The 55,772-nt window shown below is 72.0% G+C and carries 52 protein-coding genes and 1 pseudogene; 26 read left to right on the forward strand and 27 right to left on the reverse strand.

Annotated elements, in window-relative coordinates; all coding sequences use genetic code 11:
• Window positions 1-287: 287 nt before the first annotated feature.
• The 3 genes from ACF062_RS18700 to ACF062_RS18710 are packed head-to-tail and all read left to right on the forward strand — an operon-like array spanning window position 288 to window position 2,809.
• Window positions 288-695, forward strand: coding sequence for a hypothetical protein (locus ACF062_RS18700; protein WP_392139408.1), 408 nt, complete (start codon window positions 288-290; stop codon window positions 693-695).
• Between the two features lie 58 nt (window positions 696-753).
• A complete protein-coding gene (locus ACF062_RS18705; RefSeq protein WP_392140239.1) occupies window positions 754-1,983 on the forward strand; it encodes a serine hydrolase domain-containing protein in 1,230 nt (409 codons plus the stop codon).
• Window positions 1,984-2,041: 58 nt separating this feature from the next.
• A complete protein-coding gene (locus ACF062_RS18710) occupies window positions 2,042-2,809 on the forward strand; it encodes a hypothetical protein (protein WP_392139409.1) in 768 nt (255 codons plus the stop codon).
• 72 nt (window positions 2,810-2,881) lie between these two features.
• Here the strand turns inward: ACF062_RS18710 and ACF062_RS18715 are convergent, their stop codons facing one another.
• Window positions 2,882-3,589: a 4'-phosphopantetheinyl transferase gene (locus ACF062_RS18715; protein WP_392139411.1), complete on the reverse strand. Its 708-nt coding sequence runs from the start codon at window positions 3,587-3,589 to the stop codon at window positions 2,882-2,884.
• Window positions 3,590-3,718: 129 nt separating this feature from the next.
• Here ACF062_RS18715 and ACF062_RS18720 point away from each other — a divergent pair, with 129 nt between their 5' ends.
• The 3 genes from ACF062_RS18720 to ACF062_RS18730 all read left to right on the forward strand — a co-directional run bounded on the left by ACF062_RS18720 (window position 3,719) and on the right by ACF062_RS18730 (window position 8,653).
• A complete protein-coding gene (locus tag ACF062_RS18720) occupies window positions 3,719-4,345 on the forward strand; it encodes a YigZ family protein (protein WP_392139413.1) in 627 nt (208 codons plus the stop codon).
• Between the two features lie 94 nt (window positions 4,346-4,439).
• Window positions 4,440-5,603 carry an exonuclease SbcCD subunit D gene (locus tag ACF062_RS18725; RefSeq protein ID WP_392139415.1) on the forward strand — a complete coding sequence of 388 codons (1,164 nt, stop codon included), beginning with the start codon at window positions 4,440-4,442 and terminating at the stop codon, window positions 5,601-5,603.
• The gene (locus tag ACF062_RS18730) at window positions 5,600-8,653 is read left to right on the forward strand and encodes an AAA family ATPase (protein WP_392139417.1); all 3,054 of its coding nucleotides are present in this window, start codon (window positions 5,600-5,602) and stop codon (window positions 8,651-8,653) included. Before ACF062_RS18725 ends, ACF062_RS18730 begins: the two co-directional genes overlap by 4 nt.
• A 475-nt stretch (window positions 8,654-9,128) precedes the next feature.
• Here the strand turns inward: ACF062_RS18730 and ACF062_RS18735 are convergent, their stop codons facing one another.
• The 3 genes from ACF062_RS18735 to ACF062_RS18745 form a co-directional block, all read right to left on the reverse strand.
• Window positions 9,129-10,064 (reverse strand): NAD-dependent epimerase/dehydratase family protein, encoded by a 936-nt coding sequence (locus tag ACF062_RS18735; RefSeq protein ID WP_392139419.1) that lies wholly within the window; start codon window positions 10,062-10,064, stop codon window positions 9,129-9,131.
• 247 nt (window positions 10,065-10,311) lie between these two features.
• Window positions 10,312-10,860, reverse strand: coding sequence for a hypothetical protein (locus tag ACF062_RS18740; protein ID WP_392139421.1), 549 nt, complete (start codon window positions 10,858-10,860; stop codon window positions 10,312-10,314).
• A 289-nt stretch (window positions 10,861-11,149) separates the two neighbouring features.
• Complete coding sequence (locus ACF062_RS18745) at window positions 11,150-11,653, reverse strand: MarR family winged helix-turn-helix transcriptional regulator (RefSeq protein ID WP_392139423.1); 504 nt, start codon at window positions 11,651-11,653, stop codon at window positions 11,150-11,152.
• 244 nt (window positions 11,654-11,897) lie between these two features.
• Between ACF062_RS18745 and ACF062_RS18750 the strand changes: the two genes are divergently transcribed.
• The 6 genes from ACF062_RS18750 (at window position 11,898) to ACF062_RS18775 (ending at window position 16,576) form a co-directional block, all read left to right on the forward strand.
• Window positions 11,898-12,686: an SAM-dependent methyltransferase gene (locus ACF062_RS18750; RefSeq protein WP_392139425.1), complete on the forward strand. Its 789-nt coding sequence runs from the start codon at window positions 11,898-11,900 to the stop codon at window positions 12,684-12,686.
• 257 nt (window positions 12,687-12,943) lie between these two features.
• Window positions 12,944-13,081, forward strand: coding sequence for a lasso RiPP family leader peptide-containing protein (locus ACF062_RS18755; protein WP_392139427.1), 138 nt, complete (start codon window positions 12,944-12,946; stop codon window positions 13,079-13,081).
• A gap of 59 nt (window positions 13,082-13,140) precedes the next feature.
• Window positions 13,141-15,024 carry an asparagine synthase-related protein gene (locus ACF062_RS18760; protein WP_392139429.1) on the forward strand — a complete coding sequence of 628 codons (1,884 nt, stop codon included), beginning with the start codon at window positions 13,141-13,143 and terminating at the stop codon, window positions 15,022-15,024.
• Window positions 15,021-15,194 (forward strand): hypothetical protein, encoded by a 174-nt coding sequence (locus ACF062_RS18765; RefSeq protein WP_392139431.1) that lies wholly within the window; start codon window positions 15,021-15,023, stop codon window positions 15,192-15,194. The genes ACF062_RS18760 and ACF062_RS18765 overlap by 4 nt, the downstream gene beginning before the upstream one ends.
• Window positions 15,191-15,634: a lasso peptide biosynthesis B2 protein gene (locus ACF062_RS18770; RefSeq protein ID WP_392139433.1), complete on the forward strand. Its 444-nt coding sequence runs from the start codon at window positions 15,191-15,193 to the stop codon at window positions 15,632-15,634. Before ACF062_RS18765 ends, ACF062_RS18770 begins: the two co-directional genes overlap by 4 nt.
• Before the next feature lie 141 nt (window positions 15,635-15,775).
• The gene (locus tag ACF062_RS18775; RefSeq protein WP_392139435.1) at window positions 15,776-16,576 is read left to right on the forward strand and encodes an SAM-dependent methyltransferase; all 801 of its coding nucleotides are present in this window, start codon (window positions 15,776-15,778) and stop codon (window positions 16,574-16,576) included.
• A 153-nt stretch (window positions 16,577-16,729) separates the two neighbouring features.
• Here the strand turns inward: ACF062_RS18775 and ACF062_RS18780 are convergent, their stop codons facing one another.
• Window positions 16,730-17,176, reverse strand: coding sequence for an Lrp/AsnC family transcriptional regulator (locus ACF062_RS18780; RefSeq protein ID WP_320591822.1), 447 nt, complete (start codon window positions 17,174-17,176; stop codon window positions 16,730-16,732).
• Window positions 17,177-17,270: 94 nt separating this feature from the next.
• On the opposite strand from ACF062_RS18780, the gene ACF062_RS18785 reads away from it, so the two are divergent.
• Window positions 17,271-17,798 (forward strand): rhodanese-like domain-containing protein, encoded by a 528-nt coding sequence (locus tag ACF062_RS18785; RefSeq protein ID WP_392139437.1) that lies wholly within the window; start codon window positions 17,271-17,273, stop codon window positions 17,796-17,798.
• Between the two features lie 178 nt (window positions 17,799-17,976).
• Window positions 17,977-18,822: an SDR family oxidoreductase gene (locus ACF062_RS18790; RefSeq protein ID WP_392139439.1), complete on the forward strand. Its 846-nt coding sequence runs from the start codon at window positions 17,977-17,979 to the stop codon at window positions 18,820-18,822.
• Window positions 18,823-18,883: 61 nt separating this feature from the next.
• On the opposite strand, the gene ACF062_RS18795 is transcribed toward ACF062_RS18790, so the two are convergent.
• Window positions 18,884-20,590 carry a DUF885 domain-containing protein gene (locus ACF062_RS18795; RefSeq protein WP_392139441.1) on the reverse strand — a complete coding sequence of 569 codons (1,707 nt, stop codon included), beginning with the start codon at window positions 20,588-20,590 and terminating at the stop codon, window positions 18,884-18,886.
• A gap of 32 nt (window positions 20,591-20,622) precedes the next feature.
• Window positions 20,623-21,138, reverse strand: coding sequence for an Lrp/AsnC family transcriptional regulator (locus ACF062_RS18800; RefSeq protein WP_392139443.1), 516 nt, complete (start codon window positions 21,136-21,138; stop codon window positions 20,623-20,625).
• A 60-nt stretch (window positions 21,139-21,198) separates the two neighbouring features.
• Here ACF062_RS18800 and ACF062_RS18805 point away from each other — a divergent pair, with 60 nt between their 5' ends.
• Window positions 21,199-22,491, forward strand: a complete 1,293-nt coding sequence (locus ACF062_RS18805; protein ID WP_392139445.1) for a trans-sulfuration enzyme family protein — start codon at window positions 21,199-21,201, stop codon at window positions 22,489-22,491.
• On the opposite strand, the gene ACF062_RS18810 is transcribed toward ACF062_RS18805, so the two are convergent.
• Window positions 22,436-23,872: a GNAT family N-acetyltransferase gene (locus ACF062_RS18810; protein ID WP_392139446.1), complete on the reverse strand. Its 1,437-nt coding sequence runs from the start codon at window positions 23,870-23,872 to the stop codon at window positions 22,436-22,438. The two genes, ACF062_RS18805 and ACF062_RS18810, sit on opposite strands and share 56 nt — an antisense overlap.
• Window positions 23,873-24,002: 130 nt before the next feature.
• Window positions 24,003-25,583, reverse strand: coding sequence for an alkaline phosphatase D family protein (locus ACF062_RS18815; protein ID WP_392139448.1), 1,581 nt, complete (start codon window positions 25,581-25,583; stop codon window positions 24,003-24,005).
• Window positions 25,584-25,872: 289 nt separating this feature from the next.
• Between ACF062_RS18815 and ACF062_RS18820 the strand changes: the two genes are divergently transcribed.
• Both ACF062_RS18820 and ACF062_RS18825 read left to right on the forward strand, forming a co-directional pair.
• A complete protein-coding gene (locus tag ACF062_RS18820) occupies window positions 25,873-26,283 on the forward strand; it encodes a VOC family protein (protein WP_392139450.1) in 411 nt (136 codons plus the stop codon).
• Window positions 26,284-26,403: 120 nt separating this feature from the next.
• Window positions 26,404-26,733 carry a hypothetical protein gene (locus tag ACF062_RS18825; RefSeq protein ID WP_392139452.1) on the forward strand — a complete coding sequence of 110 codons (330 nt, stop codon included), beginning with the start codon at window positions 26,404-26,406 and terminating at the stop codon, window positions 26,731-26,733.
• On the opposite strand, the gene ACF062_RS18830 is transcribed toward ACF062_RS18825, so the two are convergent.
• Window positions 26,670-27,500, reverse strand: a complete 831-nt coding sequence (locus tag ACF062_RS18830) for an alpha/beta fold hydrolase (protein ID WP_392139454.1) — start codon at window positions 27,498-27,500, stop codon at window positions 26,670-26,672. The two genes, ACF062_RS18825 and ACF062_RS18830, sit on opposite strands and share 64 nt — an antisense overlap.
• Window positions 27,501-27,702: 202 nt before the next feature.
• Between ACF062_RS18830 and ACF062_RS18835 the strand changes: the two genes are divergently transcribed.
• Both ACF062_RS18835 and ACF062_RS18840 read left to right on the forward strand, forming a co-directional pair.
• Window positions 27,703-28,596, forward strand: coding sequence for an RNA polymerase sigma-70 factor (locus tag ACF062_RS18835; protein ID WP_392139456.1), 894 nt, complete (start codon window positions 27,703-27,705; stop codon window positions 28,594-28,596).
• Between the two features lie 307 nt (window positions 28,597-28,903).
• A complete protein-coding gene (locus ACF062_RS18840; RefSeq protein WP_392139458.1) occupies window positions 28,904-29,665 on the forward strand; it encodes a GntR family transcriptional regulator in 762 nt (253 codons plus the stop codon).
• A gap of 363 nt (window positions 29,666-30,028) precedes the next feature.
• Here ACF062_RS18840 and ACF062_RS18845 read toward each other — a convergent pair whose 3' ends face one another.
• Both ACF062_RS18845 and ACF062_RS18850 read right to left on the reverse strand, forming a co-directional pair.
• Window positions 30,029-31,186, reverse strand: coding sequence for an ROK family transcriptional regulator (locus ACF062_RS18845; protein ID WP_392139460.1), 1,158 nt, complete (start codon window positions 31,184-31,186; stop codon window positions 30,029-30,031).
• A 181-nt stretch (window positions 31,187-31,367) separates the two neighbouring features.
• Entirely contained in the window at window positions 31,368-32,192 is an 825-nt protein-coding gene (locus ACF062_RS18850) for a sensor histidine kinase (RefSeq protein WP_392139461.1), read from the reverse strand.
• Window positions 32,193-32,228: 36 nt separating this feature from the next.
• On the opposite strand from ACF062_RS18850, the gene ACF062_RS18855 reads away from it, so the two are divergent.
• Entirely contained in the window at window positions 32,229-32,696 is a 468-nt protein-coding gene (locus ACF062_RS18855; protein WP_392139463.1) for a hypothetical protein, read from the forward strand.
• Between the two features lie 22 nt (window positions 32,697-32,718).
• Here ACF062_RS18855 and ACF062_RS18860 read toward each other — a convergent pair whose 3' ends face one another.
• The 5 genes from ACF062_RS18860 to ACF062_RS18880 form a co-directional block, all read right to left on the reverse strand.
• Entirely contained in the window at window positions 32,719-33,795 is a 1,077-nt protein-coding gene (locus tag ACF062_RS18860; RefSeq protein ID WP_392139465.1) for an enoyl-CoA hydratase/isomerase family protein, read from the reverse strand.
• On the reverse strand, window positions 33,792-34,808 hold the full coding sequence (gene meaB / locus ACF062_RS18865) for a methylmalonyl Co-A mutase-associated GTPase MeaB (protein ID WP_392139467.1): 1,017 nt from the start codon (window positions 34,806-34,808) through the stop codon (window positions 33,792-33,794). Before meaB ends, ACF062_RS18860 begins: the two co-directional genes overlap by 4 nt.
• Before the next feature lie 18 nt (window positions 34,809-34,826).
• A complete protein-coding gene (gene scpA / locus ACF062_RS18870) occupies window positions 34,827-37,028 on the reverse strand; it encodes a methylmalonyl-CoA mutase (protein ID WP_356570982.1) in 2,202 nt (733 codons plus the stop codon).
• Window positions 37,028-38,875 carry a methylmalonyl-CoA mutase small subunit gene (mutA, locus tag ACF062_RS18875; RefSeq protein ID WP_392139469.1) on the reverse strand — a complete coding sequence of 616 codons (1,848 nt, stop codon included), beginning with the start codon at window positions 38,873-38,875 and terminating at the stop codon, window positions 37,028-37,030. The genes scpA and mutA overlap by 1 nt, the downstream gene beginning before the upstream one ends.
• Window positions 38,876-39,019: 144 nt before the next feature.
• Entirely contained in the window at window positions 39,020-39,808 is a 789-nt protein-coding gene (locus ACF062_RS18880; protein WP_392139471.1) for a GNAT family N-acetyltransferase, read from the reverse strand.
• 271 nt (window positions 39,809-40,079) lie between these two features.
• Here ACF062_RS18880 and ACF062_RS18885 point away from each other — a divergent pair, with 271 nt between their 5' ends.
• Together ACF062_RS18885 and lysA are read left to right on the forward strand one after the other, a co-directional pair.
• Window positions 40,080-40,499 (forward strand): SAV_915 family protein, encoded by a 420-nt coding sequence (locus ACF062_RS18885; protein ID WP_392139473.1) that lies wholly within the window; start codon window positions 40,080-40,082, stop codon window positions 40,497-40,499.
• A gap of 25 nt (window positions 40,500-40,524) precedes the next feature.
• A complete protein-coding gene (gene lysA, locus ACF062_RS18890) occupies window positions 40,525-41,913 on the forward strand; it encodes a diaminopimelate decarboxylase (RefSeq protein WP_392139474.1) in 1,389 nt (462 codons plus the stop codon).
• 240 nt (window positions 41,914-42,153) lie between these two features.
• On the opposite strand, the gene purB is transcribed toward lysA, so the two are convergent.
• The 3 genes from purB to ACF062_RS18905 form a co-directional block, all read right to left on the reverse strand.
• Entirely contained in the window at window positions 42,154-43,596 is a 1,443-nt protein-coding gene (gene purB / locus ACF062_RS18895) for an adenylosuccinate lyase (RefSeq protein ID WP_223772856.1), read from the reverse strand.
• Window positions 43,597-43,678: 82 nt separating this feature from the next.
• The gene (locus ACF062_RS18900; RefSeq protein WP_392139476.1) at window positions 43,679-44,458 is read right to left on the reverse strand and encodes an SGNH/GDSL hydrolase family protein; all 780 of its coding nucleotides are present in this window, start codon (window positions 44,456-44,458) and stop codon (window positions 43,679-43,681) included.
• A 51-nt stretch (window positions 44,459-44,509) separates the two neighbouring features.
• Complete coding sequence (locus tag ACF062_RS18905; protein ID WP_392139478.1) at window positions 44,510-45,058, reverse strand: MarR family winged helix-turn-helix transcriptional regulator; 549 nt, start codon at window positions 45,056-45,058, stop codon at window positions 44,510-44,512.
• A gap of 176 nt (window positions 45,059-45,234) precedes the next feature.
• Here ACF062_RS18905 and ACF062_RS18910 point away from each other — a divergent pair, with 176 nt between their 5' ends.
• Window positions 45,235-45,798: an NADPH-dependent FMN reductase gene (locus ACF062_RS18910; protein ID WP_392139480.1), complete on the forward strand. Its 564-nt coding sequence runs from the start codon at window positions 45,235-45,237 to the stop codon at window positions 45,796-45,798.
• Between the two features lie 105 nt (window positions 45,799-45,903).
• Here ACF062_RS18910 and ACF062_RS18915 read toward each other — a convergent pair whose 3' ends face one another.
• The 6 genes from ACF062_RS18915 to ACF062_RS18940 form a co-directional block, all read right to left on the reverse strand.
• Window positions 45,904-46,917, reverse strand: coding sequence for a hemolysin family protein (locus ACF062_RS18915; protein WP_392139482.1), 1,014 nt, complete (start codon window positions 46,915-46,917; stop codon window positions 45,904-45,906).
• The gene (locus ACF062_RS18920; protein ID WP_392139484.1) at window positions 46,914-48,245 is read right to left on the reverse strand and encodes a hemolysin family protein; all 1,332 of its coding nucleotides are present in this window, start codon (window positions 48,243-48,245) and stop codon (window positions 46,914-46,916) included. Before ACF062_RS18920 ends, ACF062_RS18915 begins: the two co-directional genes overlap by 4 nt.
• A gap of 173 nt (window positions 48,246-48,418) precedes the next feature.
• Entirely contained in the window at window positions 48,419-48,844 is a 426-nt protein-coding gene (locus ACF062_RS18925; RefSeq protein ID WP_392139486.1) for a GNAT family N-acetyltransferase, read from the reverse strand.
• Between the two features lie 71 nt (window positions 48,845-48,915).
• Window positions 48,916-49,806 (reverse strand): TIGR03621 family F420-dependent LLM class oxidoreductase, encoded by an 891-nt coding sequence (locus tag ACF062_RS18930; protein WP_392139488.1) that lies wholly within the window; start codon window positions 49,804-49,806, stop codon window positions 48,916-48,918.
• Window positions 49,807-49,855: 49 nt separating this feature from the next.
• Entirely contained in the window at window positions 49,856-52,420 is a 2,565-nt protein-coding gene (locus ACF062_RS18935; RefSeq protein WP_392139490.1) for an ABC transporter permease, read from the reverse strand.
• 13 nt (window positions 52,421-52,433) lie between these two features.
• The gene (locus tag ACF062_RS18940) at window positions 52,434-53,267 is read right to left on the reverse strand and encodes an ABC transporter ATP-binding protein (protein ID WP_392139492.1); all 834 of its coding nucleotides are present in this window, start codon (window positions 53,265-53,267) and stop codon (window positions 52,434-52,436) included.
• 164 nt (window positions 53,268-53,431) lie between these two features.
• Between ACF062_RS18940 and ACF062_RS18945 the strand changes: the two are divergent.
• From ACF062_RS18945 to ACF062_RS18955, 3 genes and pseudogenes are all read left to right on the forward strand, one after another.
• Window positions 53,432-53,656 (forward strand): annotated as a pseudogene (locus tag ACF062_RS18945) (toxin-antitoxin system HicB family antitoxin); the annotation flags it as partial.
• Between the two features lie 124 nt (window positions 53,657-53,780).
• Window positions 53,781-54,152: a fic family toxin-antitoxin system, toxin component gene (locus ACF062_RS18950; RefSeq protein ID WP_392139494.1), complete on the forward strand. Its 372-nt coding sequence runs from the start codon at window positions 53,781-53,783 to the stop codon at window positions 54,150-54,152.
• Window positions 54,153-54,345: 193 nt separating this feature from the next.
• Window positions 54,346-54,708, forward strand: a complete 363-nt coding sequence (locus ACF062_RS18955; RefSeq protein WP_392139496.1) for a VOC family protein — start codon at window positions 54,346-54,348, stop codon at window positions 54,706-54,708.
• 24 nt (window positions 54,709-54,732) lie between these two features.
• Here ACF062_RS18955 and ACF062_RS18960 read toward each other — a convergent pair whose 3' ends face one another.
• Window positions 54,733-55,404, reverse strand: a complete 672-nt coding sequence (locus ACF062_RS18960; RefSeq protein WP_392139498.1) for a class I SAM-dependent methyltransferase — start codon at window positions 55,402-55,404, stop codon at window positions 54,733-54,735.
• Window positions 55,405-55,772 lie beyond the last annotated feature (368 nt).

Raw genomic sequence — 55,772 nt, forward strand, 5'->3', positions numbered from 1 at the left:
GGCGGCGGTCATTGCGGCAATGCTCCTCTTCCTCATGCGGGTCAGCGGACTACACGGGCACCGTCCGGCGCAAGGGTGCGGGGCCACGGCAGTTCGCGGACGCCGGCTCATGTCCGGAACTTGGCCACCGACCTGACCAGCGCAAACGTGGTGGAACCCGGTGTCAGCGGCCGTGTCAGTGGCGTGACAGGGGGCTGACAGGCCCGGCGGACATCTTGGAGACATCGGCCCCACGGGACCGCACTCACCACCCACCCGCCGCCCGTCGCACCGAAAGGCACACCACCATGTCCGTCACCCTTACCGTCCAGGACAAGCACACCCTGCGGACCGCCGCGTACGGCGCCGTCTCACTGCTGGCCGCCGCCGACGCCGCCGGCTCGCCCCACAAGGTCGCCACCCACGGCTCCCTCGCCTTGAGCTCCGCGACCGGCCTGGTCGGGCACGTACTCGCCGAGAAGGCGAAGATCGAGAACCTGAACGGCAAGTCCGTCGCCGCGCTCGCCGACCAGGTGCTGCCCGCCCTCACCGCGGCCATGGGCCTGCTCAAGAACCAGGCCCCGGCAGAGGCGGACAACTTCCGCGACGCCATAGATGTCGCCATCGAAGCGGCCGCCCGCGCCCACAAGGGCGAGCCCACCCCCGCCATGGCCGCGATGACCCGCAAGATCACCGGAGCCCTCGACGCCGCGTGAGGGCAGGCCCCGCAGGGCCCGCCGTATCGCCGTACCCCCGTACGCAAGGAGATTCATGATGGGACAGAACAACAGCGGCTTCTCCGAAGCCGGGCTGCGCAGAGTGCGGGACGTGCTGGCACGGCATGTCGAGTCCGGCAAGATCCCGGGGCTCGTCGCCCTGGCCGGCCGGGGAGACCAGACGTACGTCGAAGCGATCGGGACGATGCGCCATGACGGCGACGCGCCGATGCGCCGGGACACCATCTTCCGGATGGCGTCCACGTCCAAGCCGGTCGCGATCGCGCCGGTGATGATCCTCCTCGACGAGTGCAGGCTGCGCCTCGACGACCCGGTGGAACCGTGGCTGCCCGAACTGGCCGGTCGAAAGGTGCTCAAGCGGGTCGACGGTCCGCTGGACGACACCGTGCCGGCAAGGCGGCCGATCACCGTACGGGACCTGCTGACCTCGACGTTCGGGCTCGGAATGGACGTGACGACGCTCGGCACCCCGATCCAGGCCGCCATATTCGAGCAGGCGATCTGGACCCAGGGAGGGGAGCCGGCGCCCGAGCCGGACGAGTGGATGCGCCGCCTCGGCACGCTTCCGCTGATGTACCAGCCAGGAGAGCGCTGGCAGTACCACATCAGCCATGACGTGCTCGGCGTGCTGGTCGCCAGGGTCACGGGTCAGCCGTTCGAGGCGTTCCTGCGCGAACGCGTCCTTGATCCACTGGGGATGAAGGACACCGGTTTCCATGTGCCCGCCGACAAGATCGACCGGCTGCCGCCCAGTTACGTCCCTGATCCGCAGACCGGCGAGTTCATCGTGTGGGACGAGGCGGCGGACGGACGGTACAGCCGGCCTCCGGCGTTCCCGGCGGGCGGCGGCGGGCTGGTCTCCACCGTCGACGACTACCACGCGTACTTCCGGATGCTGCTGAATCAGGGAATGCACGGGAGGGACCGGATCCTGTCGCGCCCCGCTGTCGAGCTGATGACCACCAACCGCCTCACGCCCGAACAGCAGACCGCCCGGGAGACGCTGGCCCGCGACAACGTCCATGTGTCGTTCGGCCAAGGGCAGCACGGCGGCTGGGGCTTCGGGATGGCGGTACGCACCTACCGCGGCGACTACGCGCCCGTCGGCCAGTTCGGCTGGGACGGCGGCACCGGCACCACGGCATACGCCGACCCGGACAAGCAGCTCACCGGGGTCCTGCTCACCCAGGTGGGGATGTCCACCCCGGACGCGGCACGGCTCATCCACGACTTCTGGACGACGCTGTACCAGGCGGTGGACGACTGATCCCACGGTCGGCGCCGGTCCCCTCGCCGATCACCGGAGCAGTGATCATCATGGCACCGTGACGGAACACGCCGAGAGCCCCCGCCCCGTTCAGGCACACATGGCATCCCATGAGACGGAAAAGACGGACGGGCACGGGGCGGGGCTCGCGGTGACCACCGCCGCGTTCGCCTTTCTCCTCCTGCGGCTGTTCGCCGTGTCCGGCTACGACTGGCACACCGCTTTCGCGGTTCTCCACACCCTCGACCTCGACGACACCATCGGCCTCGTCCTCGGCACCGTGATGGCCGACTCGTTCGCCTCGGTGCTCTTCCTCACGCTCCTTCTGCCGGTCGCCGTCCTCCGGCTCGTCATGGAGGCGCGGGCCATGCGGGAGGCCAGGAACCGCGCGCTGGTGGAGGGCAGGCCGGCCGAGCGGCCCGACCTGGCAGGCGCGATGCTGCTGCTGATCGCGGTCGTGGCCGTCGTCGCGTACGTCGGGACCTTCCACAGCTGGTGGGTCCTGCTGGTCATGGCCGCGGTCGGCGGACTGGTCCTCGGGATCGGCTACGGCGTACGGGCCGGGGGACAGCTGCGCAGAGCCGCCTTCTGGGCCACACGGCACCTCGTGGCGCTGGCTGGCCTCGCGATGCTGCTCGGAGCGGCGACGATCACCACTCCGTGGGTCCCGCTGGAACGGATCGAGATGCGTGACGGCAAGGATCTGCGGGGGTACGTGATGCAGGCCGAGCCCGGGTTCCTGAAGGTGCTGACCGAGCATGGGCGGCACTTCCACATCCTGACGGATCAGGACGTCAGGTCGCGGGAGGAACTCGTGGGGCACTGAGACTCGTGGGGCACTGAGAGGCGAGCATGCCCGTACGGAGTGAGGGGTACGGGCATGCTGCGCGGACGCCGCCTACGACCGGACCGCGGGCGTCCCCAGCGGCAGGACGATCGCCGTGGCGGCTATCCCGTCGCGGACGATCCACTGGCCCGAGAACACCTTCAGCTCGACGCCCTCCACCACCGGCCCCTCCACGAGCAGCCGCGCCGTGAACGTCCCGTCCGGGTCCAGTTCCACCCGGGCCTCCTCGAAGCCGAGCCAGCGGCCGGTCAGGGGGAACCACGTCTTGTAGACGGACTCCTTGGCACTGAACAGCAGCCGATCCCACGGCGTGCCCGGATGCCGGGCACCCAGGTCGGCCAGCGCCGCACGCTCCGCCTCGTCGGCGATCAGCCCAAGGACGTCAGGGTCCCGCAGCGGCTCGCCCGGCTCCGCGTCGATGCCGAGCGAGGTCACCTCGTCGGCACGGGCCACGACCGCCGCGCGGTAGCCGGCGCAGTGCGTCATGCTGCCGACGACCCCCGCCGGCCAGCGCGGTGCGCCCCGCTGGCCCGGCAGGATCGGGGCGGGCGGCACGCCGATGCTCTTCAGCGCGGCCCGCGCGCAGTGCCGCACGGTGGTGAACTCGTTGCGCCGCTTGGCCACCGCGTTCGCCACCACCGCCTCCTCCTCGGGGAAGAGGACGGCGTCGGCGGGGTCGTCGTGGGTCTCGACGACGGTGACGGGCACGGCGGACAGCAGGGATGCCAAGGGGCCGGAGGAACCCGGGACTTGGCGCACGGGTATCGAGGGTGACGTCACGAGGGATCACCGTACCCGGCGGACGCCGCGCGCGGGCGGACAGTGACCTGTGCCACCCGGCGCCGCTCCCGGCGTGGGCGGTGCCCGGCGAGCGCCTACGCTGGCGTGATGCAGGACGAGTACCGCACAGTGGCCCGCGAGGGCGTGCACGAGACCGAGATCAGCCGTTCGCGGTTCCTGTGCGCCCTCGCGCCCGCGGCCACCGAGCGGGAGGCCCAGGACTTCGTCGCGCGCATCCGCAAGGAGCACCCGACAGCCAGCCACAACTGCTTCGCGTACGTCATCGGGGCCGACGCGGCGATCCAGAAGGCGAGTGACGACGGCGAGCCCGGCGGCACCGCGGGCGTCCCGATGCTCCAGATGCTGATGCGCCGCGACATCCGGTACGTCGCCGCGGTCGTGACGCGCTACTACGGAGGCGTCAAGCTCGGCGCGGGCGGACTCATCCGCGCCTATGGGGGAGCGGTCGGCGAGGCGCTCGACACGCTCGGTACCGTCACCCGGCGCCGCTTCCGCCTCGCCACCGTCACCGTCGACCACCAGCGCGCGGGCAAGGTCCAGAACGATCTGCGGGCAGCCGGCCGTGAGGTGCGTGACGTCCGTTACGGCGACGCCGTCACCATCGAGATCGGTCTCCCGGACGCCGACGTGGACGCCTTCCGGGGCTGGCTGGCCGACGCCACCGCGGGCAGCGCGGAGTTCGAACTCGGCGGAGAGGCGTACGGAGACGCCTGACGAGCGGAGCCCCGGGGAGCTGGGGCCCGGGGAGACGGACGGATACAGGAGTAGCCGCCCGTGATGTCCGACCCGCCCGTTAGTCTCGGGGATCATGAGGCTGCTGCACACGTCCGACTGGCATCTGGGCCGATCGTTCCACCGCGTGAACATGCTCGACGCCCAGGCCGCCTTCATCGGTCACCTGGAGTCGACCGTGCGCGAGCGCGACGTCGACGCCGTCGTGGTGTCCGGCGACGTGTACGACAGGGCGGTGCCGCCGCTCGCGGCGGTCGAGCTGTTCGACGACGCGCTGCACCGGCTCGCGGACCTCGGCGTGCCGACGGTGATGATCTCCGGGAACCACGACTCGGCGCGCCGCCTCGGCGTCGGCGCGGGCCTCATCGACCGCGCCGGCATCCACCTGCGCACCGACCCGGCCGCCTGCGCGGAGCCCGTGATCCTCGCCGACCGCCATGGCGACGTGGCCTTCTACGGCCTGCCCTACCTCGAACCCGCCCTGGTCAAGGACGAATTCGGCGTGGCCAAGGCGGGCCACGAGGCGGTCCTCGCGGCCGCCATGGAGCGGGTGCGGGCCGATCTCGCCGGCCGCGCCCCCGGCACCCGTTCCGTCGTGCTCGCGCACGCCTTCGTCAGCGGCGGCCAGGTCAGCGACAGCGAGCGGGACATCACCGTGGGCGGCGTCGCGGCGGTCCCGGCCGGCGTGTTCGAAGGCGTCGACTACGCCGCGCTCGGTCATCTGCACGGGAGCCAGACGCTCGGCCCGCGCGTGCGCTACTCCGGCTCCCCCCTGCCGTACTCCTTCTCCGAGGCAGACCACCGCAAGAGCATGTGGCTGGTCGACCTCGGCCCCGAGGGGCAGATCGAGGCCCAGCGCGTCGACTGCCCGGTGCCGCGCGCGCTCGCCCGTCTCAGGGGCACCCTCGACGACCTGCTCGGCGATCCCGCCCTCGCCCGGCACGAGGAGGCGTGGGTCGAGGCCACCCTCACCGACGCGGTACGGCCCGACGACCCCATGGCGCGCCTCTGCGAGCGCTTCCCCCACACCCTCAGCCTCGTCTTCGACCCGGACAGGGCACCCGACGACCCGGACGTCTCGTACGCCCAGCGGCTCCAGGGCCGCAGCGACCAGGAGATCGCCGAGGACTTCGTCGCCCATGTGCGCGGCGCGGGACCCGACACGCACGAGCAGGCGGTCCTGCGGTCCGCCTTCGACGCGGTCCGCACCGAGGACACCCTGCGCGAGGTCGCCCGATGAGACTGCACCGGCTCCGCATCACCGCCTTCGGGCCCTTCGGCACCACCCAGGACATCGACTTCGACGACCTCTCCGCCGCCGGGATCTTCCTGCTGCACGGCCCGACGGGTGCGGGAAAGACCTCCGTACTCGACGCCGTCTGCTACGCCCTGTACGGATCGGTGCCGGGCGCGAGGCAGGGCAGCGGACAGGGCATGACACTGCGCAGCGACCACGCCCCGCAGGGCACGCGCACGGAGGTGTGCCTCGAACTCACCGTCGCCGGGCGCCGCTTGGAGATCACCCGTCAGCCGCCGTGGGAGCGGCCCAAGAAGCGCGGCACGGGCACGACCACGGAGAAGGCGCAGAGCTGGCTCCGCGAGGGCACCCAGGCGGGCGGCTGGAAGGACCTGAGCCGGTCCCACCAGGAGATCGGCGAGGAGATCACCCAGCTGCTCGGCATGAGCAAGGAGCAGTTCTGCCAGGTCGTGCTCCTGCCCCAGGGCGACTTCGCGCGCTTCCTGCGCGCGGACGCGGAAGCTCGCGGCAAGCTGCTCGGGCGCCTCTTCGACACGCGCAGGTTCGCCGCCGTCGAACAGCGGCTCGCCGAGCAGCGGCGCACCACCGAGGCCGAGGTCAAGGAGGGCGACGCGGCGCTCCTCGCCGACGCGCACCGCATGCAGCAGGCCGCGGCGGACGCCGGCCGGGGCACCGAACTGCCCCTGCCCGACCTCGCGCCCGGCGACCCGGGCCTCGCGACGGAGGTCCTGACCTGGGCCGCCGTCGCCCGCACGGCAGCCCGTGAGCGGCTCACCATCGCGCACTGCGCGCTCACGGCCGCCGAATCCGCGCAGGCCGCCGCCGAGCGCCGCCTCGCCGACGCGGCCGAACTCGACCGGTTGCAGGCCCGCTTCGCCGAGGCGCGGGAGCGCGCCGCGCGGCTTCACGCGCGCGAGGCGGAGCAGCGGGAGCGCGAGCACCGCCTGGAGCGGGCACGCAAGGCCGAGACGGTCGCCCCCGCGCTCGGGCTGCGCGAAGCCGCCGAGGCCGAGCACCGCCGGGCGACGCGGGAAGAGGCACGCGCGCGTGCACACCTGCCCGAGACCTTCGAGGCCGCCGGCGCGGCAGGCCTCGCCGCCGCCGCGCGCAAGGCCGCCGAGGAGCTCGGTGGCCTCGGCTCCGCCCGGCGCGCCGAGCAGCGGCTCGCCGACATCGCCGCCGAGCGCGCCGCGCTGGACCGGCAGGAGCACGCCGACGACGAGCTCTTGCAGGACGCATCGGGCTGGCTCGACGGCTGGGAGGCGACCCGGACCGCCCTCCAGGAACGCGTCGCGTCCGCCCAGGAAGCCGCCACGCACGCCGAGCGACTGGCGGGCCGTCTCGAACCCGCGCAGACCCGCCTGGACGCGGCCCGCCGCCGCGACCGGCTCGCGCACGACGCGGCGGCGGCGCGGGAGCGCGCTCTCACCGCCCGCGAACACGCCACCGCCACCCACGAACACTGGCTCGCACTCAAGGAACAACGCCTCGCGGGCATCGCCGCCGAACTCGCGACCCATCTGACGGACGGCGAACCGTGCGCGGTGTGCGGAGCGACGGAACATCCCGCTCCCGCGCGCAAGACCGCCGGTCACGTGGACCGGAGCGCCGAAGAGGAAGCGCTCGCCGCCCACCGCGCCGCGCTGGAGTCGCGCTCGGCCGCCGAGCGCGCGCTCGGCGACGTACAGGCGTCGCTGACGGCGGCCACGGAGGCGGCGCGCCGCGGCTCGGGCGCGGAAGGGGACGTCGACCAACTGACCGCCGATGAGCCGACCGTCGACGAACTGGCCGCAGGCGTGGAGGAGTTGAGGCGCTCCTACGCCGAGGCCCGCGACCGTGCCTCCGGGCTGCACGCCGCACGCGAAGCGCTCGCGCAGGCCGAGCGCGAATACGACCGCCGGGTCGCCGGACAGCAGGAGGCCGCGCGCCGCGCCGCGTCACGGGCCACCTTGCGCGAAGCCCTGGAGCGGGAACAGGACTCCCTGGGCGCGGAGTTGTCCCACGCGCGCGGGACGGCCGGCAGCGTCGCCGCCCGCGCCGCCCAGCTGGAGCGGCAGACGGCGCTGCTCACCGAGGCCGCGGACGCCGCCCGCGCCGCGGACGACACGGCCGAGCGACTCAAGGCGGCGGACGCGCGGCTCGCCGACGCCGCCTTCCGCGCCGGGTTCGACACGCCGGAAGAGGCGGCCGCCGCCCTGCTCGACGACGCCCGGTACCGCGAACTCCAGCACCGCATCGACGACTGGCGGAACGAAGAAGCCGCCGTCCGCTCCGTCCTCGCCGAACCGGACACGGCCGCCGCCGCGCAGCGGCCCCCCGCCGACCTGCCGGGCGCGCGGGCGGCGGCCGAGGCCGCGGGCCGACGCCTACGGGCCGCGTCGTCCGCGCTTGACGCCGCGGCGGGGCGCTGCGCCGAACTCGACAGGCTCTCGGCGCGGACCGTCGCCGGGACACGCAGGCTGGCCCCCCTGCGCGCCGCCTACGACCGCGTGGCACGGCTCGCGGGGCTGGCCGCCGGCACCTCCGCGGACAACGAACGCAGGATGCGCCTGGAGTCGTACGTCCTGGCCGCCCGTCTCGAACAGGTGGCGGCGGCCGCGACGGTCCGGCTGCGGCAGATGTCATCCGGGCGGTACACCCTCGTGCACTCCGACGACCGTACGGGCCGCGGCCGCTCGGGCCTCGGCCTGCACGTCGTCGACGCGTGGACGGGCCGCGAGCGCGACACGGCGACGCTCTCCGGCGGCGAGACGTTCTTCGCCTCACTCGCGCTCGCGCTGGGCCTCGCGGACGTGGTCAGCGACGAGGCGGGCGGCGTACGCCTGGACACGTTGTTCATCGACGAGGGCTTCGGCTCCCTCGACGACCAGACCCTGGACGAGGTCCTCGACGTCCTCGACTCGCTGCGCGAGCGGGACCGCAGCGTCGGCATCGTCAGCCACGTCGCTGACCTGCGACGACGGGTGCACGCGCAGCTGGAGGTGGTGAAGGGGCGGGCCGGATCATCGGTACGGCAGCGGGGCGTTGGGTGAGCTCTCAGATCCTCGATTCCAGCTCGTGCCCTGCCGCCCACCACGTCCTCACCCGCTGCTTGCGCGCCGCTGAATCGGCAGTGGTCGAGTACGCGTACACGAAGGCGCATCACAAACGCCAAGAGCTTCCGGGTCCGTACGGCGGGTGCGGCGGTGATGTCGAATTCGCCGAAGAGCGCGATCACGGCCAGGTCGCCGTCGGTGTGCGGAACGTCGATGTGGAAGGTGTCGGTCATGGGCGTCGGTTCTCCTGTCCGACGGAGACGTCGGCGGTCGGGGCGGCGGCGCTGTGAGCGGTGGTGGTGATGCCGGCAGGAGCGGCATCCGCGGAGGGTACGGAGAGAGCCAGCAGGGCGACGTCGTCGCGTTCGGTGTCGGGGAGGGTGTCCAGGAGTGCGCCGGTGTCCTTGATCAGCGTGCCGGCGCTGACCGGTGTCGGTCGCTGGGCCAGGAAGTCGGTCAGGCCCGTGTCAGGTCAGGGCCGGATGTGTTTCAACGTGAACTCGGGCAGGGCATACGGGCCGGCCTGCGGGGCTTCGGGATCGGCAGGGACATCGGCGTCAGTGATGTGCGATGCATGTGTTTCGGCGTTGTCGATGGGCGTGTAGGCCAGTTCGGATTCCGCGGGGAGTTCCCAGAAGCGGCGGGTGTTGGCAGAGACGGCGTACGCCGTGGCAAAGCGCGTGGAGAGCGGGGCGGTTAGTGCGGCGCGGCAGAAGCCGACGGCATCACGCGGGCTGAGCCAAGTCGCCAGGTGGCGCGACTCGGTGGGCACCTCCTCGAAGCTGCCGATACGCAGGCAGATCACGGAGACATCGAACTTGTCCGCATACAGCCGCCCCAGGGCCTCGATGGCTGCCTTACTCACCCCGTACAGGCCGTCGGGGCGCACTGGTTCCTGTGGGCCAGTGCGATGGGCCGTGGGATAGAACCCGCTCACGCGGTTGCTGCTGGCCAGCACGACCCGCGGAATCGCCGCCCTTCGGGCAGCTTCCAGGACATGGTGGGTGCCCAGCACATTCGCGTCCAGCAGATGCTCAAGCGGCGCCTCGTCCGGCAGGCCGCCCAGATGGAGCACGGCGTCCGCACCCACGAGCGCGGTCTCGACGGCGGCCGCGTCCCGAAGATCGATGATATGGACCACCTCGTTCGCGGCCTCGACCTGAAGCGGAACGCGGTCGAGCAGAACCAGGCGGCTCACCTCGCTGCGCAACACCCGGCGCACGACCGAACCGATGTTCCCTGCCGCCCCGGTGACGACCACTGTCCCCAGCCCCACTGCACACCTCCGCCGTTCGAACTCAGCAACGTCCTGATCCGGACAGGCAGTGATCCTCTCATCGCCAGCCACGACGCCCAACGGGTGCGGAGCCAACAGGAGATGGGGACTTGCAACGAGGCCCATCGCCATACGGGACAACCTTTAGGGCGGCTGAAACTCACCAGCCACCCGCTCCCGACCGCACGAGTCCTGAGCCTTCGTTCAGCAAGTACTCGTGATCGATACCTCGGCCTCCGAGCTGGCACCGAGGGACGTACTGGCTGGCGCGAAGCCGCTGGAGCCCGTAGCAGGCAAGCATGTGTGCATTTCTGCGGTCACGGGTCGAACCTCGCCGGATCGTCTTGATCGTACGTCTCCGTGGATCTGCGGAGGTGAGCTAGAGCCAGCTGGCTCTGATGCTGGTCACCGATGCTGACTCCACGTCGACCTCCGGGTGTCCGAGTTCACCGGCCCACACCCGCTCAAGCACCCGGCGAACGGTGCCCACAATCTCAGGCGCCGCTGCACGAAGGCTGTCTGCGTCCGCGGCCGAGATCTCGTCCGGAGAGATGCCGGCCTCCCTCAGCAGACTGGAGATGTTGGTGAACTTCTCAGCCAGCCACGTCAGCGGCTCGTCAGACAGCTCCTCGACGAAAGTCCGCGGGCCGGGTTCCCAGCCAACGATATTCGGGTGGTGGTGTGTCCGATCGAAGGTGTTCGGAGCGGCGTCCGCGTCCTGGAGGAGATCTACCCGCCATAGCGGGCGACCGATCGTGATGGGGCGCGCCGAGTAGATGGAGCCGGGCAGCTCGCCGCTTTCGAAGACTCGTAGTTCCAGCCGTACCCCGCGCTCGGGGGACTCCTGTCCGTGCAACGGATTCGGATTTTGGAAGTAGAGGTCACTCAGCACGACACCGACCCGCTCAAAGGCGAATGCGTACAACACGCCAACCCCCTGGGCTACTCGTGAAACAGGCGAGTCCTGCCCTGCCGAGCCTACGGAAGTTCGCTCCCGCCACGCGATCCGGAACAGGCCATCGGCGTAAACATCCAGGGATCCATCGGCCAGTCGAACGCACCACGCCCTACTGAAGGACACATTCAGCCGAACATCGTTCGTCCCTGGTCTCGCTTCTCTGTCGGCGCTTTGCCGGGCTGAGGAGGAGCCGTAGCGACACGGGCCCACCATTGCACGGAGCAGCTCTGGCCGGCCGGGTCCTCACAGAATCGCGAAATCAGGACGGATTACCAGGAGTCCCGTCCCCCTTCACATTGGCCACCATCTTGCGCAGTACCTTGAGCGCGGCCACGTACTCCTCGTCGCTGATGCCCCGGTGGACCACGGCGCGTATCTCGGTCGCCAGCTCACGAAGCCGCACTCTGGCGGCCTCCCCGGCATCCGTGAGGTGCAGGCGCTGCCCGTCGTCGATCCGGAGCCATTCGCGGTGGAGCAACTGGTCGACGGTCCTGGCAATTTCATGCGGCCCGTCGGCAAGGTGCGTCAGCTGCGCGACGACCTCCTCCCGGCTCGGCGCCGAGGGGCCGCCGTTCACGCGGTTGAGTACCCAGTACTGCGGCTGCGTGGCGTCGATCTTGGCCATGGCGTCACGCAGATGCCGGGTGACGGTGGTATGGGTCAGGCCGCACCAGTAGCCGACCGGCTGAGTGGCCAGCGTGTCATCGGTGGCGGCCGGGTTCGCCGGCGCCTGATCGGTGGTGGTTCCGGTCAGTGATTCCATGATCGCGACGCTACATTCCCCCGGCGCACTGAACAATCGCAATGCGGCATTCACTGCAACGGTCCAGGGACATGGCAGTTCCGATGAGTGTTGGGTGCGGATCGAGGCGGAGGCCGAGCGCCTGGTGGCCCCGCTACTTCGCCGTCTTGAAGCTCAGGCCGAGGCCGGTTGGACGCCCGCCCGCGCCGGGGCCCCGGCTGCGGAGCGTGCCCGTGAAGAGGTACGGGGGAGAGAGGTAGCGGCGGTGACAGATTCGTTGAGCGGCCCGGGAGTGCCCAGCCCCGCTCGTATGTACGACTACATGCTGGGCGGAGACGCCCACCAGAGGTGTGACCGGGACGCGGTCGCGAAGGTGCTGGAGGCGCTCCCGGAGGCGCCCTTGCTGGCTCGCGCGAACCGTACGTTCGCTCTCGCCGCCGTGCGGTACTGCGCCGCCCAGGGCATCCGCCAGTTCATCGACGTGGGCACCGGCATTCCCACCAGCCCGTCGGTGTTCGAGATCGCGCGGGCCTGCTCGCCGGAGGCGAAGGTCGTCGGGGTCGACTGCGACCCGGTGGTGCTCGCTGAGGGGGCCACGTCGGTGTCGAGCGCCTCCAGTGCTCTCATCGAGGGCGACGTGCGCGAACCGGAGCGGCTCTTCGGCGCCCCCACGCTGAGAAGGCTGATCGATCTGGACGAGCCCGTGGCGGTCCTGCTCGTCGCCGTCCTGCATTTCATCAGTGACGAGGAGGACCCGGTCGCGATCATGGCGCGGATACGGCAATTGCTGGCTCCCGGCAGCGTGTTGGCGGTGTCCCACATCTGTGGCACCGGAAGCGACCCGGAAGCGGTGCGGCGGATCGAGGGCGTATACCGGCAGTCGTCCGGGGCGTTCCACATCCGCAGCGAACGGGGGATCCGGGAGCTGTTCGGCGACCTGCCGCTCGCCCGGCCGGGACACCTGGTCGACGTCCAGCGGTGGGGGACCGACTCCCCGTCTGCACCGACCCCGGTACGGATCGTCGCCGGGGTCAGCGCGCCCATCCCGCCATGAACCCCCCGGCCAGACCAGCCCAGTACGGTCCATGGCGGCTGGTCGGACCGTCACCCCCGTACCGCCGGGTCCCTCCGTGAGCCGGGCGTGCACGGCTCACATGGCGCCGCCTCCGTGCTGCCGTCGAGGGCCGGAATCCGCTCGGTTCACCGATTGGGGTGAGAGCGGGCGCTGTTGGACGTAGTGCCGAAGCGCCGTGGGTACGTACCGCCGGGGCGTGGGTGCCACGCCACCAGCCGCAGCCGAGGAGGACTTTCATGCAGCAGGACGAACTGTACGAACCACCGGCCATGGCAGAGGTCGGTGACTTCGCCGAGCTGACCCGGGGTGAGGCCCTGGGAGCGTTCTACGAGGGCGGGTTCCCTCCCTACGAGTGGTACCTCGGCCCCAACTGACCGCAGCACACAGCACGTGAACTGACCGCAGCAGACAGCACATGACGGGGGACGTGCCAATGAGCGGTGATGTGTGGTTCGCCGTCCTCCCGGACGGTGAACGCGGCATGGCCGCGGCGCGGCTCCTGCGCCCCTGGGGCACCGAGACCATCCCTCACCACTCCGGACGGCCGTGGCTGCTGGGCAGTTGGCCGCCCGGACACATGACGGTGGGCGCGGCGGGGGACCGGCGAATCGCGGTGATCGGGCGTTGCCCGGTCACCGTCGCGGCGCTGTCCGAGTGTGCGGGACGGCTGCGGGACATCGGGGACGTGGAGCGGATCGCCCACAGCCTGCACGGCAGTTTTCACCTCCTGGCCTCCGTCGACGGTTCGGTCCGGGCCAGGGGGAGTGTGTCCGGGGCGCGGCGGCTCTTTCACACGCGAGTGGCCGGGGTGTCCGTGGCCGCCGACCGGGCGGACCGGCTCGCCGCCGTGATCGGATCGGCCCCGGACGAACAGCTCCTGGCCGCGCATCTGCTGGCCTCCCCACTCCCTTACCCGCTGGACGACCTCTGTGTGTGGCAGGGCGTACAAGCGGTGCCGTCCTTCGACTGTCTGCTGATCGACGCGGACGGGCGGGCCCGCATGCAGCCGTGGTGGACCCCTCCGGAGCCGCACCGCGCATGGCGGGAAGGCGTGCCCGCGGTGCGTTCCGCGCTGACCGCCGCGGTGGACGCCCGCACGGCCGGCGGAGGAACGGTGAGCGCGGACCTGTCCGGAGGCCTGGACTCCACCAGCCTGTGCTTCCTGGCCGCACGGCAGCAGGCGCGGACCCGGTCGACCGGAGCGAAGCTGGTGACACTGCGCTGGCAGAGCATCGACCCGGAGAACGACGACGCGGCCTGGGCCGCGCGCGCCGCCGCCCACCTTCCCGACAGCGAGCACATCACGCCCGCCCCCGACCAATGGCCCTCCTGGTACAGCGCCCTGACGGCCCTCACGGGGGACGCCGTCCCCACCGACGAGCCGGGCCCGTGGGTACGTGACGGTGCCAGGATGACGGCGCTCTGCCGTCTGATGACCGATCGCGGGTCACGGTCACACCTGATGGGAGGCGGTGGAGACGAGCTGTTCAGTACGTTTCCCCCGTATCTGCACGACTACGTCCGACGTCACCCGCTGGCGGCGTACTCCCGTATCCGCAGGCAACGCGCCGCCCACAACTGGCCGCTCGGGCAGCTGCTGCGTCAGCTCGCGGACCGGGGAACGTTCGGCCACTGGCTGTCCGCATGGGCGGAGAGCCTGACCGGAGCACCGCCCCCCTCGAAGGCCCTGGTCCGCAGCGCCCCCTCGACCGCATGGGGAGTGGGCCTGCGCATGCCGACGTGGGCGACCCGGGAGGCGGTCGAAGCCGTGCGGGACCTGCTCCGGGAAGCCGCCGCCACCGCCGAGCCCCTCGCAGCCGAGCGCGGACAGCACACGGCACTCGCATGCGTACGCACCGGTGGGCGCGGCTTGCGGCAACTGGACCAGGTGACATCCCGCAACGGCCTCGCGCTGACCGCGCCCTACCTCGACGACCAGGTGATCGAGGCAGCCCTGGCGATCCGTGTGGCCGAGCGCAGCACGCCCGGCCGGTACAAACCCGTGCTCGCCGAAGCGGTGCGCGGCATCGTGCCCGACGACGTCCTGCGCAGGAACACCAAGGGCGAGTACAGCACGGACTTCCACGTCAGCCTGCGCCGCAACCTCCCTGCGCTGCTGGAGCTCTTCGACGGCTCGCGGCTCGCCCGCGCCGGACTGATCGACGACGGCGCGATCCGGGCGTCCCTGCTCGGAGTGCACCCCACCCCGGAGGCGCTGCGCTCCCTCGGCTCCACTCTGGGCAACGAGATCTGGCTGCGCGCCCGCCCCGCACCCACCGGCCCTCCGAGTACCACGATCACCGAAGGAGTTCCGTGAGCCCGACCCTGCGACCGGGAGAGCGCAGCCTCCTCGACGGCGCGGAACCACCGGGCGTGGCCCGCGCGCTCCGCGATGCCCGCCCCACGCTCACCGCGGAGCGCGCCGACGCCGACACGGCATCGAACACGCGCGCGCCGACCGAGGCCCGGGCCGTGATGCCCGCATGAGCCGGCCGATGGTGCCCGGCGTCCGCGGCCACGTGCCCTGGCGTCGGCGTCCGGCCGTCCTTGTCGCCACGGCCGCCGCCCGACTCATCGTCACGTTCAAACCGCACCGCATTCGCCGCGTCCTGTCCGTGGTCCGGCGCGGGGCCGCCCCCGCCACCACCTCTCAGGTGCTCGCCGCACGTGAAGCCGTCGTCGCGCTCAGCGCGCGCTGCGCGGGGGAGAACTGCCTTCAGCGTTCCGTGGCCACGACCCTGCTGTGCCGGATGCGGGGAGTCTGGCCGGACTGGTGCACGGGAGTGCGCACGGCGCCGTTCCGCGCGCACGCCTGGGTGGAGGTCGATGGGCTTCCGGTTGGCGAACCGCACCGGTCGGCGGAGTACCACCGCATGATGGTGGTGCCGGCCCTACCGCGAAAGAAGCTGTCGGAAGAGCCGTCCTGAGGCCGACGGGTCGCCGGCCGCAAGGCGCGTATCGACGGCCGCAATGCGCGTGCCGGCGCCTTGACGACATCGAGCTGTCGAGGAGTTGGTACGGCATAGCGTCTGGGGCTCATAGTCAGCAGTGAAGAGCGGAGCTGTCCCATGCACGGCGCAGGCGAGCGGATCGATACCTCGACGGCACATTCCGCGCGGGTGTACGACTACATCCTGGGAGGCAAGGACCACTACCTCGTCGACATCGAGGCGGGCGACGCCATGTGCCGGCATTGGCCGGCGCTGCCCGTGCACATGCTGGAGAACAGGCGGTTCATGCACCGTGCCGGGCGTTTTCTGGCGGAGGAGCAGGACGTTCGCCAGTTCCTCGACATCGGCACCGGTCTGCCTACGGCTCCCAACCTGCACCAGGTGGTGCAGTCGGTCGCGCCGGAGTCCCGCGTGGTCTACGTCGACAACGACCCGATCGTGTTGGCCCACGCCCGCGCGCTCCTGCAGAGCTCGCCGGAGGGGGCGACCGCGTACGTCGACGCGGACATGCATGATCCGGACGCCATCTTGGACAGCCCCCAGTTCCGTGCCCTGGTGGACCTGGACGAACCGGTCGGCCTGATGGTCATCGGCATCCTGCACTTCATCCTGCCGCCGGACGACCGGAGCCTGGTGCGGCGTCTGCTCGAACCGCTGCCGTCGGGCAGCTTCCTCGCGCTGACCATCGGCACCGCGGACTTCGCGCCCGAGGAGATCGGCCGGGTGGCGGAGGAGTACGCGCGGCAGGGCATGCCCATGGCGCTGCGTGACCTGCCGACCGCCACCTCCTTCTTCGAGGGCATGGAGCTGATGGAGCCGGGCGTCACCCAGGTCCACAAGTGGCGGCCGGGCCCTGAGCAGGACGGCATCGAGGACCGTGCCATTGCCATGTACGGGGCGGTCGCCCGTAAGAAGTGAGCACATGCCGGGTGACCTGGCGACCACTTGGCCAGGGGGTGTACTTTCGGTCATTTCCCGGTGGCCGGGGCGCAGAGGTTGATGAGGGTTGGCGGCGCTTTGCCCGGCTTCGGGGAGCAACCCTTGGGGGCGGCCTTCCGGGGCTGCCGCTCCTCAGCGTCCCAGCGGCCGTCGTGACAGGGGAGAGGAGTAGACGATGCTCGTCGTCACCGAACCCAGTGCGCCGATCCGGCCCGAGACCTCTTCGAGGTGGCTCATCGAGCGCGCGGCGACCTTGATGACGAAACAGTCGTCGCCCGTGACGTGATGCGCCTCAAGGATCTCCGGGGTCGCCTCCACCAGGTCGTGGAACGGCTTGTAGTTGCCGGTCGGGTAGCGCAGTCGTACGAACGCGAGAATGGGCAGGCCGAGCCGCTCCGGGTCGACCACGGCCGCGTAGCCCTGGATGACGCCCGCCTCCTCCAGGCGCCGCACCCGCTCGGTGACGGCGCTCGGGGACATCGAGACGGCGCGCGCCAGTTCGGCATAGCTGGCGCGGCCCTCGCGCTGGAGGACGTCGAGGATGCGCCAGTCGGTGGCGTCCGTGGAATAACCGGTCATGCCCGAGAGGTAACAGGGAAATCCCCGGCCGATCAAGGGGGATGCCGGGGATCACCGCTTCAGACTTCCGGGCGCAGGCCATAGATTTTCTGCCATGAACACCACGAACCCGCAGCTCAGCGCCCCTTCCTCCATCTCGGGCACCACGGCCGCCGCCACTTCGAATCCGGTCCTGCGGGTGCCGCCCGCCTCCCCGGCCGCGGCCGCCGCGTACTTCGGGGCGAGCCTCGCCTTCCACGCCGACGTCTCCGACGTGGCGTCCGCGCTCGCCGAGGGCGGTGACCCCGGGTTCGTCGTGATCGACACCCGCTCCACCGCCTCCTGGGACCAGGGACACGTGCCGGGCGCGCTCCACCTGCCCACCGCGCTCATCCCCGAACAGGCCGAGGCGCTCCTCGACAAGTCGGTGCCGGTCGTCACCTACTGCTGGGGACCCGGCTGCAACGGCGCGACACGCGCCGCCTTCGCCCTCGCCCAACTCGGCTTCCAGGTCAAGGAGATGCTGGGCGGCTTCGAGTACTGGGCGCGTGAGGGCTTCGAGTTCGAGACCTGGGAGGGCCGCGAGCGGCGCGCCCCGGACGCGCTCACGGCGCCCGTCGACGCGGAGGACTGCGGCTGCTGAAGCGGAGTGCCACGGCTGCCGAACCCGTCGGTCCCCGGCGGGCGTTCCGAGCCCTCGCTGTTTCCGGCGATCGCGCCCGGGAGCCTCCCTCCGGCCCCTGCGCACCACAGCCCCGACAACGTCGTGGCCCACGAAAAGCGCGTGCGCCTCGCGATCTCAGCGCCCATCATGAGTTGTCATGCCACACCTCCCTCCGCCCACTCCCGCCCAGCTCCGCCGCGACCCGCTCCCGTTGCGCGGCCGCACCGCTCTCGTCACCGGGGCCAGCCGGCGCGGCGGCATCGGGTATGCGGTGGCGCGCCGCCTCGCCGCATACGGAGCCGGGGTGTATCTGCACCACCACGTCCCGCACGACGCCGCCATGCCCTGGGGGGCCGACCGCCCGGACGATGTCGTCTCGGGAGTGCGCGAGGCGCTCGGCGACCCCGACGCGACGGTCTGCGCGGGGCCCGGTGACCTTGCCGAGCCGTCAGCTCCGGCCGAGTTGATCCGCACCGCGGCCGACGCGCTCGGCGGGCGGATCGACATCCTCGTCCCCAACCACGCCCTGAGCGGCAGCGACGGCCCGCTCGACACCGTCGACGCCGCCATGCTCGACGCGCACTGGGCGGTCGACACCCGCTCCGTGATCCTCCTCATCCAGGCGTACGCCCGGCTGCGTGCCCAGTCGGATCCGCAAAGCCGCGGCGGGCGCATCGTGATGATGACGTCGGGACAGGACATCGCGGGCGGCATGCCGGAAGAGATCGCCTACGGCCTGCAGAAGGGCGCGCTGGCCTCGGTGACCCGGTCCCTCGCGACCGCCCTCGCCGCTCTCGGCACCACCGTGAACTGCGTCAACCCCGGTCCCGTCGACACCGATTACCTCACGGGTGAGGCGTACGCGCAGATCCGGACCCGGTTCCCGGCGGGCCGCTGGGGCATGCCCGACGACCCGGCCCGGCTCATCGCGTGGCTCGCCACCGACGAGGCGGCGTGGATCACCGGGCAGGTCATCGACTCGGAGGGCGGCTTCCGCCGCTGACAGGCGTACGTACGTGCCTTGACGGCGACACGCACGTACGCCTGCGCCCCCCCCGCGGCCCTCACAGCTTGGACAGTTCCTCCACCAGGTCGTCCAGGCCGAGCGAACCCTGGGACAGTGCCGCCATGTGCCAGGCCTTGGCGTCGAACGCGTCGCCGTGGCGCCGGCGCGCGTTCTCGCGGCCGAGGAGCCAGGCCCGCTCACCCAGCTTGTAGCCGATGGCCTGACCGGGGATCGTGAGGTAGCGCGTCATCTCGCTCGCCACGAACTCCGTCGGACGGCCGCAGTGCGCGTCGTAGAACTCCTGGGCCAGGTCCGGCGTCCAGCGCTCGCCCGGGTGGAAGGGCGAGTCGGCCGGGATCTCCAGCTCCAGGTGCATGCCGATGTCCACGATGACCCGCAGCGCGCGCATCATCTGCGCGTCCAGGTAGCCGAGCCTGCGCTCCGCGTCGGTCAGGAAGCCGAGTTCGTCCATGAGCCGCTCCGCGTAGAGCGCCCAGCCCTCCGCGTTGGCGCTGACGATGCCGACGGTCGCCTGGTAGCGGGAGAGGTTATCCGCGACATGCGCCCACTGGGCGAGCTGCAGGTGATGGCCGGGGACGCCCTCGTGGTACCAGGTGGAGACGAGATCGTAGACGGGGAAGCGGGTCTCGCCCATGGTCGGCAGCCAGGTGCGGCCGGGGCGTGAGAAGTCCTCGGAGGGGGCTGTGTAGTAGGGGGCCGCCGCGCCGCCGGGAGGGGCGATGTGGGACTCCACCTTCCGCACCCGGTCGGCGAGTTCGAAGTGTGTGCCGTCCAGCGCCTCGATCGCCTCGTCCATCAGCTCCTGGAGCCAGACGCGCGTCTCCTCGACACCCTCGATGTGCGTCCCGTGCTCGTCGAGGTGGGCGAGCGCCACCCACGGCGTGGCCGCGCCGGGCAGGATCTTCTCGGCCTCGGTCCGCATCTCCGCGAGCAGCCGGTGGAACTCCGACCAGCCGTACGCGTACGCCTCGTCGAGGTTGAGGTCGGTGCCGTTGAAGTGGCGGGACAGCAGGGCGTACCGCTCGCGGCCCACGGTGTCGGGGGAGCCCTCGATCGTGGGCGCGTACACGTCACGCATCCAGTCGCGCAGGGCCACGACCGAGGCGGTGGCGGCCCGCGCCGCGGTGTCCAGGTCGGCGCGGAGCGCGTCCGGGCCCTGGGCGGCGAACTCATCGAACCAGCCGCGCCCGCCCTTGGGACCCGCCCACTCGGTGAGCTGCCCGATGAACGTGTCCGTGGGGCGCGGCGACGCGAACAGCTTGCGCTCAAGTCCGAGTTCGAGCGAGGCGCGGTAGCCCTCGAACGCGGCCGGTACGGCCCGCAGCCGCTCCGCGATCGCCGCCCAGTCCCGCTCGGTCTCCATCGGGGTCACGGTGAAGATCTCCCGCACCTGGTGCGGCATGGTGTGCAGATTGCCGACCGAACGCAGGCCCTCACCGGCGTCGTGCACGGCCAGCTCCGCGGTGAGCCGCTCGCGCAGCAGCCGGCCGCAGCGGCGCTCGATCTCACTGTCGGCACCGGGCCTGCGCTCCGCCTCGTCGAGCCGGTCCAGCGTCGTCCGCGCCAGCCGGGCGAGGGCGTCCTGCCCCGCGGGCGAGGTGTCGGGGAGCCTGCTGTTGCTCTCCTCGACGCCGAGGTAGGTACCGGTGATGGGATCGAGGGCGATGAGCTCGTCGACGTACGCGTCGGCGACCTCGCGGGGCAGAGGGCCGGCGTCCGGCTGCGGGTTATTCGTGGCTGACATGCGGACATCCTCGTACGAACGGCGGGCGCGCGTCACCAGGATTCGCCGACGGGATCGCGCGGCCCTTCGGCGGTGGCGTCGGGCGGTAGCAGTGGGCCGCACTCCCACTGCTGGAAGATCAACCTCGTCTCCACGCGCGCCACTTCGCGCCGCGCCGTGAACTCGTCGAGGACGAGCCGCTGGAGGTCCGCGGGACCGGCGACCGCCACATGCACCAGGAAGTCCTCGGGGCCCGTCAGATGGAACAGGGACAGGGACTCGGGCAGCGCCCGGATCCGCTCCACGAACGGCCCGACCAGATCGCGGCGGTGCGGCCGCACCTGGACCGAGAGCAACGCCTGGAGGCCGCGGCCGAGGCGCGCCGGATCCAGGCGCAGCTGGTGTCCGAGGATCACCCCCGAGCGCCGCAGCCGCGTCACCCGGTCGAGGCAGGTCGACGGCGCCACACCGACCTGTGCCGCCAGATCGCGGTAGGTGGTTCGGGCGTCGTTCTGCAACAGGCGCAAAATATGGAGATCCACCGGGTCCAGTGCGACAGAGTCGGCCATCGGGCGAACGTAGCACGGTGTTTTCCGTCGGAGCCCCGTGTGATGTTCAGCCTGTGGGGCATGGACGCGAACACGGAGACAGCCATGGGGACGGTTACGCGGCAGGGCTCGCACCCCGGTGCCCACGCGGCGCGCGACGGCGGCACGGAACGGCGGCCGCGGACCGACAGCTCGCGCCCCGTGCCGCGCGCTCTGGCCACCGAGGCCGTGCACGCCGGACGGGACGACCTGGCCGGACTGGGCCTGCACGCGCCGCCCATCGACCTCTCCACGACGTACCCCTCCCATGACAGCCGGGCCGAGGCCGCCCGCATCGACGCCTTCGCCGCCGATGGCGTCCTCGACGACGGGCCGCCCGTCTACGCCCGCCTCGGCAACCCGACCGTCGCCCGCTTCGAGACCGCCCTCGCCCGCCTCGAAGGCACCGAGAGCGCCGTCGCGTTCGCGAGCGGCATGGCCGCCCTCAGCGCGGTCCTGCTCGTCCGTGGCGCCGCGGGCCTGCGGCACGTCGTGGCGGTCCGGCCGCTCTACGGATGCAGCGATCACTTGCTCACCGCGGGCCTGCTCGGCACCGAGGTGACGTGGGTCGATCCGGCCGGCATCGCGGACGCCATCCGCCCCGACACCGGCCTGGTGATGGTCGAGTCACCGGCCAATCCGACGCTCGCCGAACTCGACCTGGCCGCCGTGGCCGACGCCTGCGGTGAGGTGCCGCTGCTCGCCGACAACACCTTCGCCACGCCCGTCCTCCAGCGGCCGGTGGAGAGCGGGGCGCGCCTCGTGCTGCACAGCGCCACGAAATACCTGGGCGGGCACGGCGACGTCCTCGGCGGGGTGGTGGCGTGCGACGAGGAGTTCGCGCGGCGGCTGCGGCAGGTGCGGTTCGCCACCGGCGGGGTGCTGCACCCCCTGGCCGGATATCTGCTGCTGCGCGGCCTCGCCACGCTGCCGGTCCGGGTGCGGGCGGCGTCGGCGAACGCGGCGGAGCTGGCGCGGCGCCTCGCCGCGGACCCGCGCGTGGCCCGCGTCCACTACCCGCGTCTCGGCGGCGCCATGGTCGCCTTCGAGGTCCTCGGCGACCCGCACGAGGTGACCGCCGGCGTGCGGCTGATCACCCCGGCGGTCAGCCTCGGCAGCGTCGACACCCTCATCCAGCACCCGGCGTCCATCAGCCACCGCGTCGTGGACGTGGCGGACCGGCACTCGTCCGGTGTGAGCGACCGCCTGCTGCGCATGTCGTGCGGCCTTGAGGACGTCGAGGACCTCTGGCGCGACCTGGACCGGGCCCTCGGACCCGTCAGCGCTCAGCCCGCTGATGCCGTTCGGCGTGGACGCCCTGAGCCGGTGGGCTGACGGTCGTCGCGTCGAGGCGGGCCGTGATCACCAGCGTGCCCTCCTCGATCTGGTAGTCGAGCGGCAGGCCGAGGCCGCGCATCGCCGCGACCATGCCGGTGTTGGACGCCTGCGTCACCGCGTACACGCTCTCGCAGCCCGCCTCCACGGCCATGGCGACGAGTCGGCGGAGCAGCCGGCCGCCGATGCCGCGCCGCTGCCAGTCGTCCTCGACGAGCAGCGCGATCTCGGTCTCGTCGCCGTCCCAGAGCAGGTGGCCGATGCCGACGACGCGGCCGGAGGTCGTCTGCACCGCGAGGGTACGGCCGAACCGGGGGCTGAGCAGGTGGTTCAGGTAGCGGTCGGCGTCCCGCACCGGCCCGTGGTAGCGCATGCTCAGGGTGCGCTGCGAGCAACGGTCGTGCATGGCCCTGGCCGCGTCGACATCGGCCGTGTCGGCGCGGCGCACGGTGATGGAGTTGCCTTCGGGCAGCGTCAGCGTGTCCTGGCTGAGCGGAACGCGCGGACCGAGCCGCGTGTCGAGCTCCACCAGCGCCCGCGCGCGGGCGAACTCCGTGGGCGTGAACGGCAGATAGGGCCGCTCCACGGTGATCACCTCACCCTCGGGGCCCCTCAGACGCAGCACGGTTCCTTCGAGTACGCCGTCGACCGGCACCATGTCCTCGGGGGCCGCGGGCGTCGTCCCGTCCCGCCGCGACACCGCCCGGGACGCGGCGGGCAGCGACCGGATGGTGCAGCGGCCCAGGAGCTGGCGCAGCGCGAGCGGCAGCTCGGCGGCGTCGAGCGCGGTGCGGGTGGCCAGGCCCAGGATGCGGGTGGGGGCGTCCACCAGGTCGTGGGCGTCGGCGCGTTCGATCCAGGTGCCCGCGCCGCCCGCCCCGGCGATCGAGCGGGTCAGCTCGGCGGCGGGCAGCGCATCGGGGGCGCGCAGCAGGAACTCGTCGACCGTGCCCTCGGCCAGGGGGTGCGCCTGGAGGCTCAGGATGTCCACCCGCCGGTCGGCGAGGGCCACGCACAGCGCCGCCAGCGACCCCGGCTCGTCCCGTACGGTCGTCCGCATCCGCCACAGCGTCGTCGCCCCCGCGGGGTCGGCGGGGGTGGGCCCGGCCTGCTCCGCGGTGGCGGGCGGCCGGGGGCCGGTATCGTGCGCCGGCGGCGGGGCGTGGTTGTGGTGCCGTGCCCACCAGATGTGGAACCCGGCCGTGGCGACCAGCACCACGGCCGAGACCACGAGGAGGGCGGGGCCGTCCGGGCCGTGCCCGATCATGTTCGCCACCGCGTCCGCCACCGCGACGGCGGTGAACAGGGCGGCCAGCTCGACGACGTCGCGCCGCCAGTGGTGAACGGGACGGCCGTGCTTGGTCCGTGTCACGTCAGACATCTCAGCTCGCATAAGGCCACTGTGCGGGACCGGTGTTGCGTGATCACGAACGCCTTGTGACTGATGGGTTAAGAGGCCATCTGTCCTCTTCGTGCCCTTTCACCCCGGGCACTCTCCCGGCGCGCCGCCCCTACTGGCCGACCCGCCCCGGCCGCAGGACCTGCGTGAACAGTACGCCGCCGCCCTCCTGCCGCAGGCGCACGGTCAGCTCACCGCTGCCCCCGTCGATGTCGACCTCTCCGAAGTACGGCGGGGTCTCGGCGGGGGAGGTGTTCGCGCGGCTCGGCGCCTTGACGAACTTCTGCTCGGGGCCGAACGTCCCGTCCAGCTTCGTCGCGGGGAACCCACCGGCGGCCAGCGGCCCGGACACGAACTCCCAGAAGGGCGCGAAGTCCTTGAACGCCGCCCGCGACGGGTCGTAGTGCTGTGCCGAGGTGTAGTGCACGTCGGCGGTCAGCCACAGCGTGCCGGTGATCTTCCGGTGCTTGATGTGCCGCAGCAGCTCCGCGATCTGGAGCTCACGGCCCAGCGGGGCGCCGGGGTCACCCTGCGCCACGGCCTCGAAGTTCGTCCTGCCGTCGGGCACGACAAGGCCCAGCGGCATGTCGGAGGCGATGACCTTCCACACCGCCCGGGAGCGCGAGAGCTCCCGCTTCAGCCAGGCGAGCTGCCGGGCACCGAGGATGCCGGTGGCGTCGTCGGGCTGCCTGTTCGGGGAGTTGGCGTTGCGGTACGAGCGCATGTCGAGGACGAACACGTCTAGGAGCGGGCCGTGCCGCAGCACGCGGTACATCCGGCCGTCCTCGTCGCCCGGCGCCTGCGTGGAGATCGGGTAGTACTCGCTGAACGCCCGCAGGGAGCGCCCCGCCAGGACGTTCACGTCCTTCTCCGTGTAGCGGGCGTCGTCCAGGATCTGCCCCGGGTACCAGTTGTTGCGCACCTCGTGGTCGTCCCACTGCACGATGGAGGGCACCTGGGCGTTGAACCGCCGCAGGTTCTCGTCCAGCAGGTTGTAGCGGAACGCGCCCCGGAACTCCGTGAGGGACTCGGCGACCTTGGCCTTCTCCTCCGTCGTGACGTTGCGCCACACGGACCCGTCCGGCAGCGTGACGCTGGACTGGATCGGCCCGTCCGCGTAGATGTTGTCGCCGCTGCACAGGAAGAAGTCGGGGTCACGGCGGCGCATCTCCTCGAAGACGCGGAAGCCGCCCCGGTCGGGGTTGATGCCCCAGCCCTGGCCCGCGATGTCGCCCGACCACAGGAAGCGCACACCCTCCTTGCGGCCCTTGGGCGACGTACGGAACGTACCCGCGACCGGCTCTCCCGTACGCCGCGGATCGTCGGGGTCCTGGAGCAGCACCCGGTAGTGGATCTGCTCACCGGCGGGCAGTCCGCGCAGCCGTGTCGTCCCCGTGAAATCCGTGTCGGGACCGAGCAGCGGCCCGCGCCAGCGCCGGGGGTTGCGGAACGACTCCGTCGCCGACGTCTCCACGATCATCCGCGCCGGACGGTCCGACCGGACCCAGACGAGCCCCGCGTGCGCGCTCACGTCGCCCGCCTGCACGCCCCACCCGGCCTTCGGACGTCCCGAAAGGGCGAACGAGGGAGCCGCCCAGGCCAGTGACGGCACGGTGAGCGCCGCCGGAACTGCCAGTGATCCGCGCAGCACGCTGCGGCGGCGGGGGGACGGGCTCGGCTGACGGTGTGACATGAATGCGCCTCCAGTTGACCGGTGCGACCAGTGTGCGGGTGCCTGACCAGGGGCGCGCCACAGCGTCCACACGAACCACAAGTGAACAACTTCCCCAGCGCCCGGGGGAACGGGCGCGCGGGGGTCACTTGCGTCCCGGACTCGGCCTCGGCCCGAGGTCGCAGGTCCGCGGACGGATGCCCAGGGACCGGCGCACCAGGACGTAAGGCCGATGCCAAGTGATCCACTTCCTTCTAGGCTCATGACCCAGGGCACGCGAACGGGCGTGCCGCACAGAAGGGGGATCGACATGCCTGTCAACGGTCGGAGCCACATCCGCATAGCCCGCCCCTCCCGCGACCTGGCGGCGGCCGAGCGCTTCTGGGTCGGCGGACTCGGCCTCGGCGTGGTGTACCGCGCGGAAGGCGGTGACGCCCCGGGCGAGCACGACCTGCTCATGGTGGGGTGGCCGGACGCCTCCTGGCACCTCGAACTGGTCCACGAAGCCGCCGCTCCGGTCCAGCCGCGCCCCACCGAGGAGGACCTGCTCGTCGTGTACGTCGACGGCGAGGTCCCCGAGGAGTTGATCGCCCGCCTTGAGGAGCACGGCGGCAAGCGGGTCCAGTCGCCGAACCCGTACTGGAACGAATGGGGCGTCACGGTCGAGGACCCCGACGGCTACCGTCTGGTGCTCTCCACGCGCGCGTGGTCCAACGCCTGAGCCCCGCAAGGCTCCGGAACGGCTTCGGCCGGCAGCCGCACGCCCTCGGCGATCCGGGCGGGCGGCAGGCGCGTGACAGTGGACCTTAATGGGGGCCGCCCCGCTTTCTAGCGTCGGGGCATGAACGCGAACTCCTCACGCGGGGCGCTGCTCGCGGCCCTCGCCTGCCTCCTCGTCGGGGGCTCCTTCACCGGCAGCAGTCTGCTGGGCGACTCCCCGTACAGCGGCGGCCAGTTGGTCCGCTACGGACTGGCCTGCCTGCTCCTCCTGCCCTGGCTCGGCAGAGGCGGGACCGCCGCCCTGCGGCAGCTGCCGCGCCGCCAGTGGGGACGCCTCGCCCTGGGGTGGGAGTGGCCGTCGGGTCCGGCGTCCTGCGCGGGCGCCGCTCAGCGGCAGGTGTCCAGGATGGCGCGGGCGACCAGCGCCGGGTCGTCGTTCATCGGGACGTGACCGCAGCCCGGGAGCCGCACGAGGCGTGCGCCGGGGATGGTGTGCTTGGCGCGGACCCCCTGGCGCCGCAGGAGCAGCCGGTCCCGGGTGCCCCAGGCGACGGTGACCGGAAGGCCCGGCACATCGTCGCGGAAATGGACGTCGAGCCCGGCCGTGAGGGTCGCCTCGAAGCCCGCGGCGTGGCGCAGCGCGAGCGTCTCGGCGACGACCGCCTCCGGTGAGCGGCGCCAGGGCCGGGCGTAGATGGTGCTGGTGAGCGCCGTGCGCCCGGCCGCGCTGGTGGACAGGCGCTCTATCACCGGCACGGGGAGCAGACGGGCGCCCCGCCGCATCGCGAGCAGCGTGCCGAAGGCGTACCTGCGCTCGGCCGTCGTCCAGAAACCGGCGGGCGAGAGCGCGGTGACGGAACGCGCGAGCTTCTCGCGGCCCAGCTCCAGGGCGAGCAGCCCGCCCAGGGAGTTGCCCGCGACATGGGGGCGCCCGATCTCCAGGGCCTCACACAGCGCGCCGAGTGTCGGGACGACCGTCGAGAGGCCGTACGCCAGTCCGTCCGGCAGCGCGGGTGACGCGCCGAAGCCCGGCAGGTCCACCGCTATCACGTCGTGCTCGGCGGCGAGGATCTCAAGGACCGGGCCCCAGGCCTGCCGGTGGTGGCCTATGCCGTGCAGGAGAAGCAACGGCTCGCCGACGCCCGCCCGTTCATAGGCGATCGTCACGGTGCGCGGGCCGTCGGACGACGCGACGCTGAAAGACACCTCTGCGGCCATGACTGCTCCTGTCCCCGCCGCGGGGCGACGGAATGCTCACCTGTGTTAGACGCGTTGTCAGCAACAAATACCGTTCAGTAGGCGGCACTTCAAGAGGCCGGCCGTCCGTCCTTGGCGCGATGGTCGGGACCCGCCGTCCATGTGCTGCGCGCCGCACCCGTTTCCGCTGGACAGAGGGTGCGCCGTGAGTTGGGATGGAACGGTGGCTACCGAGAGCGTGACCGATGTCTTCGAAGAGCACCGCCCCGTCCTGATGGGCGTCGCCTACCGCATGCTCGGCCGGGTGGCCGACGCGGAGGATGTCGTCCAAGAAGCCTGGCTCCGCTGGTCCGCCGCCGACCACGGCCAAGTGCGCGAACCGCGCGCCTACTTGGTGCGCGTCACCACGCGCCTCGCCATCGACCGGCTGCGCCAGGTGCAGTCCCGCCGCGAGGCGTACGTGGGCCCCTGGCTCCCCGAGCCCTACGTCACCGACTTCGGCCCCACGGTGCCCGACACCGCCGAGCGGGCAGTGCTCGCCGAGTCGGTCTCCCTGGCGGTCCTCGTCGTCCTGGAGTCCCTCTCGCCCCTGGAGCGGGCCGTCTTCGTGCTCCGGGAGGCGTTCGGCTTCCCGTTCGCCGAGATCGCGCACACCCTGGACCGCAGCGAGGCCGCGGTGCGCCAGCTCGCCGGGCGGGCCCGCAAGCACGTCGAGGCGGGCCGCCCGCGCTACGAGGTGGACCCCGCCGAGCGCCGCGACCTGACCGAGCGGTTCCTCGCCGCCGCGTCGGAGGGCGACCTCAGTGGGCTGGTGTCGCTGCTCGCCCCGGACGTCCGGCTGGTCGGCGACAGCGGCGGCAAGGCCAAGGCACCGCTGCGCGTCCTGGAGAGCGCCGACAAGGTGGGCCGCTTCCTGCGCGGCGTCGCCGCCAAGGGTGTGGCGGCCCCCGGGGCCGAGCTGGAATTCCGCTTCGTCGAACTCAACGGCGCCGAGTGCCTGCTCCTGCTGGTCGACGGCAAGCCCGACAGCGTCTTCCAGGTGGACGCCGCCGAAGGACTGATCCAGAACATTTACATCATCCGCAATCCGGACAAGCTTGTGTCGCTCGCCCGATAGGGGCGGCACAGAGAAGGCGACCAGAACCGCACGATTCCATGGAAAGAAGCCCCCACCGCCGGATGGGGGCTTCTTTCCATGGAATGCCGGCGCGCCCCCACGCGCGCGTGGCCGATTCCCCCTGCTTGGCCTCGTGCGAACTCCGCATGAATGCTCTGTGGCATCACTCCTGTGCGGGCTGTAACGGATCGAGGATTGGTCTTGACCAAGGGTGGGTGCAGGCCTATGGTCGCAGAGATAGTGCAGGAACCTTTAATAAACAAGGGCGCTAAAACGCCGCCGGTGAACGGCGATTGCGGAGGACAGGGTGGGGACCACGCAGCTCGAAACGGTGCCGGAGCCGAAGTACTGGCATCTGAAGACCGTGCTCAGTGAGGCGCTCGACTCCGAGTTCGCCGTGGGGGAGATCCTGCCGAACGAGCGCGAGCTCGCCGCCCGCTTCGGCGTCGCCCGCGCCACGCTCCGCCAGGCACTCGAACAGCTCGAACTCGAAGGCAGGCTCCAGCGCCGCCGCGGTGTCGGCACGACCGTCGCCCCGCCGCGCATGGGTGTCGCCGTCGGATCCGCGCAGGGCACCTGGCCGGGCACGGCCGGCGACGCCTGGCAGCCCGCGGACTGCGCGCCCGCGACGCCGCCCGCGGCCGTCGCCCGCATGCTGGGCACCCGCCCCGACGAGCAGGTCCACGTGGTGCGGCGCACCCGCGTCTCGCAGGGCCAGCCCGTCGCCGCCGAGCTGCTGTACGTCCCTATGTCGTCGGTCGCCGAGCTGACCGGCATGGACGCACCCTCCGGAGCCGCACGCGCGCGGGTCATCCTGCGGGAGCTGGCACGGCACGACCTCGAGGGGCAGGACCGGGCCGTCGAGCTCGGCTCGGCCCGCGCGGACGACGCCAAGGCGCTCGACCGGCTCCCCGGAGCGCCGGTGCTCCTCGTGACGACCCGCTTCTTCGCCGAGGGCGGCACGGCCGCCGTCTCCGTGGCGACCTACCGCGCGGACACCTGCCGCCTCACCTTCGGCGACTCCGGCGGCGTGGAGATCCACCACGGCCCGGAACGCCGCGCTTCCTGACCTCGCCTTCCCGGCGGCGGCTCCCTTCGGGGAGCCCTCCCGGACCTACGCGTCGACCGCGCCCGGCACACCATGTGCCGGGCGCGCGGTTTTCGGCCGCGTGTCTTCGCCGCGGCGTGTTGGCGGGGTGGCGCTTCCGTCGTCGCCGAGGCGTTCGGGGTGTCCTCACTGGCGTGCGCGAGGCGATGAATGCGTCCGGCGAATGACGTTCCGTGGGCGCAGCGGCCGTGTCACCGGCGGCGCTCGCGGACTCCAAGGGGGCCACTCGGACCTACGTGGAGACCGTGCCCGGCGCGCCACGTGCCGGGCGCGCGGCTCTGCCGCCGAGCGGCTTGCCCAGCCGGAGCACGGCAGGGGTCGCGTTCACTTGCGCGCGGTGACCGTGCCCTGCACGGCGAACAACTGCTCCTCGACGTGGTCGAGCGCCAGACGCAGCGCGCCTGTCGCCACCGCGGCCTCGCCGAGCACCGACAGAGCCACGCGGGGCGGCCGCAGGCAGTAGCGCGCCAACTCCCGGCGCAGCGGCTCCAGGACGCCGTCGAGCCCCGCCGCCCAGCCGCCCACCACGACCAGCTCGGGGTCGAGGGCCAGCACCAGGGCCGCGACGTCGTGCACCAGACGCTGGATGAAACGCTCCACGGCCGCCTGCGCCCGCTCGTCACCCTCACGGGCGTCCGCGAAGACCTGGGCGACCGCCTGCTCGTCCAGTGGGTGCAGCGGCTCGCCCGTGGTGGAGAGCAGCGTCTCCGGAGTGACCTCGCGGCCCAGCAGATGCAGCGCGCCGATCTCGCCGGCCGCGCCGCCGAAGCCGCGGTGCAGCCGCCCGCCGATCAGCGACCCGGCCCCGGGGCTCAGCCCGGCGAGGACGAACACCACGTCGTCGGTGTCGGTCGCCGCCCCCTTCCAGTGCTCGGCGACGGCCGCCGCGTTGGCGTCGTTCTCCACGAGGACCGGGCACTTGAAGGAGCGGCGCAGCCGCTCACCGAGCTGGAGGCCCGTCCACTCCGGCAGCGCCGTGCTCAACCGCACCGTGCCGTCCGCCTCCAGGATGCCGGGGCTGCCCACACCGACCGCGCGCAGCGAACTGCGGGCTATCCCGGCCCGGCGCAGCAGCTCGGCGACCGTGGTGCGCAGGCGGTCGAGCCGCTCGTCCGCGGAGGCCTCCTCGCAGACGTCCTTCGAAGCCGTCCCGAGCACCGTGCCGTCCAGGTCCGACAGGACGGCCGCCACGCGGTGCGGTCCGATCTCAAGACCCAGCAGATGGCCCGCCTCCGCCCGAAAGCGGAACTTCCGGGCAGGCCGTCCCTGGCGCCTGGCACCGCTCTCCTCGGCCGCGGACTCCACCACGAGCCCGGCCTCGATGAGCCCCTCGACGACCCCCTCGACGGTGGGCCGCGAGAGTCCGGTCACTCGGGTGATCTCCGTGAGCGTCGCCAAATCCGCGGCGCGCAGCGCGTGCAGCACCACCGCGGAGTTGATACGCCGCAACAGAGAGGGGTCCCCGCCGGTCAGCTGCCCCAACGTCCGTCCTCCCAGCTCGTGCGCATGATGGCCGGATCGTACTCGTAGGACCGGGCAGCGGCGAGTGCCGGGCCCGCATTCACCCTGCGCACAGCCGTCATCCCGCACCGGACGGGGCCGGATCCGTGCGCGGCGACGCACGCCCGCGGCCGGTCCCGACCGGTGGCGCCCCCGGCGCCGATCACCCCACCGGAAGCTCGACGCGCACCCGCCACTCACCGTCGCACGGGCCGGTGGTCACCCGCCCACCGAGCAGCGCCGCCCGCTCCCGGATAGCGCGCAGCCCGCTGCCACTGCCCCCGTTCGCGCGGCGGTAGCCCTCCCGGGACACCGGCCCCGGCAACCGCTCCACCGGACCCGTCACCTCCACGTCAACGGTCGCCCCCGAGGCACGCGCCGAGTCGAGGAGGCGTTCGGCATCGGTGAGCGAGGGACGGCCGTCCTCCCTGAGGACGCGCAGGACGCGCTCCAGGTCCTCCAGCGCGGCCCCGCCGCTCTCCATGACGGCGTCCAGCGCCCGGTCGGTGAACTCCGGGGCCGCCGTGGCCTTGGCCGCGCCGGCCTGGACGACCGCCACGGTCAGCGCGTGCCCGATGGAGTCGTGCAACTCCCGCGCGACGCGGTTGCGTTCGAGGAGCTGTTCGGTGCGCTCCTCCAACGCGGCGAGGCGCTCGGCGGGGGAGGGGCCGAGGAGGCGGTGGGCGGCCAGAGCCATGGCGCAGCCCGCCTCCAGGGGCAGCACCAGCCACACGGCGGTCCTGCCACGGTCCCGCCAGGAGGCGGACGGGGTCACGGAGATGGCGGGGTACTCCGCGCCGTCCGCCACGCGCGTGGGCGCGCCGGGGAACAGCATCATCCACGCCTGGAGTCCCTCTGCGCGCCGCATCGCGGGCACCATGGCGGCGGCCACCACCAAGGGCACGGGCAGGAGCGGCAGGAGGACCCAGTTGCCGACCGTGGGCCGCGCCGCACGGCCATCGATGGACCCGGCCGGGCCGCGGGGCATGACCGGTTGTCAGTGGCGCCCGCTTTACTGGACGTCATGAGTACCGCACAGCATCTCGCCGTGATCGACCTGCTGCGCTCCCGGGAGTTCCCGGCGGAGCACGGCAGGTCGGAGTGCGGCTCCGAAGGACCCGGGTACCACATCGCCGAGTTAATGACGAGCGACACGTTCTGGGAGGACGACGGCTCTCAGCGGGACATCGTCGAGGAACAGTACGAGGCCGAGCGGGACGGTCTGACGGTCCTGCTCGGCGACCGCTGGGGACCGCCCCAGCGGTTCAGCCTGGCGAGCCTCTTCGAGCGCACCATGGAGGCGGCCCTCGGAGGTGACGGCGACGGTGAGGCCGAGGAGATACCGGAGCCGTGGGCCCAGCTCAGCTCGTCCGTGCCGGACCTGCACCTGTGGCAGGTGGACGGCCGCTGGATAGCCCTCGGCGTCGCACAGTGGGACAAGGAGCTGCCCTTCCAGCTCCTCGCCGTGGTCACGGAGACCGACCCGCCCTGAGACGTGCCCAGCGGACGGCGCGTCAGCCGCGGCCCGGGGCCTGGGCGTCGGCTTCCTCGAAGAAGCGGGCCACGTCCGCCTCCGTCACCTGCTCCAGCCGCGCGGGCGACCAGCGGGGCCTGCGGTCCTTGTCGACGACCTGGGCCCTGATGCCCTCGGGGAGGTCGGGCGAGTCGAGCGCCGCACAGGACACGCGGTACTCCTGGTCGAGGACGGCCTCCAGGGACGGCAGTTCGCGCGCCCGGCGCAGTGCGGCGAGCGTGACCTTCAGGGAGGTCGGGGACTTCGTCAGGATCGTCTCGGCGGTCTCCTTCGCGTGCCGGTCACCGACGGCGTGCAGCCGGGCGACGATCTCTTCGACGGAGTCCGCGGCGTAGCAGTGGTCGATCCACTCGCGGTGCGCGGTCAGTTCGCCCTCCGGGGCCGCTTCGGCGTACTGCCGTACAGCTTCGGACGCCTCACGGTCGGCGAGGGCGGCGGTGAACTCCGCCAGACGCTCGGACGGCACATAGTGGTCGGCGAGGCCGCACAGCAGCGCGTCGCCCGCGCCCACCGCGGCGCCGGTCAGCGCGAGGTGTGTGCCGAGCTCACCGGGTGTGCGCGTCAGGAGATAGGTGCCGCCCACGTCGGGCACGAACCCGATGCCGGTCTCCGGCATCGCGACTCGGGAGCGCTCGGTGACCACCCGCACGCTGCCGTGCGCCGACACTCCCACGCCGCCGCCCATCACGATGCCGTCCATGACGGCGACGTACGGCTTCGGGTAGCGGGCGATACGGGCGTTGAGGCGGTACTCGTCGTGCCAGAACGCGGCCGACGCCGCCCTGCCGCCCGCCCGCACGTCGTCATGGATGGAACGGATGTCACCGCCCGCGCACAGCCCTCGCTCGCCGGCGCCGGTGAGCACCACCGTCGCCACCGACGCGTCGCCCTCCCAGGCGTCGAGGGCCTCCTCCATGAACCGGACCATGGGGTGGTTCAGGGCGTTGATGGCCCGCGGCCGGTTCAGGACGAGGTGCCCGGCGCGGCCCTCCCGGCGGAGCAGGACGGGCGCGGTGTCGGAGCCGGCGCATGGAGTGGCGCCGGAGGTGGCGTTCATGGTGCGGAGGGCTCCGTTCCGTTGGGGCCGTGCCCCTGGAACGCGTCCAGGATCTGCTCGGCGGCCGAGGTGGCGGTCAACGTCCCCGCACGGACGCGCTGTTCGAGGTCCGGCGTCACCCGCTGCACCTCGGCGTGCGCGCGCAGCCTGCCGAGCAGCTCGTCCCGCACCATCGTCCACGTCCAGTCGACCTGCTGGTCGCGGCGCTTGGCGGCGAGACGGCCGGTGGAGTCGAGCAGCGTGCGGTGCTGTTCGAGCCGCTCCCAGAGGGTGTCCAGGCCGCTCGACTCCCGGGCACTGCACGTGAGCACCGGAGGCGTCCACGCGGCGTCGGCCGGGTGCATCAACCGCAGCGCCCCCGCCAGTTCACGCGCCGCCGAGCGGGCGTCCCGCTCGTGCGGACCGTCCGCCTTGTTCACGGCGATCACGTCCGCCAGCTCCAGGACGCCCTTCTTGATGCCCTGAAGCTGATCGCCCGTGCGGGCGAGGGTCAGCAGCAGGAACGTGTCGACCATGTTCGCGACCGCCGTCTCCGACTGGCCGACACCCACGGTCTCCACCAGCACCACGTCGTAACCCGCCGCCTCCATCACCACGATCGACTCCCGCGTCGCCTTGGCGACCCCGCCGAGCGTCCCCGCGGAGGGAGACGGACGGACGAACGCGGCGGGGTCCAGCGAAAGCCGCTCCATCCGGGTCTTGTCACCCAGGATGGAGCCGCCCGTGCGCGTCGACGAGGGGTCGACGGCGAGCACCGCGACGCGGTGGCCGAGCGAGGTGAGCATCGTGCCGAGCGCGTCGATGAACGTCGACTTGCCGACACCCGGCACGCCGCTGATGCCGATCCGCCGCGCCCGCCCGCTGTGCGGGAGCAGCTCGGTCAGCAACTGCTGCGCGAGCGCCCGGTGCTGCGGCCGCGTCGACTCGACGAGGGTGATCGCCCGCGCGACGTACGCGCGCTTCCCGTCGAGGACGCCCTTCACATACGTATCGATGTCGATCGTCACAGACATGGGTCGGCGCTCACCGGCTCACAGGTCGTGGCCGAGGTCGGCCGCCAGTCGCCGCACCAGGTCATGTGCCGCGTCCGGGATCACCGTGCCGGGCGGGAACACCGCCGTGGCGCCCGCCTCGTGCAGTGCCTCGACGTCCTGCGGGGGGATCACCCCGCCCACGACGATCATGATGTCGTCGCGTCCCTCGGCGGCCAGTTCCTCGCGCAGCGCCGGTACGAGGGTCAGGTGCCCGGCGGCCAGCGAGGAGACGCCCACGATGTGCACGTCCGCCTCGACGGCCTGGCGGGCGACCTCCGCCGGGGTCTGGAAGAGCGGGCCGACGTCGACGTCGAAGCCCAGGTCGGCGAAGGCGCTCGCGATCACCTTCTGGCCGCGGTCGTGGCCGTCCTGGCCCATCTTGGCGACCAGGATGCGCGGGCGGCGCCCCTCGGCCTCGTCGAACGCGTCCACCAGGGCGCGCGTGCGCTCCACGGACGGGGACTGGCCTGCTTCGGTGCGGTACACACCGGAGATCGTACGGATCTGGCCCGCGTGCCGCCCGTACACGCTCTCCAACGCGTCGGAGATCTCACCGACCGTGGCCTTCGCGCGGGCCGCGTCGACCGCGAGCGCGAGCAGATTGCCCTCAAGGCCCTGGCCCGGACCGCGCTCGGCCGCCGCGGTCAGCGCGCGCAGGGCGTCCCGGCAGGCGGCGTCGTCGCGCTCCTCGCGCAGGCGCCGCAGCTTCTCGATCTGCTGGGCGCGCACCGAGGAGTTGTCGACCTTCAGGACGTCGATCTGCTCGTCGGTGTCAACGCGGTACTTGTTGACGCCGATGACGGGCTGGCGCCCCGAGTCGATCCTTGCCTGGGTGCGCGCGGCGGCCTCCTCCACGCGCAGCTTGGGGATGCCGGCGTCGATGGCCTGCGCCATGCCGCCCGCCGCCTCGACCTCCTCGATGTGCTGCCAGGCGCGGCGCGCCAGGTCGTACGTCAGCTTCTCGACGTACGCGCTGCCGCCCCACGGGTCGATCGTCCGCGTCGTCCCCGACTCCTGCTGGATGAGCAACTGGGTGTTGCGGGCGATGCGGGCGGAGAAGTCGGTCGGCAGGGCGAGCGCCTCGTCGAGGGCGTTCGTGTGCAGCGACTGGGTGTGGCCCTGCGTCGCCGCCATCGCCTCGACACACGTACGCGTGACGTTGTTGAACACGTCCTGCGCGGTCAGCGACCAGCCCGACGTCTGCGAATGGGTGCGCAGGGAGAGCGACTTGGCGTTCTTCGGATCGAACTGCTTGACGAGCTTCGCCCACAGCAGGCGCGCCGCGCGGAGCTTGGCGACCTCCATGAAGAAGTTCATGCCGATCGCCCAGAAGAAGGAGAGCCGGGGCGCGAACGCGTCCACGTCCAGGCCCGCCTCCTGCCCGGCCCGCAGATACTCCACACCGTCGGCGAGCGTGTACGCCAGCTCCAGATCGGCCGTCGCACCCGCCTCCTGGATGTGATAGCCGGAGATGGAGATGGAGTTGTAGCGCGGCATCTTCTGCGAGGTGTACGCGAAGATGTCGGAGATGATCCGCATCGAGGGCTTCGGCGGATAGATGTAGGTGTTGCGGACCATGAACTCTTTGAGAATGTCGTTCTGAATGGTCCCGGCGAGCTTCTCGGGCGGTACGCCCTGCTCCTCGGCCGCCACGATGTACAGCGCCAGTACGGGAAGCACGGCGCCGTTCATGGTCATCGACACCGTCATCTTGTCCAGCGGAATGCCGTCGAAGAGCTGACGCATGTCATAAATGGAATCGATGGCGACGCCCGCCATGCCGACATCACCGGTCACGCGCGGATGATCGCTGTCGTAACCGCGGTGTGTCGGCAGGTCGAAAGCGACCGAAAGGCCCTTCTGCCCGGCCGCCAGATTGCGGCGGTAGAAGGCGTTGGACTCCTCGGCGGTGGAGAAACCCGCGTACTGCCGGATCGTCCAGGGCTGGTTCACGTACATCGTCGGATAAGGGCCGCGCAGATACGGGGCCACACCCGGATAGGTGTCCAGGAAGTCCAGGCCCTCCAGGTCGGCGCCCGTGTACAGCGGCTTGACCCCGATGCCCTCGGGGGTCTCCCACAGCAGGTCGCTCTCGGACCTGCCCGTGGACTCCTTCACCGCGGAGCGCCACTGCTCGTGCGAGCCCTCGGCGTCCGCGCCGGGGCCGAGGTCGACGGAGGAGAAGTCGGGGATGCGCATTACGCCACTCCCATGCGGTCGAGGGTGGAGGAGAGGACGGCCACGGCGTCACAGCCCGCGAAGACGTACGCGTCGACGCCGTCGTACGCGCCGCGTCCCGCGAGGAACACCCGCTCCGCGCCCGCCGACTTGAGCGCCTGGGCGACTGCTTCGGCCTGTTCGGCGTAGAGCGCGTCGCTGGAGCACAGGCACGCCACCGTCGCACCGCTGGCCTTGAAGGCGTCGGCGGCCGTCGCCGCGTCCACCGTCGCCGGCTCGTGCACGGCCTCGATGCCGCCCGCCTGGAAGAGGTTCGCGGCGAAGGCGGCCCGCGCGGTGTGCGCCGCGGCCGGACCGAGCCCGGCAAGGAACACCTTGGGGCGCGCGCCCGTCCCCGCCAGATGGGCGTCGGAACGGGCCCGCAGCGCTTCGTACGCCTCGTCGCGACGCACCCGCGGCAGGCCCCCGGAGGGCGTGGCCGGTGCGGTCTCGCGCTCCACGGGCCGCTCGTCCAGGTTAGGGAACTCGCTGACGCCCGTGATCGGTTCGCGTCGCTCGGCAAGCTTCTTGTTGCGCGCCGCCCAGGTGGCGGCGAGGCGTTCGCGGATCATCCCGGAGCGCAGGGCCGCCGCCTGGCCGTCCGCGCCCTCGATCTCCTGGAAGAACTCCCATGCCGCATGGGCCAGTTCGTCCGTCAGCCGCTCGACGTACCAGGAGCCGCCCGCCGGGTCGATCACGCGGGCCAGGTGCGACTCCTCGATGAGGATCGTGGAGGTGTTGCGGGCGATGCGGCGCGCGAAGGCGTCCGGCAGACCCAGCGAGTGATCGAACGGCAGTACGGTGACGGCGTCGGCGCCGCCGACCCCCGCGCCCAGGCACGCCACCGTCGTGCGCAGCATGTTCACCCACGGGTCGCGGCGGGTCATCATCACCGGCGAGGTCACGGCGTGCTGCCGCTGCGCCCCGGCGGCAGGCACGCCGCACACCTCGGCGACCCGCGCCCAGAGGCGGCGCGCCGCGCGGAGCTTGGCGATGGTCAGGAACTGGTCGGCGGTCGCCGCGTAGCGGAACTCCAGCTGTGCGCAGGCCTCTTCGACCGACAGCCCGGCCTCGGTCAGCTCCCGCAGGTAGGCGACGCCCGTGGCGAGCGAGGCGCCCAGCTCCTGCGCGGCCGAGCCGCCCGCCTCGTGATACGGCAGCGCGTCCACGGCGAGGGCCCGCAGCCCGGGGTACTCCCGCCCGCACAGCCGGGCCAGCTCCACGGCCTCCCCCGGGTCCAGCTCCTCACCCGAGCGGGCCTCGTGACCCAGCCAGTCCGCGCCGAGCGTGCCGCGCGCCGACTCCTTGGGGACGCCCGCCGCCTCGTACAGACGTAGCAATTCACGTGCTGCCGGGCCGAATTCGCCGCCGGCGTCGAGCGCGACCGGGGCGAGGTCCAGATAGACGCCGTCCAGTGCCCGCGCAAGACCGGAGACCGGTACGCCGTGGACGCCGACGCCGAGCCACAGCGAGGTGACGCCGTTCTCGAGGTCGCCGAGCACGGCTTCGTTCGCGCGGGCGGGATCGGTGCTCGCGTGGCGCTGGCGCACGTCCCAGCCGGTGGGGGCGGTGCCACCGGGCGTGGCGCCCCGTACGAAGGGGGCGAAACCGGGGTGGCCGACAGCGGGCGCGGCGTCACGTGAGGTGTACAGGGGGCGGGTGGTGAGCCCGTCCTCGAGCGCGGTGGACAGTGCTTCCTCGGCGGCCGTGCCCGATACGTCCTTACCCGACTTGCGCAGCACGCCTTCCACAAGGCGCTGCCACTGCTCATGGGTCGCATCAGGGAACTCGGCGGCCAGGGAAAGCCCGTCGTCAGGCAGGACCGTCATGCCCTGATGCTAGGGCGCAACCCATGGCACGCGGTGCCATCAAGGGCTGTGACCTTGCCCTCTTCTGAACGCTCTTGATCTCGAACGAGCGGGCGGCTAGTGCCGAGGGTCGCCGACGGGCGGCGGGCGCCCGCCCGGCGACTCTCAGACGATGACGTGCGACGCACGCTGAGGCCGCGCCGCCGCATTTCCGGTGGCGTACCGCACGTACTCGCGATGCAGCCGGAATCCGGCGTTCCAGGCCAGCAGGCGGCTGGGCCGGTTGTCCCGCCCGCACGACCAGCTCGCGGTCCGGCCGCGCGCGGTGATATCCGCGCACAGCGAGGTGACGCAGGCCGACGCCAGGTGCTCGCGGCGGCGCTCGGGGAGGGTGAGCACGGCGACGTCCTCGTAGGCCGTGCCGACGAAGTAGCCGCAGGCGACGGCGGCGAGCCGCCCGCCCCGGTCGACCGCGCCCCAGGCGTGCCCCGAGGCGGCGAGCCCCGCGGGTCCGCCCCAACTGGCGTGTATCCACGCCCCGTCGGGGGAGAGGGCGGCGAGTGCCGGGGCGTCGTCGGGCTCCAGGCGGCGGACGGTCACACCCCGCGGGAGACGCGGCGGGGCCATGGACTCACGGTGGACGTAGATCATGCGTTCGACCGGAATCACCCGATCGAAGGCGGCGCCGAGCACCGGCAGGAAGCGGACGGGTGCCTCGACGTGACTGTGCGCGAAAGGGGCCAGGAAGGCCGGGGTGACGCTCCCCGGATCCCCGCTCAGCAGGACCCGGCCGGCGCAGGAGACCGCCACCGCGCGCGGTCTCAGGGCATGGTCGCCCCACCAGGCGCCCACCCCCGTGGCCGTGACGTGCTCGTGCAGGGACGCGGGCCCTGGGGCCCCGGCGGTGAACCAGCCGGGCGCGGCGGGCAGGCGGTGCGGGGGAAGCTCGATCATGAACGCTCCTCCGGGTGAGACCTTCGGGTGAGACCTTCGAGTGAGACCTTCGGGTGAAAAGCGCCGCGCCGTGGGACGAGCCGTGCGCGCGGCGTCCGGCCGTCCCCTGCCGGGTACCCCGCGCGCCCGCCGCCAGTATCGCGTCAGGGAAGGGCGTCGATTCGTCAACGACGCGTTATGGGGGGTCGGTTGGCACTCCGTGCCGGGCATAACGTCTTCGCGTACCGCAGGTTTTTTCTGCCCTTCCCCTTCGCTCCACTGGAGGAGCCCCATGGCCGAGCTTCTGTGCGACGACGACCCCGAGCCCTGTGAACCCGGCCCGGCCGGGCCCCTGTTCGTCCCCGTCCGGCCGGGACCCGCGGGCTACGTGGCCCGCCTGTTCCGCACACCCGTGGGCGAGCGCACCGCCGTCGCGTTCACCACCCCGCAGCGCCTGAGCGCCGCCCTGGGCGCCCGGCAGCCGTGGATCAGACTCTCCGAACAGGCCTTGCGCGCCCTCGCCGCACCGCTGGGCGTCAGCGGCCTCACCCTCGATCCGAGGCTCGCCGCACACCCGGTCGGAGCGGCGCCCCTCACGCCCGGCGAACGGTATGGCGCCGCGTGGCACGAGCGGGACCCGAAGGCGGTGGGCGCGCCGCGGCTCATCGGCGCGGCGGCCCCGGCGAGCGCCCGCGCCCTGGGGATCGGCTGAGGACGAGGTGAAGGGAGAACCTGTCATGACCACTCTGCATGTACCCCCGCTCCCGGGCCCCGCAGGCCCGGCGTCACCCTCGGCCGCCGCCCCGACCGCAGCCGCCCCCGTCCCCGGTGCGGACCTGTCCGTCTGGCCCACGCGCACCACACCGCTCGCCCACGGAGACCTGGCCGTCGCCGGGGTGCCGCTCACCGAGGTCGCCGAGCGGTTCGGCACCCCCGCCTACCTCCTCGACGAAGGCGACGTACGCGCCCGCTGCCGCTCCTATCTGCGGGCCTTCGAGGGCGCCGAGGTCCTGTACGCCGCCAAGGCGTTCCTGTGCCGCGCGATGGCGCACTGGATCGCCGAGGAAGGGCTCGGCCTCGACGTCTGCTCGGCCGGAGAGCTGGAACTCGCCGTCACCACGGGCTTCCCCACGGAGCGCATCGTGCTGCACGGCAACGCCAAGAGCCCCGACGACCTGCGCGCCGCGCTCCGCCTCGGCGTCGGCCGCATCGTCATCGACAGCGCCTGTGAGATCGCGCGGCTGGCCGCCGCCGTCCCGCCGGGCAGCCGCCAGAGGGTGCTGGTCCGGGTGGTGCCGGGCATCGCCGCCGGCGGACACGCCAAGATCCGGACGGGCACGGACGACCAGAAGTTCGGCATGTCCATCACGGACGGCTCGGCCCAGCACGCCATCGCCCGCATCCTGGGCCAGCCCACGCTGGAACTGGTCGGCCTGCACTGCCACCTCGGCTCGCAGATCACCACGGAGAAGCCGTTCCTGTGCGCGGTGCGCCGCCTGGTCGGGCTCATGGCCCGGATCAAGGACCAGCACGGGGTCACCCTGCCCGAACTGGACCTCGGCGGCGGGCACGGCATCGCGTACCGCCCCGGTGAGGACGCGCTCGACGTCGCCTCCCTCGCCCGCAAGGTGCGCGCCGAGCTGACCGAGGGCTGCGCGGCGGCGGGCCTGCCCGTGCCGCGGCTCGTGGTGGAGCCGGGTCGGGCCATCGTGGGGCCCGCGGGGGTGGCGCTCTACCGGGTGCTCGCCGTCAAGCGGACGGCCGGGCAGACGTTCGTCGCGGTGGACGGCGGGATGAGCGACAACCCGCGGCCCGTGCTGTACGGCGTGCGGTACGCGCCCCGCCTGATCGGCAGACGCTCCGCATCCAGTGCGGAACCGGTGACGGTGGTGGGGCGGCACTGCGAGGCGGGCGACATCCTCGCCTCCGATGTCCGGCTCCCCGGCGACGTACGCCCCGGGGACCTGCTCGCCGTCCCGGTCGCGGGCGCGTACCACCTGTCGATGGCGTCCGGGTACAACCTCGTGGGCCGGCCGCCCGTGGTGGCGGTGGCCGACGGGCACGCCAGGCTGCTGGTCCGCCGGGAATCACTGGAGGACTTCCGCAGCAGGGACGTGGGCCTGTAGGGCCTGTCTGACAATTCCCGCCTGCCTCGCGACGCCATGCACGCACTCTCGCCGCACCGGGCGCAGAGCCAAGTACATCCAGTACGAGGCCCTACGCCCGGCACGCCGAGAGCACGCACCTGACGCCGCGAGGCCGCCCTCCGGGCGACGACGCGAATTGTCAGACAGGCCCTAGGGCGCGGGTCGGCAAAGGAACGGCGGCCCGGGGCATCGCACCCGGGCCGCCGCTCACGACATGTCTTAAAGAATCGCGCCCGGCGTGTAGGCCGCGGCCTCCGGGTGCTCCTTCAGGAGGGCCTCGATCCGCGCCACCACCGTGGCGACCTGGTCGCTCGCCGCCCCGGTGAAGGACAGCTTGTCGGCCATCAGCTCGTCGAGCTGGGCGCGGTCCAGCGGGATGCGGGAGTCCGCGGCGAGCTTGTCGAGGAGTTCATTGCGCTCGGCGCCCTGCTCGCGCATGGCGAGCGCGGAGGCGACCGCGTTCTCCTTGATGGCCTCGTGGGCCTCCTCGCGCCCGACACCCGCGCGCACCGAGGCCATCAGGACCTTGGTGGTGGCGAGGAAGGGGAGGTAGCGGTCCAGTTCGCGCGCGACGACCGCGGGGAAGGCGCCGAACTCGTCGAGCACGGTCAGGAAGGTCTCCAGGAGACCGTCGAGTGCGAAGAACGCGTCGGGCAGGGCGACGCGGCGCACGACCGAGCAGGAGACGTCGCCCTCGTTCCACTGGTCGCCCGCCAGCTCGCCGGTCATCGAGGCGTAGCCGCGCAGGATGACGGTGAGGCCGTTGACGCGCTCGCAGGAGCGGGTGTTCATCTTGTGCGGCATCGCGGACGAACCGACCTGGCCCGGCTTGAAGCCCTCGGTGACCAGCTCGTGGCCGGCCATCAGGCGGACCGTCTTGGCCAGCGAGGACGGCGCGGAGGCGACCTGCACCAGGGCCGTCACCACGTCGTAGTCGAGGGAGCGCGGGTAGACCTGGCCGACCGAGGTGAAGGCCGTCTCGAACCCGAGGTGCGCGGCGATGCGCTGCTCCAGGTCGGCCAGCTTCCCGGCGTCGCCGCCGAGCAGGTCGAGCATGTCCTGGGCGGTGCCGACCGGGCCCTTGATGCCGCGCAGCGGGTAGCGGGCGACCAGCTCGTCCAGGCGGCGGTACGCGACGAGGAGCTCGTCGGCGCCGGTCGCGAAGCGCTTGCCGAGCGTCGTCGCCTGCGCGGCGACGTTGTGGGAGCGGCCCGCCATGACCAGCTCGGCGTACTCACCGGCGAGCTTGCCGAGCCGGGCGAGGACCGCGACGGTGCGGGAGCGGATCAGTTCCAGGGAGAGCCGGATCTGGAGCTGCTCGACGTTCTCGGTGAGGTCGCGCGAGGTCATGCCCTTGTGCACGTGCTCGTGCCCGGCGAGGGCGTTGAACTCCTCGATGCGGGCCTTCACGTCATGGCGCGTGACCTTCTCGCGCTCGGCGATGGAGGCCAGGTCGACCTGGTCGAGGACGCGCTCGTAATCGGCGATCGCGGCGTCCGGCACCTCGATCCCGAGGTCCTTCTGCGCACGCAGCACGGCGAGCCAGAGCTGACGCTCCAGCTTCACCTTCTGCTCGGGCGACCAGAGGGTGGCGAGCTCGGCGGAGGCGTAACGTCCCGCGAGGACGTTGGGGATACGGGGCTTTGCAGGCGCAGCAGTCACGTGTACGGATTCTACTGGCCATTCATGCAGGCCAGCGCCACGCCCCCGTTCGTCGGAAGCTACGAGAGCCCACCAGGGGTTGCTACGGGAGCGGCCCGTCGTAAGGCAGCAGCTCCGGACGCTTCGGCGGGCGGCCGTCGCCGGAGGAGCGGCCGGTGAGGCGGCGGACTATCCAGGGGGCGAGGTGCTGCCGGGCGAAGCGGGCGTCGGCGACGCGGCGCGCGGCCCATTTCAGCGGGACGGCGGCCGACAGGGGGAGCCGCCAGTCGTCCTCGGGCGGATACCCGAGCGCCTGCCACACCGCCTCGGCGACCCTGCGGTGTCCCTCGGCCGTGAGGTGCAGCCGGTCCACGTCCCACATGCGCTGATCGCCGAGGGCGGCGGCGCCGTACAGGTCCACGACGATCGCGCCGTGCCGGGACGCCAGGTCGTCGATGTGCGTGAAGAGCTCCTCCATGCGCGGACGGAACCGCTCCATCACCGGGCCGTTCCGCCCGGGGCTGCGCATCAGGACCAGCTGCTTGCAGGAGGGGGCGAGCCGCTCCACCGCCTCTTCCAGCAGGTCACGTACGCGGTTCATGTCGCACTTGGGGCGCAGGGTGTCGTTGAGCCCGCCCACCAGGGTCACCACGTCGGCCTGCATCGCGGCCGCCACGTCCACCTGCTCGGCGACGATCTGGCCGATGAGCTTGCCGCGCACCGCGAGGTTCGCGTAGCGGAAGCCGGGGTTCTGCGCCGCCATCCGCGCGGCCAGGAGGTCGGCCCAGCCGCGGTAGCTGCCGTCGGGCAGCAGGTCCGACATGCCCTCGGTGAAGGAGTCGCCGACCGCGACGAGACTGGTGTAGTTGGCATTCATCTGCATGGCGAAAGCGATGGTAACGCGCCGGGCGCGGCCGTCAGTGAGGGGTGGCCGTCAGTGAGGGGTGGGGGAGGTGCCGGGACGGTGATGGGGGCCGGCGGCGGGCGCGGTGCTGGCCTCGGTGCCGGGTTCCGCTTCGTGTTCCGCGCCGGTGAGGCGGGCCACCACCGTCTCGCCCACCCCCGCGAACGCCTCGATCTGCTCGGGCGTCAGGAGGTCCATGAAGTGCCGGCGCACCGACTCCACGTGCAGGGGTGCCGCCGCCTCGATCGTGCGCAGGCCCTCCCCGGTCAGGACGACGACCGCGCCCCTGCCGTCCGTCTCGCACTCCTCGCGCAGGACGAGGCCGCGCCGCTCCATGCGGGCCAGGTGGTGCGACAGGCGGCTGCGGGACCAGAGCATGCGGTCCGCCAGCTCACTGACCCGGCGACGGTGGCCGGCGCTGGCGCCGAGGGTGGACAACACGTCGTAGTCGGGGTCGGAGAGTCCGGTGTGCTGCTGGAGATCCCGTGACAACTGGGCGTTGAGCAGCAGGAACATGCGGCGGTACGCCTGCCATGCGCGCTGCTCCTGATCGGTCAGCCAGCGGGGTCGTTCGGTCACCCGGCTCACGGTACCCGAGAAGTGATTGACATGTCATTCACCTGCCTCCTACCGTCATGCGTGACACGTCAACTACTTGGGGGTGCCGCGGTGTGAGCGCTGCGGCTGCTGCCACCGTCACCGCCACCGGCGTCGCGTCCAAGAGCGATGCCGTCACCACGTAAAGGATCGGCCCGATGCCCCGTCTGCACGTCGTCTCGGCCAGTACCCGCCCCACCTCGGCCGGGCGACCGTTGGCCGCCTGGGTCGCCGGACTCGCCGCCGGGCGCCAGGAGTTCGAGACCGCCCTGATCGACCTCGCCGAGGTCGGCCTGCCGTTCCTCGACGAGCCCGAGCACCCCTCCGAGGGGCGCTATGTCCACCAGCACACCAAGGACTGGAGCGCGACCGTCGCGGCCGCCGACTGCTTCGTCTTCGTGCTGCCCATGTACAACGGCGGCTTCGGCGCACCGCTGAAGAACGCCATCGACTTCCTGTACCAGGAGTGGCAGGGCAAGCCCGTGGGCCTGATCAGCTACAGCGCGGGCACCTCAGGGGGCGCCCCCGCCATCGAGATGCTCCGGCCCGTCCTCGGGCGGGTGGGGCTCCGCCCGGCCGAGCCGACCCTCTCGGTGCCCGGCATCGAGGACCTGGTCGGCGAGGACCGGCACTTCGTGGCCACGCCCGGCCTCGCCGAGCGGGCCCACGCCGTCCTCGACGCGGTGGCGGAACTCTGCGCCGAGGAGTCGGCCGCGGCCTGAGGCGCGGTGCCTGCGCGGGGCCCGCGGAGGCCGGGGCGCGACCGGGCCGCCGCGGGGAGGCGGCGGCTTCCGTACGGGGGCGGCATCACCGTACGGAAGCCCCGGTCACACGGGCTGGCCGAACAGCTCCCGGAGCACGTCCTCCATCGTGACCATCCCGGCGAGCCTGCCGTCGGAGCCGAGCACCGCCGCCACATGCGTACGGCTGCCCCGCATCGCGGTCAGCACGTCGTCCAGCGGTGTGGTCTCGCGCACCTGGGCGATCTTCCGCATGTCCGGCACTCGGAACGGCAGGTCCCGCGGCGCCCGGTCCAGGGCGTCCTTGACGTGCAGGTAGCCGACGATGCGACGGCCATCGTCGACGACGGGGAAGCGGGAGAACCCGGACTCGGCCGAGAGGCTCTCCAACTGCTCCGGGGTGACGCCCACGCGCGCGTAGACCACGTCCTCCAGCGGCAGGACGACGTCCCTGACCGGCCGGCGGCCGAGCTCCAGCGCGTCGTGCAGCCGCTCCTGCGCGCGGTCGTCGATCAGGCCCGCGTCACCGGAGTCCTTCACCATGCGGGCGAGGTCGTCGTCCGAGAAGCTCGCCGAGACCTCGTTCTTGACCTCGACCCGCAACAGCTTCAGCAGGCCGTTGGCGAACGCGTTGATCGCGAAGATCACCGGCCGCAGCGCGCGTGCGAGCGCCACCAGCGGCGGCCCGAGGAGCAGCGCGGTGCGCACCGGCTCGGCGAGCGCGACGTTCTTGGGGATCATCTCGCCGAGCAGCATGTGCAGATACGTCGCCAGGGTCAGCGCGATGACGAACGAGATGGGGTGGACCAGGCCGTGCGGCACCCCCACCCCGTCGAACACGGGCTCCAGGAGATGCGCGATCGCGGGCTCCGCGACGACACCGAGGACGAGCGTGCAGAGCGTGATGCCGAGCTGCGCCGCCGCCAGCAGCGCCGACACGTGCTTCAGGCCCCACATCACGCTCTTGGCGCGGCGGTCGCCTTCCTCCGCGCGGGGTTCTATCTGGCTGCGGCGTACGGAGATGAGGGCGAACTCGGCGCCCACGAAGAAGGCGTTGACCACGAGGGTCGCGAAACCGATCAGCAACTGGATGGCGGTCATCGGGCGTCCTCCGCCTCGTTCTCGGTCAGCGGGGCGTGCAGCAGTACGCGCGCGGCGCGGCGCCCTGTGGCGTCCGTGACGTCGAGGCGCCAGCCGTCGACCTCGACGCTGTCGCCGACGGCCGGAATGCGGCCGAGCGCGGTCGCGACGAGTCCGGCGAGCGTCTCGTACGGCCCGTCGGGGGCCCGCAGGCCGACCCGCGCGAGCTGGTCGGTGCGCGCGGCACCGTCGGCGGAGTAGAGCGTCCTGCCGTGGTCGTCCGTGCCCGTGAGGGCGATGTCGGGCGTCTCGTGCGGGTCGTGCTCGTCGCGCACCTCGCCGACGACCTCCTCGACGATGTCCTCCAGGGTGGCGACTCCGGCGGTGCCGCCGTACTCGTCGATGACCACGGCCATCGTGCGCTTGCCGGAGAGCCGGTCGAGAAGACGGTCGACGGTCAGCGACTCCGGGACGAGCAGGGGCTCGCGCATCAGTTCGGCGACGGACACCCGCGGCCTGCGCTCGGCGGGCACGGCGAGCACGTCCTTGATGTGCGCGACGCCGACGACCGTGTCGAGGTTGCCACGGTAGACGGGGAAGCGGGACAGGCCGGTCGCGCGCGTGGCGTTCGCGACGTCCTCGCAGGTGGCGTGCGTTTCGAGGGCCATGACCTGGACGCGCGGCGTCATCACGTTCTCCGCGCTGAGGTCGGCGAGGTTCAGCGTGCGCACGAACAGCTCCGCGGTGTCCGCCTCCAGCGCGCCCTCCCTGGCGGAGTGCCGGGCCAGCGCGATCAGCTCCTTGGGGCCGCGCGCGGAGGCGAGCTCCTCGGCGGGCTCCAGGCCGAAGCGGCGTACGGAGCGGTTGGCGGTGTTGTTGAGATGCGCGATGAACGGCCGGAACGCGGCGCTGAACAGCCGCTGCGGCGTCGCCACCCGCTTGGCGATGGTGAGCGGTGAGGAGATCGCCCAGTTCTTGGGGACCAGCTCGCCGATGACCATCAGGAACACCGTCGACAGCGCCGTGCCGATGACCAGGGCCACCGAGGACGCCGCCGAGCGGGGCAGGCCCAGGTCGCGCAGCGGGCCGGAGATCAGCTTGGCGATGGACGGCTCGGAGAGCATGCCGACCACCAGGTTGGTGACCGTGATGCCGAGCTGGGCTCCCGAGAGCTGGAAGGTGAGGTTCTTGACGGCCTTGAGGGCGCCGGCGGCGCCGCGCTCGCCGCGTTCCACCGCCCGCTCGAGCTCGCTGCGCTCGACCGTCGTGAGGGAGAACTCCGCCGCGACGAAGACACCGCAGGCCACACAGAGCAGCACCGCCACGAGGAGCAGGAGCACTTCGGTCATCGGGTCACCTCCGTCCCATGATCGGGCAGGGGCGGAAGGAATGCGCGATGTCGGGTACTAGGAGGCTCGCCCATGGGCGGACGCTCACACCTTTCATTCGGATACGAATAGTGCGTCCATGGTAAAGGATCAGCAAAGCCACTCTGGAACCCCTGCCGGGACGCACGGCGGACTCAGTCCGTGAGGGGCTTCACCCACCGGCTCCACTGCGGTTCGGGGGCATAGCCCGCCGCGCGCCAGGTGTGGTGGGCGAGGTCGTTGCGGTCCAGGACCATCGCGTCGCCGCGCCGCCCCCCGAGGCGTACGAAACGCTCCTCCGCGGCGGCCAGCAGTGCCGACCCCACGCCCTGGCGACGGTGGTCCGGGTGGACGGCGAGGCGGTAGAGGTGGCAGCGCCAGCCGTCGAAGCCCGCGATGACCGTGCCCGCGAGGTGGCCGCCGCGCTCGGCGAGGATCAGCGCCTCGGGGTCGCGCGCGAGCAGCCGTTCCACGCCGGTGCTGTCGTCGCTGATGCTCGTGCCCTCGGCGGCCACCTTCCAGAAGGCGAGCACCGCGTCCAGGTCCTCGGGCGCCGCGGCCCGTATCCGAAGATCGTCCATGGGTCCATCCCATCACCGGGCCGGGGCGCGCGGGCGGAGCTTTCCAGGATGCGGACGGTCGGGGGTACGCGTCAGCTGCCGCTCAGCTCCTCGATGACCGGGCCGAACGCCTCGAAGTACGGCTCCAGGACGGTGAAGTACGAGAAGCCGTACCGCTCCCGTTGGGCGCGCAGCTGCTCGGCGATCTGCCGGACCGTGCCGACCAGCAGGAGCGGCAGGGCGAGCGCGGCGTCCTCGGTGAGGTGCGGGATGCACTCGAGGACCGGCCGGATCGCCGCCCGGCGGTCGTCCGTCACCTCGACCATCTGGATCAGCAGGTTCAGCTCGGCTGGCGCCGAGCGGCCCGCGGCGAACCGCCGGTAGGCGGCGACCCGCTCGTCCAGCTCCTCGGGCGTGAGGTGGAGCATCTTGCCGCCGGTGTCGCCCGGGACCGCCTTGGCTCCGGTGAACGCCGCGATGTCGGCGTGCTCGGCGGTGAGCTCCAGCATGCGGTCGCCGTTGCCGCCGATCAGGAGCGGCGGCCGGGGCCTCTGCACCGGCTGCGGCTGGTGCTCATCGGAGCCGAGGAGCTTGTCCAGCTCCTCGACGGTGCGCCGCAGATGGTCCACCCGCTCACCGGGCGAACCCCACGACAGCCCGGCGGCGTCGTGCTCCGCCTGCACATAGCCCGTGCCGAGGCCCAGTTCGAGGCGGCCGCCGGTCAGCGCGTCCGCCGTGGCCACCTCGCGGGTGAGCAGCGCGGGGTTCCAGAAGCCGGCGTTCAGGACGAACGTGCCGACGCGCGGCCGCTCGGTGGCCTCGGCGGCGGCCACGACCGCGGGAAACGGCGCGGGCATGCCGAGATGGTCGGGGACGAGGATCACGTCGTAGCCGAGCGCTTCGGCTCTGCGGCACTTCTCGCGCCATGCGTCCCCCTCCGACGGGGTCAACATGTTGACGCCGAAACGGAACGGCCGGGCCATGAATTCTCCTCCTGGACGGGCAAGTTGGCGTACCGAGTGCCCCAGTCCATCACTCGTGCGCGATGGCCGCCAGTACATTCATGCGGGAGGCCCGCAGGGCGGGCAGCAGCGCCGCGGCGAGGCCCACGACCACCGAGCCGATCACCACGGCGACGATCGTCGTCCAGGGGAACGCGAGCTCCTTCATGCCCTGGAGCGCGAGTACCTGTTGCACGGCGACACCCCAGACCAGGCCGAGCGTGAGCCCGAGGAGCGCCCCGAACACCGCGATCACCACCGACTCCAGGCGGATCATCCGGCGCAGCTGACGCCGCCCGAGCCCGATGGCGCGCAGCAGCCCGATCTCGCGGGTGCGCTCCACCACCGACAGCGCCAATGTGTTGACGACGCCCAGCACCGCGATGACGATCGCGAGGCCGAGCAGCGCGTAGACGAGGTAGAGCATCACGGCGATCTGCTGCCGTATCAGCTCCTTGTAGTCGGCCTGGTCGCGCACCTGTACCTGCGGATACGGATCGAGGGTCCTCTCCAGCCGCGCGCGCAGCGTGTCCGCGTCCGTGCCGGAGGCCGCGTTGACGTAGACCGCCGAGTCCTGCCCGTCCGGCACGTACTTCTCGACCGTCTTCAGCCCGAGGAAGAGCCCTCCCTCGATACCGAAGCCCTCGGGAGAACCCTGATCGGTGAAGGCCCCCACCGTCAGTTTCGCCTCCCGGCCGTCGGGGAACGCCGTCGCCAGCACGTCGCCGACGCGCACCCCGTGCTCGTGCGCGAAGTCCTTGTCCATGCCGATGTGGTCGGCCGCGAGTGCGGCTCGCGAACTGCCCTCGGCGTACGTGATGTCGGCGATGTCGTCGAGCCGCGGGTCGTAGCCCGCCGCGGTCGACTCGACTTTCTCGCCGTCGGGGAGCGCCAGCTCGACGGGGGTGAAGCGCTGGCGCACGACGAGGCCCGCGCCGCCGGTGTCCTCGATCTTCGCCGTGATCTCCGGTGAGAAGGGCATGAAGTTGGCGTTCTGTACGACGAAGTCGGCGCCGAGTGTCTCGTCGATCTGCCGGTCGAACGACTCGGTCATCGACGCGCTCGCCACCGAGAGGCCGCCGACCAGCGCCAGCCCCACCATCAGGGCGGCCGCCGTGGCACCCGTGCGGCGCGGGTTGCGCAGGGCGTTGCGCTGGCTCATCCGGCCGACCGGTCCGAAGAGCGCGGGGAACGCCCCGCCGAGCACCCGGATCACCGGGCGCACCAGGAGCGGTCCCGCGATGACGGTGGCGACCAGGGTCAGGACGATGCCGAGCCCGAGGAGCGACGCCGCCGAGGAGGTCCGGTCGGCGGCCGCGCAGCCCACCAGGGCCGCCGCCCCGGCCACCGCGACGACGGAACCGGCCACGGCCCGCATCTTCAACGGCCGCCCCACGCCGGCGATCTCGGCGTCCGCGAGCGCCGCCATCGGCGAGACGTGCGCGGCCCTGCGCGCCGGTAGATACGCCGCGACGAACGTGACGCCGACGCCGACGACGTACGACGCCACGGGGGTCACCCACTTGAGGACCATCTCCGTGGACTTCAGGTTCATCCCGAGCAGGCCCATCAGCTCGATGAGACCGAGGGCCAGACCGATGCCGGCGGCCAGCCCCAGCGTCGAGCCGACCAGGCCGAGCAGCAGCGCCTCGAAGAGCACGGAGCGGCGCACCTGCTTGCGGTCGGCGCCCAGCGCACGCAGCAGGCCCAGCTCACGGGTGCGCTGGGCGATCAGCATCGAGAACGTGTTGACGATCAGGAAGATGCCGACGAGCACGGCGACACCGGCGAAGCCGAGCATCACGTACTTGATGACGTCCAGGAAGCCGCCGAGCGAGGCCGCGGCGGACTCGGCCTGTTCGTCGGCGGTCTCCAGCTCGTAGCCCCCGCCGACCTCGGCGGCGATGCGGCGCTTCAGCGTGTCGTCGTCGACGCCGGGGGCGGCGGTCACGGAGATGCTCGTCGCCGCGTCGGTGGCGCCGAGCAGTTCGCGCTGCGCGGTCGGGGTGTCCAGGAAGACCAGCGCGGCGCCCGGGTTGGTGGTGGTGAACGTGGCGATGCCGACGATCTCCACCTCGAACGAGCCGGGGCGGGCGAGGACGGTCAGGGTGTCGCCGAGTTCCACGCCCTTCTTGTCGGCCGTGTCGGCGTCCAGCATCGCCTGGCCCGGGCCGCGCGGCGCATGCCCCGAGGTCAGCTCCACGGGGCTGCGGTCGGTGGGGTACCAGTTGGTGGCGACGGTCGGCGCGCCGGTGGTCGGGCCGACCGATTCGTTGTCGCGGTCGACGACGGTGATGTTCTCGACGGACGCGTCGATGTGGGTGCCCGCGACCCCCTCGACCCCCGCCACCCGCTCCTTCAGGCTCGCGGGCACGGTCGGCGTACGCCCGGAGGACACCGACTCGTCGAGTTCCTCCTTCGGGCCGACCGTCACGTCGGCGGAGGTGGAGGCGAACAGCCGGTCGAACGTACGCGTCACCGTGTCCGAGAAGATCAGGCTGCCCGCGACGAACGCCACCGAGAGGACGACGGCCAGAGCGGAGAGCACGAGCCGGCCCTTGTGCGCGAGGAAGCTCCTGAGCGTCGCCTTCAGCACCGCGGCCGCCGGTTCAGCTCTGCTCGGACGCGCTGTCGGAGTGGCCGCCCGGCGCGCCCGGCGGCGCCGTCGCGTGCATGGCGTCGAACCGCTTCATCCGTTCCAGCACCGCGTCCGCCGTCGGACGCTCCATGTCGTCCACGATCCGGCCGTCGCCGAGGAAGAGGACGAGGTCGGAGTGGGCGGCGGCGCCGGGGTCGTGGGTCACCATGACGACGGTCTGACCGAGCTGGTCGACCGCGTCGCGCAGGAAGCCGAGCACCTCCAGACCCGCCCGCGAGTCGAGGTTGCCCGTCGGCTCGTCGGCGAAGATCAGCTCGGGCTTCGACGCCAGCGCCCGCGCACACGCCACCCGCTGCTGCTGCCCGCCGGACAGCTGAGAGGGGCGGTGCTTCAGCCGGTCCCGCAGCCCCAGCGTGTCGATCACGTGCTCCAGCCACGCGTGGTCCGGCCGCTGGCCCGCGATGTCCATCGGGAGCGTCATGTTCTCCAGGGCGTTGAGCGTGGGGATGAGGTTGAACGACTGGAACATGAACCCGATGCGGTCGCGCCGCAGCCGGGTCAGCTCCCGCTCCTTGAGGCCCGTGATCTCCGTGTCGCCGAGCCACACCTGGCCCGCCGAGACGTTGTCCAGCCCGGCCAGGCAGTGCATCAGCGTGGACTTCCCCGACCCGGAAGGGCCCATGACGGCCGTGAAGCGCTCGCGCGCGATGTCCACGTCGACCGAGTCGAGGGCGAGCACGGTCGTCTCGCCCGAGCCGTACGCCTTGGTCAGACCCCGGGCGCGCGCGGCAGTCCCGGCGGCCCCGGAACGGCCGGTGAACGGTGCCGAAGCAGGTATGGGCAAGGCCGCCTCCTGGGTTGTGGCCGTTCCAACTCCGGTGTGTGCGCCGAGAGTAGTGGGAGGGGCCGAGCCCGCGGTATCCCCCCGAAGTCGGGCCCGCAGACGCATGTAAGGGGCACGGTCCGGGGGCCCTTGTCGCGCTAGCACACCGGCGCTAGCTTGAAGGAATGGCGAAGACGCAGCTGAACGTGCGAGTGGACGAGGACACCGCCCGGGCCGCGCGGGAGCGTGCCCTGGCCCGAGGCATGAGCGTGAACCGCTACATCGAGGAACTCGTGAAGCAGGACGCCGGGGAAATCGGCCACACGTTCGTCGAAGCGGCCGCCGACTTCATGAAGCAGTACGAATCCGTGTTCGCCGAGGAGTTCGGGACGGAGCGCGAAGGCACCCGTCCGCTCCGCGAGGCGGCCCATCCCGTACGCGCGCCGCGTGAGTCCCGTACGCGTGAGTCCCGTACGCGTGAGTCCCGTACGCGTGAGACCGCGCTGCCGCTCGGTGAAGGTCGTCGTTGAGCCGTTGAACCTGAGAATCGATCTTGCCTGGCTCCTGATGATCGCCGAACACAAGACGCCCGGAGACCCCCAGGTCACCGACTGGGGAGCGCTCGTCGCCGCCATCAGCCGGCACGAGGCGGAGATATTCGGCATGCCGGTCTACGAGACCCCGCACGACCGGGCCGCGGCGCTCCTGCAACTGCTGCTGCACCTGCCCGCGCTGGAACGTTCCAACGCCCTCTTCGCCGCCTCCGTCGCGTACGCCTATCTCGTCGCCAGCGGCATGAAGGTGGTCACCTCGCCCGAACAGGTGCGTGACCTGGCGCGTCTGGTGAAGGACGGGGGTGCGAGCGTGGAGGCGATCGCCGACCGGCTGCGCGAGTGGAGCCTGTGAGGAGGCGCAGTCGCCGGAGTATCGGGCGATGAATTCTGGACGACGACTCGTGGACGATGAGTCATGGGCGATGAGTTCTGGGCGATGAGTTCTGGGCCTGAGGGCGGTCATAAGGGGTGACCAGCAAGGTACCCGGCCGGGGCGCGTGCCGCAGCCCGGACCCGCCCCGCTACCGGCAACCGGAGGAGATCCCATGCCCACCGCCGTCCAGCCGATCGTCATCACTCCCGACGTCGACCGCCTCCAGGCCTTCTACGGCGATCTGCTCGGAGCCGAAGTGACAGAGCGGTACCCACAGGACGGCGCGGTCTTCTTCGTGGAACTGCGGATCGGCGACGGGGGGTTCGGCATCGCCGCGAACACCGCGATCGAGACGGGCCCGCCCGGGCGGGTGCTGCTGAGCGTGGCGGTGGACGCCGTCGACGACGTGCTGGGGCGCGTGGAGTCGCTGGGCGGGACGGTGCTGGGCGAGCCGAACGACATGCCGTGGGGGCAGCGCGTCGCCCACATCAGCGACCCTGACGGCAATGCCGTCAACCTGACCCAGGCGATCTGACCGCAGACCCACGCCTCCCGGGCGTCACGGGGCGTCCGGGCGGCGTGCCGTACCGATCACGCAGTACGAGGTGGGCAGGCGCGGTCCCTTCGCGGGCACCAGGACCCGGCGGTGCGCGCCGAGTTCGAAGCCCGCCTCGCGCAGTGCGCCCAGTGTGTCCCGCGCGACGTGGCAGCCGCCGAACAGCGGCGGCCACACCGTGCGGTCCAGTACGCGCTGAGTGGCGGACATCAGCGGGCCCGGGGCCCGGCCGTGCTCGAAGAAGCGGAGCTCGCCCCCGGGTCGCAGGACCCGGCGCAGCTCACGCAGCGCCCGTGGCACGTCGCGCACGCTGCACAGGACGAGCGAGGCGACGGCCGCGTCGAACGCCTCGCTCTTGACGGGCAGGGCCTCGGCCGTGCCCGGCACCACGTCGACGGGGACCTCCGCGCGCAGGGCGGCGGACAGGGCCAACTTCCGCAGCAGGCTCTCCGGTTCGATCGCCACGACTTCACTGACCGCGCCCGGGTAGTGCGCGAAGTTCAGCCCGTTGCCCGCGCCGACCTCGATCACCCGGCCGGAGAGCCCGGCGAGGAGTTCCTTGCGGTGGCCGGAGATGACGGGCTCGGCGGCCACGCTCTGGCGCGCGTAGAAGCGGGCGAAGACGGGGTGGTGCACGGCGTCGCGGGACTTCGGCAGGTGTGACGGTCGGGGCACGGGTCCCTCCTCGGAGAGGTGAGCGGATACCGCAATGGTGCCCCGGTGGGGGGCATTCCCCTCCGACCGCGGCCCCGAGTCTCCCGGTGGGCTCGGAACCTTCCGGCGGGGACGGCACGAGGCGGCCGGACCCGCGCACCGCCGTGCCTCGGGCCGCCGCACGGAGCCACGGGCCGATAGCGGGCCAGGGGCTTTCCGCGGCGCCTCGGGAACTCAACGCTTCCGGTGTCTACCGCTGCGCTTCGGCGCCTCAACGCTGTCGGTGTCTCCCGCTGTGCCCGACCGTCCGGTGCCTGACGCCGTGCCTCGGAACGCCCACGTCTCTGGCGCCTGACGCCGCACCAGGACCCCGACGCCCCCCTCCGCCC

Origin of the sequence: Streptomyces sp. NPDC015345, from assembly GCF_043078805.1 — a bacterium.
Lineage (GTDB): Bacteria > Actinomycetota > Actinomycetes > Streptomycetales > Streptomycetaceae > Streptomyces.

What these genes read in the sequence shown, in the direction of transcription:
- ACF062_RS18700 (WP_392139408.1), top strand. Translation starts at nt 288, where the DNA reads ATGTCCGTCACCCTTACCGTCCAGGACAAGCACACCCTGCGGACCGCC.
- ACF062_RS18705 (WP_392140239.1), top strand. Translation starts at nt 754, where the DNA reads ATGGGACAGAACAACAGCGGCTTCTCCGAAGCCGGGCTGCGCAGAGTG.
- ACF062_RS18720 (WP_392139413.1), top strand. Translation starts at nt 3,719, where the DNA reads ATGCAGGACGAGTACCGCACAGTGGCCCGCGAGGGCGTGCACGAGACC.
- ACF062_RS18725 (WP_392139415.1), top strand. Translation starts at nt 4,440, where the DNA reads ATGAGGCTGCTGCACACGTCCGACTGGCATCTGGGCCGATCGTTCCAC.
- ACF062_RS18730 (WP_392139417.1), top strand. Translation starts at nt 5,600, where the DNA reads ATGAGACTGCACCGGCTCCGCATCACCGCCTTCGGGCCCTTCGGCACC.
- ACF062_RS18735 (WP_392139419.1), bottom strand. Translation starts at nt 10,064, where the DNA reads ATGGCGATGGGCCTCGTTGCAAGTCCCCATCTCCTGTTGGCTCCGCAC.
- ACF062_RS18745 (WP_392139423.1), bottom strand. Translation starts at nt 11,653, where the DNA reads ATGGAATCACTGACCGGAACCACCACCGATCAGGCGCCGGCGAACCCG.
- ACF062_RS18755 (WP_392139427.1), top strand. Translation starts at nt 12,944, where the DNA reads ATGCAGCAGGACGAACTGTACGAACCACCGGCCATGGCAGAGGTCGGT.
- ACF062_RS18760 (WP_392139429.1), top strand. Translation starts at nt 13,141, where the DNA reads ATGAGCGGTGATGTGTGGTTCGCCGTCCTCCCGGACGGTGAACGCGGC.
- ACF062_RS18770 (WP_392139433.1), top strand. Translation starts at nt 15,191, where the DNA reads ATGAGCCGGCCGATGGTGCCCGGCGTCCGCGGCCACGTGCCCTGGCGT.
- ACF062_RS18775 (WP_392139435.1), top strand. Translation starts at nt 15,776, where the DNA reads ATGCACGGCGCAGGCGAGCGGATCGATACCTCGACGGCACATTCCGCG.
- ACF062_RS18780 (WP_320591822.1), bottom strand. Translation starts at nt 17,176, where the DNA reads ATGACCGGTTATTCCACGGACGCCACCGACTGGCGCATCCTCGACGTC.
- ACF062_RS18785 (WP_392139437.1), top strand. Translation starts at nt 17,271, where the DNA reads ATGAACACCACGAACCCGCAGCTCAGCGCCCCTTCCTCCATCTCGGGC.
- ACF062_RS18790 (WP_392139439.1), top strand. Translation starts at nt 17,977, where the DNA reads ATGCCACACCTCCCTCCGCCCACTCCCGCCCAGCTCCGCCGCGACCCG.
- ACF062_RS18795 (WP_392139441.1), bottom strand. Translation starts at nt 20,590, where the DNA reads ATGTCAGCCACGAATAACCCGCAGCCGGACGCCGGCCCTCTGCCCCGC.
- ACF062_RS18800 (WP_392139443.1), bottom strand. Translation starts at nt 21,138, where the DNA reads ATGGCCGACTCTGTCGCACTGGACCCGGTGGATCTCCATATTTTGCGC.
- ACF062_RS18805 (WP_392139445.1), top strand. Translation starts at nt 21,199, where the DNA reads ATGGACGCGAACACGGAGACAGCCATGGGGACGGTTACGCGGCAGGGC.
- ACF062_RS18810 (WP_392139446.1), bottom strand. Translation starts at nt 23,872, where the DNA reads ATGTCTGACGTGACACGGACCAAGCACGGCCGTCCCGTTCACCACTGG.
- ACF062_RS18815 (WP_392139448.1), bottom strand. Translation starts at nt 25,583, where the DNA reads ATGTCACACCGTCAGCCGAGCCCGTCCCCCCGCCGCCGCAGCGTGCTG.
- ACF062_RS18820 (WP_392139450.1), top strand. Translation starts at nt 25,873, where the DNA reads ATGCCTGTCAACGGTCGGAGCCACATCCGCATAGCCCGCCCCTCCCGC.
- ACF062_RS18825 (WP_392139452.1), top strand. Translation starts at nt 26,404, where the DNA reads ATGAACGCGAACTCCTCACGCGGGGCGCTGCTCGCGGCCCTCGCCTGC.
- ACF062_RS18830 (WP_392139454.1), bottom strand. Translation starts at nt 27,500, where the DNA reads ATGGCCGCAGAGGTGTCTTTCAGCGTCGCGTCGTCCGACGGCCCGCGC.
- ACF062_RS18850 (WP_392139461.1), bottom strand. Translation starts at nt 32,192, where the DNA reads ATGCCCCGCGGCCCGGCCGGGTCCATCGATGGCCGTGCGGCGCGGCCC.
- ACF062_RS18855 (WP_392139463.1), top strand. Translation starts at nt 32,229, where the DNA reads ATGAGTACCGCACAGCATCTCGCCGTGATCGACCTGCTGCGCTCCCGG.
- ACF062_RS18860 (WP_392139465.1), bottom strand. Translation starts at nt 33,795, where the DNA reads ATGAACGCCACCTCCGGCGCCACTCCATGCGCCGGCTCCGACACCGCG.
- meaB (WP_392139467.1), bottom strand. Translation starts at nt 34,808, where the DNA reads ATGTCTGTGACGATCGACATCGATACGTATGTGAAGGGCGTCCTCGAC.
- scpA (WP_356570982.1), bottom strand. Translation starts at nt 37,028, where the DNA reads ATGCGCATCCCCGACTTCTCCTCCGTCGACCTCGGCCCCGGCGCGGAC.
- mutA (WP_392139469.1), bottom strand. Translation starts at nt 38,875, where the DNA reads ATGACGGTCCTGCCTGACGACGGGCTTTCCCTGGCCGCCGAGTTCCCT.
- ACF062_RS18880 (WP_392139471.1), bottom strand. Translation starts at nt 39,808, where the DNA reads ATGATCGAGCTTCCCCCGCACCGCCTGCCCGCCGCGCCCGGCTGGTTC.
- ACF062_RS18885 (WP_392139473.1), top strand. Translation starts at nt 40,080, where the DNA reads ATGGCCGAGCTTCTGTGCGACGACGACCCCGAGCCCTGTGAACCCGGC.
- lysA (WP_392139474.1), top strand. Translation starts at nt 40,525, where the DNA reads ATGACCACTCTGCATGTACCCCCGCTCCCGGGCCCCGCAGGCCCGGCG.
- ACF062_RS18900 (WP_392139476.1), bottom strand. Translation starts at nt 44,458, where the DNA reads ATGCAGATGAATGCCAACTACACCAGTCTCGTCGCGGTCGGCGACTCC.
- ACF062_RS18910 (WP_392139480.1), top strand. Translation starts at nt 45,235, where the DNA reads ATGCCCCGTCTGCACGTCGTCTCGGCCAGTACCCGCCCCACCTCGGCC.
- ACF062_RS18915 (WP_392139482.1), bottom strand. Translation starts at nt 46,917, where the DNA reads ATGACCGCCATCCAGTTGCTGATCGGTTTCGCGACCCTCGTGGTCAAC.
- ACF062_RS18920 (WP_392139484.1), bottom strand. Translation starts at nt 48,245, where the DNA reads ATGACCGAAGTGCTCCTGCTCCTCGTGGCGGTGCTGCTCTGTGTGGCC.
- ACF062_RS18925 (WP_392139486.1), bottom strand. Translation starts at nt 48,844, where the DNA reads ATGGACGATCTTCGGATACGGGCCGCGGCGCCCGAGGACCTGGACGCG.
- ACF062_RS18930 (WP_392139488.1), bottom strand. Translation starts at nt 49,806, where the DNA reads ATGGCCCGGCCGTTCCGTTTCGGCGTCAACATGTTGACCCCGTCGGAG.
- ACF062_RS18955 (WP_392139496.1), top strand. Translation starts at nt 54,346, where the DNA reads ATGCCCACCGCCGTCCAGCCGATCGTCATCACTCCCGACGTCGACCGC.